Source organism: Neorhizobium huautlense, assembly GCF_030811685.1.
Classification (GTDB): Bacteria; Pseudomonadota; Alphaproteobacteria; order Rhizobiales; family Rhizobiaceae; genus Neorhizobium; species Neorhizobium huautlense_A.
Genome location: NZ_JAUSRF010000009.1, coordinates 1 through 55,943, shown reverse-complemented (window position 1 = coordinate 55,943; position 55,943 = coordinate 1). Strand labels below are relative to the sequence as shown.

The following is a 55,943-nucleotide window of genomic DNA, read 5'->3' as shown; positions in this document are numbered from 1 at the left end:
GCTTGGTGGCAGCGAGGATGCGATGCTGGCGGGCGCACATGTGGGTGCTGATGTCGTGGTGCTGGATGCGGCGGTGATGCCGCTCGGCCTGTCATCGGAGGAGCGTGGCGTGGAGATGAACTGGCTGGTGGAGGCGGCAGGTTCGGCGGGCGGACGGGCGGGGCCGTTCGTGTTTGCCGGCGGTTTGCGTGCGGAAATGCCGCTTTCACCGGTGCATCTGCGCGGCGAGCGGCGGGGAGATGGCGCGGTTGCCGTTTCATGGGTACGTCGCGGGCGCGTGGATGCCGATAGCTGGGAGGCCGCCGAAATTCCGCTGGATGAGCCGGATGAAGGGTATCTGCTGGAGGTTCTGCATGGCGAAGCCGTGCTGCGCCGTAGCGAGGTGACGGCACCCGCCTGGCTTTATGGTGCGGCCGAACAGATCGCGGATTTCGGCACCTTGCCGACACGGATCGCATTGCGTTTGCGGCAGCTTGGGCGGGCGGTGCCGCTGGGCGTGCCGACGGTGGTGGAACTGAATTTCGAAGCGTGACGAAGGAGAAAAGTCATGGATGGCATGAAGGCATGGTATCAGTCGAAAACCGTGTGGGGCGCGCTGATCGCGGTCGCTGCGTCGCTGTTGCAGATCATGGGGGCCGAGGTGGATGTGGGCACGCAAGCCGAGCTTGCGGACCTCGCCGTGACGACCGTCGGGGCGGTTGGCGGGTTGATCGCCATCTATGGGCGGATTTCGGCGAGGAGCGAGATCGGCGGGTGAGGCAGGCGGACTTGAGCCAGTTCGAGTTGAACATGGATTGCGTGGGTGCCCCCCCAGCCGATCTCCCCCCCCCTTGAGGGGGAGATGTCCGGTAGGACAGAGGGGGTAATCCTGGCGCCAAGGCCGCTTTTGAGCCATCGGCCGCACCGTTACTCACCCCCCTCTGTCACCTTTCGGTGACATCTCCCCCTCAAGGGGGGAGATATTGGGAGCAAGCGGCGAGGCCCCAATTTCATATGCGGTAGCTTCCGTCCCCGTTGGTGAACTGGGCATATACGACCCCGTCCACGCGCACCAAAAGCGTGCAAAACCGGGACTGCAGATAAGCTGCAGGCCCCATTCATTTGCCATTCAGCCGCCTTTCGATACATAGTCCCTCAACGATTGGAACTCACTCTGTCCCTCTTGCGGGTGGAAATGGTGGCTATGAAAAAATCGATGATCGGTGCTGTTGTGACCTGCTTTCTGTTCGGCCTTTCCGTGCCGATGCAGGCGACCGCGCGCGATTATTTGCGGCTGGTGGCAAGCGATTGCGGCGATGCCGCGTCGAAGGTCGTGCGCGATACCGGTGGACAGCTTTTGTCGGCGTCGCCTTCCAATGATGGCCGTACCTGCATCATCACCGTGCTGGTGCAAGGCAGCGGTGAGCGTCCGCGCAAGGTTACCGTAAGGGTACCGATGTAACTTCCCCATCCGGTGTCGCTCGGCACCGGGATATTTCGTTGAAATGCTTTTGAAGGACCGACATGCGCATTCTCGTGGTCGAGGACGACGTCAATCTCAACCGGCAGCTCGCTGATGCGCTGAAGGAAGTCGGTTATGTGGTCGATCAGGCCTTTGACGGCGAGGAGGGGCACTTTCTCGGCGACACGGAACCTTATGACGCCGTGATCCTCGATATCGGCCTGCCGGAGCTCGACGGTATCAGCGTCGTTGAAAAATGGCGCGGCAATGGCAAGGTCATGCCGGTTCTGATGCTGACGGCGCGTGATCGCTGGAGCGACAAGGTGGCGGGAATAGATGCCGGCGCCGACGATTATGTGGCAAAGCCCTTCCATGTCGAGGAAGTGCTGGCGCGTGTGCGTGCGCTTATTCGCCGTGCTGCCGGACATGCGTCCTCGGAAATCGCCTGCGGGCCTGTTCGGCTGGATACCAAGGCATCGAAGGCGACGGTCAACGGTATCGCCCTGAAGCTGACCTCGCACGAATTCCGTCTTCTTTCCTATCTGATGCACCATATGGGCGAAGTCGTTTCGCGCACCGAGCTGATCGAGCACATGTACGATCAGGATTTCGACCGCGATTCAAACACGATCGAGGTGTTTGTCGGTCGTCTTCGCAAGAAGATCGGCGTCGAACTGATCGAAACCGTGCGTGGCCTCGGCTACCGCATGCAAGCGCCGACCGATGATCATTAAATCCGTCACCGCGCGCGTCCTACTGCTGGCCACTGCGTGGTCTGCGGTAGCGCTTGTGGTGATCTCGATCGTTATTACCGCGCTTTACCGGCAGTCTTCCGAGCGGGCCTTTACCGATCTTCTGCGCGCGCAGCTTTATAACGTCATCAACTCGGTGGCGATCGGCGACGACAACAACATTACCGGCAGCCCGCAGCTCGGCGACCTTCGCTTCTCGCAGCCGGAGACCGGCTGGTACTGGATCATCGAGCCTCTCGGCACATTTGCTTCGCAGCCATTGTCCTCTTCCTCGCTCGGCGCCTCCAACATTGCCGTGCCGACGATTTTGAAAGTGCCGTTCAACAACCGTTATGAGCGGTTTTACCCGGCGACCGACGCTTATGGGAACAATGTTCTGGTGGCGGAAACCGAGGTCGTGCTTGACGGCGAGGGGCGTGCGGCGCGGTTTCGTGTGTCCGGCAACCTGAATGTGGTGGAAGACGATACCGCAGCCTTCAACCGCAGTCTTTATATCGCGCTGGTGATTTTTGGCGTTTGCAGCCTGATCGTCAATGGCGTGGCCATCCTGTTTGGCCTCAGGCCGCTCGATGAGGCGCGGCGCGCGCTGGAAAAGGTGCGGCGCGGACAGGCGGAACGGCTGGAAGGCGAGTTTCCGCGCGAAATCCGGCCGCTCGCCGTCGAAACCAATGCGCTGATCGAAAGCAACCGCCGTATCGTCGAGCGGGCGCGCATGCAGGTGGGCAATCTGGCGCATTCGCTGAAAACGCCGATTGCCGTGCTGCTGAACGAATCGCGTCTTCTGGACAAGGGCCATTCCGATCTGGTGCGCAGCCAGGCGGAAGCCATGCAGGGACAGGTGCAATCCTATCTCAACCGCGCCCGCATTGCCGCGCAGCGGGAAACCCTGCTGGCGCGCACCGAGGTGGAACCGGTGCTGGAGCGTCTGGTGCGGGTGATGCGTCGTCTCAACCCTGAAAAGTCCTTCGCCCTTTCGGTGGCGCCCGGAGGACTGGCTCTTGCCATGGAGCAGCAGGATGTCGAGGAAACGATCGGCAATCTTCTGGAAAACGCCGCGCGCCATTCGGAACTGGCGGTGACGCTGACGGCAACCACGGGAGAGGCGCCCGAGGGAACGGAACAGGCCAAGAAAAGCTGGATCGAGATCATTGTCGAGGACGATGGGCCGGGGCTTGAACCCGACGAGATCAAGGAAGCGATGAAGCGCGGCCGTCGTCTCGATGAAAGCAAGCCGGGCACGGGGCTTGGACTTTCGATCGTGCGCGAAATCACCTCGGAATATCAGGGTCAGATCGAACTGTCGCGGGCTCCGCGCGGTGGCCTGCGGGCGCGGCTGGTTTTGCCGGCGGTGGTGAAGGATGCGGCCTGACAATAACGAAGGCTGTCATAGCATGTGTTGCCTGATCCCCCCGCTTGTCGCGAAAGTGAGACGGATAAGGGTAAATCTTCTGAATTTCCACCTCGACCGCAGAGGATAAAGCGCTAAATGATACCGACGTGACAGGTGTCCCATTCTGACATCCGGGGGAATCCGGTTGATCTGCGGGAAACCGTTTGATGATTGCCTAACCGGTTGGAGACGCATGCGCTTTCATTTCGCCCGAATTGCCGTTTCATCGCTTTTTTCGGCTGGTCTTCTGGCCGGCTGCTCGACCACAGGCAGCGGGGCACGTGTTTCTTCGGCATCCTATATCGCAGCCTTGCAGGGTGGCGTTGTTTCGCGCAGCGGCGTCGAGGTGGATAACAGCGACAAGCAGCGGGCACTGGAAGCGGAATACCGTGCACTGGAAGGTTCTCCCGGTGGTCAGCCGGTGGTCTGGGCCGGTAGCGGCATCAAGGGGCAGGTCGTTGCCAATGCGCCATTCCAGGTCGGTGCGCAGAACTGCCGCCAGTATATGCATACGATCGCGCCGGACGGCCGCGCCGAGGTGAAAACGCGCGGCACCGCCTGCCGCAACGCCGACGGCACGTGGACGCCGCTGAACTGATTTTTCCACGTCCTTTTGTTCGCAAGGGACGAAGACGGCTCCTATCCATTCAAATTCTCGTGCAAAACCCGCGTTTGGCGGCAATCGCGATTGGCCGCTGTCAATTTCATTTGTCCCAGGTCAAAGGCGGGTATATTCGAACCATTCTATAAAGGCGCGGAGCCGGGACGTGAGGTCTCAAATTCGCGACACTGCGTGCCATGCTGTTTCATCGGCTGGCCGCTTGCGGTAATGGGCGCATATGTTGCTTTGGATTACTTTTGCCTGTCTGACGGCGGCTGTGGCCGCCCTTCTTATTCTGCCCTTAGCGCGTGGCGCCGAGCCGGTTGCCGATTCCGCGGAAGGGGAAGCAGCCGTTTATCGCGACCAGCTGCGCGAGCTGGAACGCGACAAGGGATTGGGCCTGATCGGCGACGAGGAGGCGGAATATGCCCGCGCCGAAATCGGCCGACGCCTGATCGCCACTGCCGACAAGGATGCGAAGGCTGAAACCGCATCGGTGAAACGCCGTGGGTCGCTCGCCGTCATGGGCGTGACGCTGGTCGTGCCGGCCGTCGGGCTCTGTCTTTACTTGGCGCTGGGCAGCCCGTGGCTGCCGGCGCAGCCGCTGGCCGCAAGGCTGGAAAACCCGGGCAACAATATCGAGCTTCTCGTCGCCAAGGCCGAGCGGCATCTGGCCCAGAATCCGCAGGACGGGGCGGGCTGGGACCTGCTCGCGCCGATCTATTTTCGCACCCAGCGCCTCGGTGATGCCGAGATGGCCTATCGCAACGCCATTCGTTTCCTCGGGGATAGCCCCGAGCGGTTGGCGGGACTGGGGGAAACGCTGGTGGCGGCCAATGACGGCATCGTCATAGAGGATGCCCGCACCGCTTTCGAGGCGGCGATCAAGCTGAGGCCCGACGACGCGCGTGTGCGCTTCTACCTGGCCTTGGCGCTGGAACAGGCGGGCAAAAACGATGAGGCGCGAGTGGCCTTCGAGGCGCTTGCCAGGGATACGCCTCCCGGCGCGCCGTGGCTTGCGCTGGTCAACGAGCATATCGTCAAGACCGGTGGTACGGTGTCTGCCAACGATGACACAGGCGCCGGTCGCCCACCGGGCAATCCGACCGACGAGGACGTTGCGGCGATCGGCTCGATGGCGGCATCCGACCGGCAGGCGGCGATCCGCGGCATGGTCGATACGCTGGCCGCAAGGCTGGAGGAAGAGCCGAACAATATCGAGGGCTGGTTGCGGCTGGTGCGCTCCTATGCGGTGCTGGGCGACCGGCAGAAGGCGGCGGAAGCGCTGAATACGGGGCTCAAAACCTTTCCCGCATCCGGTAACGAAGGCCGTCAACTGGTGGCGCTGGGGCAGGAGATGGGCCTGAGCCTCACCAATTCCGTCGGGGACAATGCCGCTGGCGAAGGAGCAAAGCCATGACCCGCAAACAGAAGCGCATGGCGGTGATTGCCGGTGGCGTCTCTTTCATCATGGCGGCGGTTCTGCTGGTGATGTTCGCCTTCAGCCAGTCGGTTGCCTATTTCTTCATGCCGGGCGATCTGAAAACGGCGCAGATCTCGCCGGGCACGCGCATCCGTCTCGGCGGGCTGGTCGAGGCCGGCTCGGTGCAGCGTGGCGCCGGTTCCACCGTGTCCTTTACCGTCACCGATGGTACCAGTACCGTGCCGGTGAGCTATACCGGCATTCTGCCCGATCTGTTTCGCGAGGGGCAGGGCGTGGTGACGGAAGGTGCTTTCGATGCCGCCAGCCATTCTTTCGTGGCAGACTCGGTTCTGGCCAAGCATGACGAGAATTACATGCCCAAGGAAGTGGCAGACCGCCTGAAGAAGGACGGGGTCTGGGAAGACGGTTCCGGCAAGGGCATGGCGCCCGCGAAGGAAAAACCGGCTAAAGTCGAGACGACGGGAGCGACAAAACCATGATCATCGAGATCGCTCATTTTGCGCTCGTGCTGGCGCTCGCGGTGGCGCTGATCCTCTCCGTCGTGCCGGTGATCGGCGCTGTCCGCAGAGACGCGGCAATGATGGCGATGGCATCGACCGGCTCGCTGGTGCTGTTTTCGCTCGTGGCGTTTTCGTTCGGCGTGCTGACCTGGGCCTATGTCGTTTCAGACTTCTCGGTGAAGAACGTCTGGGAAAACTCCCATTCGCTGATGCCGCTTCTCTACAAATATACCGGCGTCTGGGGCAATCACGAAGGTTCCATGCTGTTGTGGCTGCTGATCATCGTGCTGTTCAGCGCTCTCGTGGTGATGTTCGGCAAGAACCTGCCGGAAACGCTCAAAGCCAATGTTCTGGCCGTGCAGGCCTGGATTGCCTCGGCTTTCCTCATGTTCATCCTGCTCACCTCCAATCCGTTCACAAGGCTCGACCCGGCACCGGCTGAGGGGCAGGATCTCAACCCGATCCTGCAGGATTTTGGCCTCGCCATTCATCCACCGCTTCTCTATCTCGGTTATGTCGGTTTTTCCGTCTGTTTCTCCTTTGCCGTTGCGGCGCTGATCGAAGGCCGCATCGATGCCGCCTGGGCGCGCTGGGTGCGGCCGTGGACGCTGGCCGCCTGGACGTTTCTGACCGCCGGCATCGCCATGGGCTCCTACTGGGCCTATTACGAGCTTGGCTGGGGTGGCTGGTGGTTCTGGGATCCGGTCGAAAACGCATCCTTCATGCCGTGGCTTGCCGGGACAGCGCTTCTGCATTCCGCGATCGTCATGGAAAAACGCGAGGCGCTGAAGATCTGGACCGTGCTGCTGGCGATCATGACCTTTTCGCTGTCGCTGCTCGGTACATTCCTCGTGCGTTCGGGCGTGCTGACTTCGGTGCATGCGTTTGCCACCGATCCGTCGCGCGGCATCTTCATTCTCGGCATCCTGACGCTGTTTATCGGCGGTGCCTTCGCCCTGTTTGCGTGGCGCGCGCCACGCCTGAAGAGCGGCGGCCTGTTCCAGCCGATTTCGCGGGAAGGGGCGCTGGTTCTCAACAACCTGATCCTGACGGTCGCCTGCGCCACCGTTCTGACCGGTACGCTCTATCCGCTGGTTCTGGAAACCATTACCGGTGAGAAGATTTCGGTTGGCGCGCCCTTCTTCAACCTGAGTTTTGGCCTGCTGATGATCCCGCTGATGATCGCGGTGCCGTTCGGACCGTTGCTGGCGTGGAAGCGCGCCGATCTTCTGGGCGCCATGCAGCGGCTTTATGCGGTTGTCGGCCTCGCGTTTCTGGCGGGGCTGGTTCTCTACTACATCGAAAACGGCGGGCCGGTGATGGCGGCGCTGGGTCTCGCCATGGCCTGTTACCTGATGCTGGGTGCGCTGGCAGACCTCTGGTACCGCGCCAATTTCGGCAAGCTTGCGTTCAACGTCGCATGGCGGCGTCTGGTCGGCCTGCCGCGTTCCGCTTTCGGTACGGCACTGGCGCATTTCGGGCTTGGCGTGACCGTGCTCGGCATCATCATCGTTTCCACCTACGAGACGGAAACAGTGCTGGAGATGAAACAGGGCATGACGGCGGAAGCGGGTGGTTACAGCCTCGTGTTCGACGGCATGCGCCATGCGGTCGGTCCCAACTATACCGATGATCAGGGCCACTTTTCCATCAGCAAGAATGGTGTCGTGGTGGCCGATACATGGTCGTCGAAGCGACTTTACACGGCGCGGCGCATGCCGACGACGGAAGCCGGCATCGTTACCTTCTGGCTGAGCCAGCTCTACGTGTCGCTGGGTGACCCGATGGATGACGGCGGCATTGTCGTGCGCATCTGGTGGAAGCCCTTCATTCTGTGCATCTGGGGTGGTTGCCTGATCATGATGTTGGGTGGTTTCGTATCGCTGTCGGATCGCCGCCTGCGCGTCGGTGCGCCGAGCCGCAAGGCGAAGGTGGCCAAGCCGGTGAAATCTGTGATGGAGCCTGCGGAATGATGCGTCGTTTCCTCATCGCAATCTTCATCCTGTTCAGCGCGCTTCCCGCATTCGCCGTCAATCCGGACGAGGTGCTGAAGGATCCGGTTCTGGAGCAGCGTGCGCGTGGCCTTTCGGCGCATCTGCGCTGCATGGTCTGCCAGAACCAGTCGATCGATGACAGCAATGCCGAGCTTGCCAAGGATCTGCGCGTGCTGGTGCGCGAGCGGCTGACCGATGGCGATAGTGACGAACAGGTGCTGGATTACGTCGTGTCGCGTTACGGTGAGTTCGTGCTTTTGAAGCCGCGCCTGAGCGCCAAGACGATTGCCTTGTGGTCGGCTCCGATCGCGCTGCTTCTGATCGGCGCGCTGACGATGATTTTGTTCGTGCGCAGCCGTCCGTCGTTAAAGACGGTGACGCCGCTGTCCGATGAGGAGAGGGCGCGGATCGACGAGTTGTCGAAGGGATAAAATTCCCCGATCAGGTTTTCAAAAAAAACAGAAACGCCGCGAGCCTAGGTTCGCGGCGTTCTTTTATTGCTGATATTTCGCAGACCGGTCAGGCAACCTTCAGCATCGAGGCTGCGGCGCCGGGAACCTCGGTGTGTGGCAGGTAGAGAGACTGTCGGCCATAACCGCGCGTATCCGCTCCGCGCGTGGCGGCATCCGAACCGGGCTCGCGTACCCATTTGCGGCGGTTGAGCTTGAAGCGCCTGACGAGCTGTTCGAGTTCGCTGGCGCCGTTGGCGAGTGTTCCGGCAATCGCGCTCATGTTGGAGACCATGGCGGCGTTTTCCTGGGTCATCTTGTCGAGCGAGTTCACCGCCGAGTTGATTTCGCCAAGGCTGGTCGACTGTTCCGATGCGGCAACGGCGATCGCCTCGACATTGGTGTCGATCGACTGGACGTAACGTTCGATGTCCTTCAGCGCATCGCCGGTGGCGCCGACAAGGCGCACGCCTTCCTGCACTTCGCGCGAGGAATTCAGGATCAGGCCGGAAATTTCCTTGGCGGCGGATGCGGAGCGCTGCGCGAGTTCACGCACCTCCTGTGCGACGACGGCAAAACCCTTGCCGGCTTCGCCCGCACGGGCGGCTTCGACGCCGGCATTGAGCGCCAGAAGGTTGGTCTGGAAGGCGATCTCGTCGATCACGCCGATGATATTGGAGATTTCCTTCGAGGCTGCCTCGATGCGGTCCATGGCGTTGACTGTGGAGGTGACCACTTCGACCGACTTGGTGGCGGCCGAACGGGCGTCGATAACCAGCTTGCGGGCTTCCGCCGTGCGTTCCGACGACTGGCTGACGGTAACGGTGATTTCCTCGAGTGCGGCGGATGCCTGTTCGAGCGCTGCTGCCTGCTGTTCCGAACGATGCGCGATGCCGCTGGCGCTGTCGCTCATTTCGCCGCTCTTGGCCGACAGCATGGTCGTCTGGGCGAGGACCTGTTCCAGCGTCTGCTGGAATTTTGCCAGCGACTCGTTGAAGTCATGGCGCAGGTGATCGAATTCCGGCACGAAGGGATCATCGATGGTGAAGCGGATGTTGCACTCTGCCAGACGCTGCAGGCCGGCACCGATTTCCTGAAGCGCGCGCACGCGGCCGCTGACATCGGTGGCGAATTTGACGACCTTGAAGACCTTGCCGTCATCATCGAGGATCGGGTTGTAGGTCGCCTGAATGAAGATGGCGTTGCCCGCCTTGTCGAAACGCTTGAACTCGTCGTTGAAGAACTCGCCGGCCGCCAGACGTGGCCAGAATTCCGCATATTGCTGGGTGGCGACATAGGCCGGTTCGCAGAACATGCTGTGATGCTTGCCGACGATTTCTTCCAGCGAATAACCGAGCGCCCCGAGAAAGTTCTCGTTGGCATTGAGGATCTTGCCATCCGGCGTGAACTCGATCATCGCCTGAGCGCGCTCAAGCGCTACCAGCTTGCCGTCGCTTTCCAGGCTGTGGACCTTCTCGGCGGTGATATCGCTGGCGATCTTGACGATCTTGACCACCTTGCCGCCCCGGATGACCGGATTGTAGGAGGCTTCGATCCAGATTTCCTGACCGGTCTTGGAAAACCGCTTGTACTGGCCGCGGTCGAACTGGCCGGAGGAGAGCTTTTTCCAGAAGGCGGTGTAAGCCGGGGACTGCGCTTCGCGAGGATCGACGAAGATGCGGTGATGTTTGCCGACGATTTCCTCGCGGGAATAACCGACGGCTGCACAGAAATTGTCATTGGCATCGAGAATGGTGCCGTCGGGCTTGAACGAAATAATGGCCTGGGAGCGGTTGAAGGCGTCCAGAACATCCGACGCGTCACCGGCAATAAAGGACCTGAGGCTCACGAAAATCTCCGACAAATAAAATTTTCCAAGAATATTGATAAAAGTCATTAATTCGAAGTTACGAACAGTGCTGTGTGAAAGGTATTTTATCTTTATATTTCGGTGACTTACATCGTTAAAATATGTCTGTTTGTCAGCTATTGCGGCAATTACGTTTTATCCGATGTGGTCTGGCTGCTTCTGCCTCTCCTGCCTTCCGCTTTTGACGCCTGTCATCTTCGATTTCGAGGACTGCGTCGGCTCGCTGGTCACCCGCGACAAAAAATCCCGCCTCCCAAAAATTTTCTGAATCCCTCTTGTCAAACAAGGACATATCAATTTAGAATAATTCTAATATTATGAATGTGGGTCTCAAGTTTGAGCCCGATAACCAGGAGAAAAGCGATATGTCGAACACTGCTGCGTGCAAGGCCTGCTCTTTTTATGAAGATCACATCGTAAACGCTGGCGCCGCTGCCGAGGACGCTGGTCTCTGTCGTTTCAACCCACCGGTTTCGCAGCCGGATGCCAACGCCCGTGGCCTGTGGCCGGTCGTTTCGGCCAATGACTGGTGCGGCCAGTTCGATGACGAAAGCGCTGCTGCCTGATCAGGCGCCGCCAAAAAGTTTCCGGAAGGGGCGGGCCATTGCGGCTCGCCCTTTTTGATTCCGGCAGCAAGCGATGGCGCTTGTCGGCCCGCCGAACATTACCAACAATTCATGCAGCGGACACGTGCAGTTAAGGTCGCGGCGCCTATATCTCTCTTCATCCACCGCAGCCGTCCCCTCCGGCGCACCACTTGAAGAGAAGAAGGTACCACACATGCTCAAGAGCAAAATCGGCCGCCCCTCGCTGAAGACCGTATTGAAGACGACGACCGTTGCCGGTCTCGCGGCGGTCATGCTTTCGACCGGTATCCCTGCCCAGGTCGTCAACTCCTTTGCAGCCCCGGTGACCGTCACCGCGCCGCAGGTTCCAAGCTTTGCCGATGTCGTTTCGGCCGTTTCCCCCGCCGTTGTGTCCGTCCGCGTCCAGTCCGACACCGAAACCGCCTCCAATGATGAGCGCGGTGGCGGCAATGGCTTTTCCTTCGGCGGTCGCGGTTTTGATAATCTCCCTGAAGACCATCCGCTGAAGCGCTTCTTCCGTGAGTTCGGTGGCCAGGATGGCCCGCAGGCTGGTCCGCGTGGCCGTGACCGCGCCGAACGCGGTGGTCCGCGTCCGCATCACCTGCGTCCGACCGCGCAAGGCTCCGGCTTCTTCATCTCCGAAGACGGTTACGTCGTCACCAACAACCACGTCGTATCCGACGGTTCGGCCTATACGGTCGTGCTGAATGACGGCACGGAACTGGATGCCAAGCTGATCGGCAAGGACAGCCGCACCGATCTGGCCGTGCTGAAGGTCGATGCTTCCAGCCGCAAGTTCACCTATGTCAATTTTGCCGACGACAACAAGACGCGCGTCGGTGACTGGGTCGTCGCTGTCGGTAACCCGTTCGGTCTTGGTGGTACTGTCACCGCCGGTATCGTTTCGGCGCGTGGCCGCGACATCGGCTCCGGTCCCTATGACGACTTCATCCAGGTGGATGCCGCCGTCAACCGCGGTAACTCGGGTGGCCCGACCTTCAACCTCAATGGCGAAGTGGTCGGCATCAACACCGCGATCTTCTCGCCGTCGGGCGGCAATGTCGGTATCGCCTTTGCCATCCCGGCCTCCACCGCCAAGGATGTGGTGGCCGACCTGATGAAGGACGGCAAGGTGGAGCGCGGCTGGCTCGGTGTGCAGATCCAACCGGTGAACAAGGATATTGCCGAATCTCTCGGTCTCTCCGAGCCGAAGGGTGCGCTGGTGGTTGCCCCGCAGGAAGGTTCCCCGGGCCTGAAGGCCGGCATCCGCCAAGGTGACGTGATCACCGCCGTCAATGGCGATCCGATCAACGATGCCCGTGACCTCGCCAAAAAGGTTGCCTCCTTTGCCCCGAACACCAAGATCGACGTTTCGATCTGGCGTAATGGCAAGGCGCAGTCGATCGATGTGACGCTGGGCAATATGGCAACCGACGAAGCCACGAAGGCCGATAGCAGCGCTGGCGAAGAAGACAGCAAACCTTCGACCGAACAGGCTCTGGCCGCCCTCGGCATGAGCGTGCAGCCATCCGAAAATGGTGCCGGCCTGACGATAACCGATGTCGACCCCGACTCCGAGGCTGCTGCCCGTGGCATCAAGGAAGGCGAGACCATTACTTCCGTCAACAACAAGGAAGTCTCGTCTGCCGCCGACCTGAACAAGGTGATCGATCAGGCCAAGAAGGACGGCCGCACCCGTGCGCTGTTCCAGGTCGAAGCCAACGGATCGAGCCGGTTCGTGGCGCTGCCGATCAACGAAGGCTGATTTTTCTCAGCCGTGACGTGAAACGGGGCGTCCGAACGGAACAGGTTCGGGCGCCCTTCGTGTTTCAAGGGAGCAGGGTTCATGGATATCAATCGCGATCAGGATGTGGGGACCGATAAATCCGGTTTTACCGATGCATCGGGCGAGGCTATTGTCCCGCACATGAAGATTCTGGTGATTGAAGACGATCTTGAAGCCACCGCCTACATGACCAAGGCCTTTCGCGAGGCCGGCATCGTAGCGGACCATGCCAGCGATGGCGATAGCGGCCTGTTCATGGGAACGGAAAATTCCTATGACGTGCTGGTGATCGACCGCATGCTGCCGCGCCGCGACGGGCTTTCGGTGATTTCCGAATTGAGGAAGCGCAGTATCAACACGCCGGTGCTGATCCTGTCCGCGCTCGGACAGGTGGACGACCGCGTGACGGGCTTGCGTGCCGGTGGCGATGATTATCTGCCGAAACCCTATGCCTTTTCCGAGCTTCTGGCCCGCGTTGAAGTGCTTGGCCGCCGCAAGGGTACGCCGGAACAGGACATGGTCTACCGCGTCGGTGATCTGGAGCTTGATCGCCTGAGCCATGAGGTGAAGCGGGCGGGCAAGGAAATTCTTTTGCAGCCGCGTGAATTCCGCCTGCTCGAATATCTGATGAAAAATGCCGGTCAGGTCGTGACCCGTACCATGCTGCTCGAGAACGTCTGGGATTATCACTTTGACCCGCAGACCAACGTGATCGACGTGCATGTGTCGCGGCTGCGCTCGAAAATCGAGAAGGACTTTGACAAGCCCCTGCTGAAAACCATTCGTGGCGCCGGCTACATGATCAAGGACGAGGCGTGAAACGCTTTTTCACCCGGCTTCGGCTGATGTTCCGCTCGACGGCCGTGCGGCTGTCGGGGCTTTATATCGTGTTGTTTGCGCTCTGCGCCGCCTTTCTCGTCTTTTACGTGACGGCGATGTCGGAACGGCTGCTGGCGCAGCAGACCCGGCAAACGGTGCAGGAAGAAATCAACGACATCAACCGCGCCTATGAGCGTGGCGGCGTCAACCTGCTTTTGCGCATCATGGAACGCCGGGCGCGTCAGCCGGGTGCGAACCTTTATGTGATTGCTGGGCCCAACGGCGAGATGCTGGCGGGCAATGTTGCCTCCGTGCAGCCGGGCGTGCTGGAAACCATGGGCTGGACCGAACGTCCTTTCACCTACGAACCCTATTCCGAAAACAATAGACCGGGCCGGCATTTCGCAATCGCCAATGTGCAGCAGCTGGACAACGGGTTGCGCATGATGGTGGGGCGCGATCTCGGCGATCCGAGCCGTTTTCGCTACATCGTGCGGCAGGCGCTGATGGTGGCTTTGACCATCATGGGTGTCGGTGCCCTAATCATCTGGTTCGGCATCGGCCGCAACGCGCTCAAACGCATCGACCGCATGTCGGCGGCAAGCCAGAAGATCATGGCCGGCGATCTTTCGCAGCGCCTGCCGGTTGGGCGTTCGGGCGACGAGTTCGACAGGCTTTCGGCCAATCTCAATGCCATGCTGGAGCGGATCGAGAAACTGAACGAGGGGCTGCGGCAGGTTTCCGACAATATTGCGCATGACCTGAAGACACCGCTGACGCGCCTGCGCAACAAGGCGGCCGACGCGCTGGGCGAAAGTGACGATACGGTGCGGCGCAATGCGCTGGAAGGCATTATCGGCGAGTCGGACCAGCTGATCCGCACCTTCAATGCACTGCTGATGATTTCGCGCGTGGAGGCCGGATCGATTGCCGCCGAAATGACGTCAGTCGAACTCTCCGCCATTTCCGCCGACTGCGCCGAGCTTTACGAGCCTGTGGCCGATGAGGCGGGGCTGGTGCTGACGACGGAAATCGAACCGGGACTGACCGTCAACGGCAATCGCGAACTGATCGGTCAGGCGATTTTCAACCTGATCGACAATGCCATCAAATATGCCGCTGAGGCTGGGGGTGAGCCGAAAATCGTGGTGAAGCTGGAGAAGGCTGCGGATGGTCTGCGGTTGTCCGTCTGTGACAACGGGCCGGGCATTCCGGCAAACAAGCGTGACGAAGTGAAGAAACGGTTCGTGCGTCTGGACGAAAGCCGGTCGAAGCCGGGGACGGGTCTTGGCCTGTCGCTGGTGGAGGCGGTGATGGAACTGCATGGCGGCAGGCTGGAGCTTTCATCGACCAATGGCGATGAGGCTGCCGTGCCGGGGCTGACGGTGACGATGGTGTTTCCGCTGGTGAAGGGGTGAATAACCCGTCTGTCTGATGGTATAGGCTGAAGACAGGGAGCAAGCAGGAGGTGCCCATGTCGCAGACCGGAAACCGGCTCGATACGGTGAAGGCGGATGTCATCCGGCCGTTCAACAAGACTGAAGCCAAGGCGTCGCTGACGGCGCTGAAGGAGATGGCGGGTGTGGAGCCGGCCATTGCGGCACTGCTGGCCGATGATAGCGCGCTCAGGGATTTTGTCGTTTCCGCTTTCAGCCTGTCGCCATATCTGCGCGAGACGGCGGTGATTACGCCCGCCATTCTTGCCGCTGCTTTGACCGAGCCGCTGGAGCCGCTTCTGGAGCGACTTGTCGAGCGGGCGAAAAATTGCTGGCGGCCGCGGGAGGATGGCGCCATTCCCTCGGAAGCCGAGGTGATGGTGGCGCTGCGCCGCGCCAAGCGTGAGGCGAGTTTTGTCATCGCGATCGCCGATCTGGCGCGGCTGTTTTCCGCCTTCGACACGACGCGCTGGCTGACAGCACTGGCGGATGCCGCCGTGGCGGCGGCGATCGATCACCTTCTGCTCAACGCACATGGTTCGGGAAAACTGAAACTCGTTGATCCGCAGGAGCCGAGCCGCGATAGTGGCCTTGCGGTGATCGGCATGGGCAAACATGGCGCCGGCGAACTCAACTATTCCTCCGATATCGATCTCGTCGTGTTTTACGAAACCGACACCGGCACGCTTCCCGATCCGCTGGATGCTTCCGAAACCTATGCGCGGATGATGCGCCGGCTGGTGCGGATCCTGCAGGAGCGTACCGGCGAGGGATATGTTTTTCGCACCGATCTTCGGCTGCGGCCGGACCCCGGTTCGACGCCGCTTGCCGTCTCCATGGATGCGGCGATGATCTATTACGAGGGCAGGGGCCAGAACTGGGAACGGGCCGCCTATATCAAGGCGCGGCCGGTGGCGGGTGATATCGCGGCGGGCACGCTGTTTCTCAAACAGTTGCAGCCTTTCGTGTTCCGCAAATATCTCGATTACGCGGCGATTGCCGACATCCACGGCATCAAGCGGCAGATCCATGCGCATAAGGGATATGGTGACATCGCAGTGAAGGGCCATGACGTCAAGCTCGGGCGTGGCGGCATTCGCGAGATCGAGTTTTTCGTGCAGACGCAGCAACTCATTGCCGGCGGGCGAATGACCGATTTGCGTTCGCGCCGCACCGACGAGACGCTGGCGGCATTGGCGCAGGCGCGCTGGATCACGCCGGTGGTGGAGCGCGAACTGACCGCGGCCTACTGGTTTCTGCGCGATGTGGAACACCGCATCCAGATGGTGCGCGACGAACAAAGCCACAAACTGCCGACGACGGAAGCCGAGCTGAAGCGAATTGCGCTGATGATGGGTTTTGCCGATGTCGCCGGATTTTCAGCCCGTGTCGATACGGTGCTCAGAACCGTCGAGCGCTGTTATGCGCGGCTGTTCGAAAAGGAGGCCGAGGGCGGCGAAGCGCAGATCACGCTGAGTTTTGGTGGCGGGCAGGACGATCCGAAAACGCTGGAATGGCTGAAACATGCCGGTTTCGAACGGCCATCCGACATGTCCGGGGTGATCCGTGGCTGGTATGCGGGGCGGTATCGCGCCATGCAGTCGGCGGAAGCGCGCGAAAGGCTGACGGTGCTGATGCCGGAGCTTTTGAAGGCTTTTGCTGCCGGCAAAAGACCGGATGAGGTTCTGCTGCGTTTCGACAGTTTTCTCTCCGGCCTGCCGGCGGGGATTCAGCTGTTTTCGCTGCTGGGCAGCAATCCAGCCGTGCTGTCGTTGCTGGTGACCATTCTTTCCTCTGCGCCGCGTTTGGCCGATATCATTGCTGCGCGTCCGCATGTGTTCGACGGGCTGCTCGATCCGCGGCTGATGACGGAAATGCCGACGCGGGCGGATATGGCCGGCCGACTTTCCAATTTGCTGAGCGCTGCCGGGCATCATGAGGACGTGCTGGATCGGCTGCGGATTTTTGCCGCCGAACAGCGTTTCCTCATCGGCATCCGTCTGTTGACGGGGGCGATTTCGGCGGCGGTGGCGGCGCGGGGTTTTACCGATCTTGCCGATCTTCTGATCGAACAGGCGCTGTCGGCCGTGACCCGTCAGATGGAAGTGGCGCACGGAAAATATCCGGGCGGGCGGGTGATCGTGCTCGGCATGGGCAAGCTCGGCAGCTTTGAACTGACCGCCGGCTCCGATGTCGATATCATTCTTCTCTACGATTACGACGACAGCGCTGAGGAATCGTCCGGGCCGAAACCGCTCGATTCCATGCGCTATTTTTCGCGACTGACGCAACGACTGATCGCGGCCTTGTCCGCGCCGACGGCGGAGGGCGTGGTCTTCGAGGTGGATCTTCGGCTGCGCCCCTCCGGCAACAAGGGGCCGGTGGCGACGCGTATCAACGCTTTCGGTAAATACCAGCGAGAAGAAGCCTGGACCTGGGAACATCTGGCACTGACACGGGCGCGGGTGATCTGCGGGGATGACAGCCTGCGCGGCGAGGCGGATGCGATCATCGACGAGGTGCTGGGGCAGAAGCGCGATGTGCCCAAGGTGACATCGGAAGTTGCCGAAATGCGGGCGCTGATCACCCAGGAAAAACCGCCCAAGGACATTTGGGATTTCAAGCTGATTGCCGGCGGGCTGGTGGATATCGAGTTCATTGCGCAATATCTGCAGCTGATTGCACCGGCGCGTGGGGAGGATGTCGATACGGGCGGTATGAGTACATCAGAAGCGCTGAAGGCTCTGGGCGAGCGGATGATGGCACCGGGTGATCTCGATACGGCTTTGGAGGCGCTCAACCTGTTGACGGCGCTGTCGCAGACCGTGCGCCTGTGCATCGACGGCGATTTCAATCCCCGAGAGGCGCCGCAGGGGCTGATCGAGCAGCTGTGCCGGGCGGGCGATTGCGCCGACCTGAAAATGCTGGAGGGCGAGGTGAAACGGTTGTCCAAGGCAGGGCGGGAGATTTTTGGGCGGGTGGTGAGCCCGGGCAATTTTTGAGGGGCGTTGTTTGTGTAGCGATGAGTGGGCAGCTTGCTCCAATGATCTCCCCCTTGAGGGGGAGATGTCACCGAAAGGTGACAGAGGGGGGTATGCAAGGGCGCGGCAGATGGGGTGAAAGCGGCGTTTGCGCTGGAAACACCCCCCTCTGTCCTGCCGGACATCTCCCCCTCAAGGGGGGAGATCGGCTGGGCTCACTCTTCGCTTTCCAAATGCGATAGGCGCCTCATTGGGGCGTGGTAACGTATCACCCAGCCCGCTTCTGCATCGGCAGCGCCTGCAGTTTCCGGTGCGGAATGATCAATGACACGACCGTGCCCTTGCCCATGGAGGAGCGGATGCGCATGCGGCCGCCGTGCAGCGCCACTAGCGACCGGGAGATCGCAAGGCCCAATCCCGAGCCGCCCTTGCTCTTCGCATACTGACTCTGAACCTGTTCGAAGGGCTGGCCGATCTTGCTCATCGCCGCCTTCGGGATGCCGATGCCGGTATCGGCGATCGTCAGCGTCAGGCCCTTGTCGGTGCGATGGGCGCGCAGTTCGACGTGACCGCCCTTGTCGGTGAATTTGACGGCGTTGGACAGGAGGTTGAGCAAGATCTGTTTCATGGCGCGGCGGTCGCCGACCATGGACAGGCTGTCGGCAAGGCGGTGGTTGAAGCTGACGCCCTTTTCCTGCGCGAGAATGGCAGTGAGACGCAGACTTTCCTCGATCAGCGGCGCCAGATCCATCCGTTCCGCCTGCACCATCATGTGGCCGGCCTCGATCTTCGACATGTCGAGAATATCGTTGATGACGTTCAGGAGGTGCTTGCCGCTGTCGTGGATATCGCGGGCATATTCGCTGTATTTCGGGGAGCCGACGGGGCCGAACATGCCGTTCACCAGAACCTCGGAAAAGCCGAGAATGGCGTTGAGCGGCGTGCGCAACTCGTGGCTCATATTGGCGAGAAACTCGGACTTGGCCTTGTTGGCGGCTTCCGCGCGGTCTTTTTCAGCCTGATAATTGCTGTTGGCCATGGAAAGTTCGGCCTTCTGGCGCTCCAGCTTCTTTTGCGAGGAGGACAGGTCGCCGATCGTTGCCATCAGGCGGCGTTCGCTTTCGCGCAGGCGTTCCTGGTTGCGTTTGAGAAGCGAGATATCGGTGCCGACCGAAACCATGCCGCCATCGCGGGTGCGGCGTTCGTTGATCTGCAGCCAGCGGCCATCGGCAAGCTGCACTTCGGTGGTGCGCGAAAAACCGCTGATATCGGGATCGGCAACCCGGCGCTCCACCACCGGACGGGCGGCGGCAAGCATCAGCTTGCTGCGTTCGGTGCCGGGCACAAGGACATTGTCGGGCAGGCCGTAAGCCTGCTGGTAATGTTCGTTGCACATCACCAGACGATCATTCTTGTCCCACAGCACAAAGGCTTCCGATGTGCATTCGATGGCATCGGCCAGACGCTGGTCGGCCTCGGCGTAACGCTGGGCGAGACGGTGCTGTTCGGTGACGTCCATGGCGATGCCGATGACATGGGTCTTGCCCTGTCCTGTCTCCATGACCTGCGCACGGGCCCGCATCCAGACGTAATGGCCGGCCGCATGACGCATGCGAAAAACCTGATCGATCTGCTTGGCATTGCCACGCCCGACAGCGCGGGCCAGCGCGAACAGGTTGCCGTCTGCCGGGTGCATCATGCGGGCGGCATCGCTGAAGGACAGCATGTTGTCGCCCGGCGGCAGGCCGAGCATTTCGTACATAGACCGCGACCAGTAGAGCCGGCGGTTCGGCAGGTCGAAATCCCACAAGCCGCAGCGGCCGCGCGAAAGCGCCGTTTCGACGCGCAGGTTGGATTCGAGAAAGATATCGTCGGAATCGCGGGCGCGCTTCACCTGCATGTAATAGGCATAAAGCACGACGAGCAGGATGGCGGAAATGCCGGCAAACAGGGTGACGTTGAGAGAAACCTGCTGGCGCCAGAGGGCATTGGATTCCACCAGCGACTGCGCGGAAATGATCAGGCTGCCATCGGTGCCGACCGGGCGGATGGCGGCGTAGAGCGGCATGTCGTTGAAGACGGTTTCGATGATGCCGTCCTGATCGTCGAAACGGCGCAGGGTGGCGGTTTCCGGCAGGAGCGTATCGAGCCGGTGACCGATATAGGATGACGCGCCGGGCGAACCGCCAAAAATCGTGCCCGACGCATTGACGAACATGATGAAGGCGCCCGGCTCGAAGCGATCCTTGGGCAGGAAGGCGAAAAGCCGGGCTTCGGCAGCGGCGCGATCGCTGGCCGTAAAACTTTGGGCATTGCCGGCAAAGGCGGCGGTGGCCGTGGCCGCGACAAGCCGCGTGGTTTCGCGCGAGGCACCCTGCAGGCGATCATGTTCCGATACCAGCGCCAGGAGGCGCGAGGCAGCGATCACCATCAGGAACGCCATGATGAGGAGCGGGATGGAACGCTTCAGGAAAAGCTCGGCGCGCGGGATGCGGCTGGACAGGATCGGGCGCAGGGAAAGACCACCGCCGGACATCAGGCCGCGGAGAGCAGTGAAGACAGGAAATTTGAGACGCAGCCGTTCATCGGCTGCGGTTGCCCGCTGCACGTTCGCCATGGTGACCGTTCGTTTTGACCTCGTGGTGATTCGCAATGCCGCTTGCGAACTGTTGGCAGTGAATCATTAGTGATTCTTCATGTCCAGAGGCGCGGTAATAAAATTTTAACGAATTGATTCCGTTGCGATTCTATCAGCTTTCAGCTTGAGTGGTTCGAAGTGACTTTGTTTATCGTCCAATACCGCGAATTCAGTCCCGCCGGACATGAGCCGATACGAACACGCCGACGCAGCTGAAAACGCCGGTCCCGAGCAGGAGGCCGGCAAGGATGTTGTTGCCGTTCAACCCGGCATAGACCGCGGCTGCGACGAGAAGGATAAGTGCGGAAAAGCCCAGCAGCATGCCAAGCAGGCGGTAGAGGTGATCACTCGCCTGTGCCTTGCGGGCGACCGCGCGATTGTGCTCGAGCGTCTCTTCCGCCATACGAAGCATACGATCGGCGCTGCCGGGGACGATGCGGTCATATTCGCCGAGGTGACCGGGATGGGGGAGCGGGCCGGAAAAGGTTGCCGTCCTTGCAACGCCGATCACGCGCAAGATGATGTCTTCACGCTGTCTGTGCGGCAGATTGGCAAGGATCGGGGCGAGTTCGCGCTCGATCGAACTTTCAATCGTCTCTGCTGTCTTGTTTTCAGGCGGCTTGGCTGTTTCGGGCTTTTCCGGTGGTGGGCTTCTGTCCGAATTCTTTGCCAAGGGACGCCCTTTCCGTCAGGGTGGCTTGAAGGACGACGCCAACCTTTCCCCATGCCTGATCAAGTGAGACGGTATAGTCTCGAGTGCGCATTCGGCGAGGAGCGAAAAACGAAAGGCAAGCGGTAAACCCTTCCGCAAAACCCTTGGTGAGGGAGCGTCGCAGCATTGATGTTTCTCCCTCGTTTGTCCTGCCAGGCTGAGGCGAGTTTACCGCTCTCCACTGGAATGACAACTCCGCGTTTTTAGGGGCTTTCCATGCCTGCCGCATAATTGTCCGTTTTGAAACGAAAAACGCCGGGGCAAAACCCCGGCGTCGATTTCGTTCTGACCTGAAACCGATTAGGCCTTCAGCATGCGCTCAACGATGTCGCGGACATCGGTAGAGAGCTGCGGTGCGCGCTCGATCTCCATCAGGGCTGCGCGGGCGTGGTCGGCGCGCGCCGATTCCAGCGAACGCCAGGAGCGCATCGAGGTGAGGATGCGGGCCGCAAGCTGCGGGTTTTTCGGGTCGATCGCGAGGATCTGGGCGGCGAGGAAACGATACCCTTCACCATCGGCGCGGTTAAAGCCCGTGGCGTTGGAGAAGGCGAAAGCGCCGACCAGAGACCGCACGCGGTTCGGGTTGCTGGCGTTGAATTTTTCGTCTTCCATCAGCGTTTTTACGCGGGAAATAGAGTCTTCGCCCGGAATAGTCGCCTGGATCAGGAACCACTTGTCGATGACGAGAGGGTTGTCGGCAAATCGCTTGGCAAATGTTTCCAGCGCGTCCTTCGCTTCAGCCGAGGCCGGGAAACGATGGGTGAGCAGCGTCAGCGCCTGGGCGAGGTCCGTCATGTTGTCGGCCTTGGCGAAGGCTTCCGCTGCACGCGCGGGCGTGTTTTCCGCAAAGGCCAGATAACCGAGGGCGGCATTGCGCAGCGAACGCTTGCCGGCACTTGCTGCATCCGGCTTGAACGCACCTTCGACGCGCATCTCTTCCGAGAGCGCAAGGAACGTGTCACAACCGGCTTCAGCGATCGCGGCCAGAACGGCCTGACGACCGGCATGGATGGCGTCGGGATTGTTGTTGCAACCCAGTTCGCGGGCAATATCGGCTTCGCTCGGAAGGGTCAGCGCCTGGGCACGGAAGGCCGGCTCCAGCTTTGCATCGGCGGCGGCTTCGAGAAGCGCTGCGATGAAGGCCGGATCAACAGTCACCGGCTTGCCGTCGCGGGCATCGCTGGTCGCCTGGATGAGGTTCGGCACGGCCAGATCATTCAGCGCCTGCCAGCGCGAGAACAGGTCGGTGTCGTGACGGGCGATATGGACCAGATCTTCGGTCGGCTGATCGAAGGCAAGGTTGATCGGCGCCGAGAAGGAACGGTTGAGCGACAGAACCGGACGCGAGGAAATACCTGTGAAGACAAAGGTCTGGCTGCGTTCGGTGAGGTGCAGGATATCGCCCGAAACTTCGCCGCCGGAAACCGAAGCCGGTTCGGCGATCGAACCGTTGTCGAGGATCAGTGCGAAGGAGAGCGGAATGTGCATCGGCTCCTTGGTCGTCTGGCCGGGTGTCGCCGGGATCGTCTGTTCGAGCGTCAGCGTGAAGGTGCCGGCGTCATAGGCGGTGGACACCGACACGAGCGGCGTGCCGGCCTGATGATACCAGCGCGAGAACTGCGACAGGTCGCGGCCGTTGGCATCCTCGAAGCACTTTACGAAATCTTCGACGGTGGCGGCATCGCCGTCATGACGTTCGAAATAGAGGTCCATGCCCGCCTTGAAGCCGTCGGCGCCCAGAAGCGTCGCGATCATGCGGGTGACTTCCGAGCCCTTTTCGTAGACGGTCGTCGTGTAGAAATTGTTGATCTCGCGATAGACGGTCGGGCGCACCGGATGGGCGAGGGGGCCTGCATCTTCCGGGAACTGTTCCGATTTCAGGTGACGCACTTCGGCAATACGCTTGACGGCACGCGAGCGCATGTCTGCGGAAAACTCGTGGTCGCGATAGACGGTGAGGCCTTCCTTCAGGCACAGCTGGAACCAGTCGCGGCAGGTGATGCGGTTGCCGGTCCAGTTGTGGAAATATTCGTGGGCGATGATCGCCTCGATATTCGCGTAATCCTGATCGGTGGCGGTCGCAGGGTCGGCCAGAACATACTTGTCGTTAAAGACGTTGAGGCCCTTGTTCTCCATGGCGCCCATGTTGAAATCGGACACCGCGACGATCTGGAAAATGTCGAGATCGTATTCGCGGCCAAAACGTTCCTCGTCCCACTTCATGGAACGCTTGAGCGCATCCATGGCATAAGCGGCGCGATCTTCCTTGCCGTGTTCGACATAGATTTTCAGCGTGACTTCACGCTCCGACATGGTGACGAACTTGTCTTCGATGACGCCGAGATCACCGGCGACCAGCGCGAAGAGATAGCTCGGCTTCGGGTGCGGATCGAACCATGCGGCAAAGGCGCGGCCTTCGTCGTAACCGGCGCCGCCCAAAAAGTTGCCGTTGGAGAGCATGACGGGGTTGGCTGCCTTGTCACCGATAATGGTGATCGTATAGGGCGCCAGAACATCCGGACGGTCGGGGAAATAGGTGATGCGGCGAAAACCCTCGGCTTCGCACTGGGTGCAATAGATGCCGTTGGTGCGGTAAAGCCCCATCAGCTGCGTATTGGCTTCCGGGTTGATATAGGTGGTGACGGTGATCTCGAACGGCGCTTCGGCCGGCAGGTCACGGATCGTCAGCAGTTCCGGCGTCACGTCATACTGGCTGGCCGGCACTTCGCGCTGGTCGAACAGCAGGCCCGACAGTTTCAGCTCGTCGCCATCCAGAACCAGCGGCGCCTTGGCATCGACGCCTTCGCGACGATGAAAGATCAGGCGTGCATCGACCTTGGTATTGGTCGGATCCAGTTCGAAGGTCAGATCGACGCGTTCAAGAACAAAGTCAGTGGGGCGGTAGTCTGCCAGATTGACGATCTGACCCGTGTCTGTGCGCATGATCTTTCCTGGAAATAGCAAATATTAATGGCGGGTTTCTTGGATTTAGCCAAGAGTTGCCGGGATAATGACGGACAAAGCTGAACGATTGCTAAAGTTCTGGAACATCGCGCCAAAATGTTACATGTCGCGTGTGTTTAGTAAATATTGCTAATCAATGATGGTAATGATGGCAAACCATCTTTTTTGCCATGCCATATGTTGAGGTTAACTGGAGTAACGCCACCAGTTGATGTGTGCCGTATTGCTGCATCGTGCAGGTGTAAGCGATGGGATGCAAGGGTCGTCTCCCGAGCAGGGTGAAAATTCGACAATGAAGTTTGATTTTTATCATTAATACTTGGTTGGCGCCGATGTGGCTCGGTTGGGTCGCATGGCCAGAGCCTCTTCAGCTTGGCCAGCCCTGCACCATTTCAGGATTAATCCGCCTGGTCGCATCCTCGTAAGAAGATGTGAACTCTTTTTGGCCACATTGATTGGCATACCAACTGATATTTCAATTTCCATGCAGGCGGTTTCTCCGACCTGCCTTCACAACGAGTCCGAAATGGCGCCCGAAGCGGTCAATCCCCTCAAGGGGATCGCGTTGAAACTCTTTTCCGTCGTCGCCTTTCTTGGCATGCAGACATGCATCAAGGCGGCGGGGCCGGCGGTCGAGGCCGGGCAGGTGACCTTTTATCGCTCAGCCTTCGCGCTGGTGCCGATCATGGCCTATCTGGCCTTCCGCAGCGATCTGCGTGCCGCTTTCCACACCAACAACCTGTTCGGCCATTTCAAGCGCGGATTTCTCGGTATCGCGTCGATGGGGTTCGGTTTCTACGGCCTCGTCAATCTGCCGCTGCCGGATGCCATCGCCATCGGTTATGCCTCGCCGCTGATGGGGGTCATCTGCGCCGCCATCTTTCTGAAGGAGAAGGTGCGCATCTATCGCTGGTCGGCGGTGGCGATCGGCATTTTCGGGGTGATGATCATTTCCTGGCCGAAACTGACCATGTTCGACGATGGCGGTTTCGGCAATGCTCAGGCGGTCGGTGCGGCATCCGTGCTGATGTCGTCCTTCCTTGCCGGTTTTGCGATGATCCAGACGCGGCAGCTGGTCAGCACCGAAAAGACCTCGACCATCGTTCTCTATTTCTCGCTGTCGGGCGCCATCTTTGCGCTCGTGACCATCCCGTTCGGCTGGTCGGCGCTGACCTTCTGGCAGGCGGCGTTCCTGATCGGGTCTGGTTTCTGTGGCGGGGTAGGGCAACTGTTGCTGACCGAGGCCTATCGCAACGCCGATGTCTCCACCGTCGCGCCGTTCGACTATACGTCGATCCTGCTGGGTATCGTCATCGCCTTCATCCTGTTCGGCGATATCCCGACGGTGACAATGCTGATCGGCACGGCGATCACGGTGTCGGCCGGCATCTTCATCATCTACCGCGAACACAGGCTAGGGCTGGAGCGCAAGGCTGCCCGCAAGGCAACGCCGCCGTCGTGAGCCAGCCCATCCATGTTGAACGTCTCAAGCTTCAGAAATGAATGCCGGCGTCCGACTGCGGAGCTTTCTTGCTGCGGGTCGAGCGCGTGTATTGGCGCGAGGCATTGACGGCCGTGCCGATGTCGCGAAGGCTTTCGCGCAAGGACCGCAGGGGATGGATGCTCATTTTCATCGTCATGTCTCCCTAAGGCGCGCCGGTGCCCGACAGGGGCGCACAATGAACGCGCGGATACTTCACAAGTCTTGTGCCGTGCCGCAGGGGAGAAACTCGACCCTTGAGCCGGTATGCCAGGGTATGCTTTCCAGGAATTGTGTCGCGTTCCCGAAAACGCGCTATGCGCCAGATCAAGTGACCTGACGCCATCTTGTGCGGACCTCGATCAGGTGGTGGCCGAAACCGCCAAAAGATCAGCGTTCGCGAAAATCCGCAAAGATGGATGTCGGACGCGTCAGCGTGCCGCGACGGGCAAAGCCTGATGCCGTCAACTGTTCGTTCGTAACCGAACCGAAGTGGTGACGACCTTCCGTCGTGCGGGCGTAGAGGCCGGCAATCTGAAGGGTTTCAAAACCCGAATGGATCGGGCGGGTGTTCGTGGTCATTGCCTTGGTTCCTTAAACCAGAATTCCTCCCAAGACATGACGTCAATATCGCAGTGCAGCGTGATTTCCGCAATGCACGCAAAAGCCGTGCAGCCATGCGAGCCGCGCATGGCTTTTGTCATATTTCTTTAATCGATTGTATTTTTGGCTAGATATCAGCCAGCCGTGCCTTGAAAACGAGCAGGTCCTGCCAGGCAAGCGCCTTGTTTGCAGGGGCAGCCATGAGATCCTGCGGGTGCAGGCTGGCCAGCGCCGACACTGTCACGCCGCCAACCGTAACGTCGCGCCACGCGCCGCGCATGGAAAAGATCGAGGCATCGCCGCCGATCAGGCATTTAGCGGTAAAGTTGCCGAGCAAAAGCATCAGCTTGGGTTCGACAAGGGCGATCTGGCGCTCGATGAACGGGCGGCAGATTTCCATCTCTGCGGGCGAGGGCGTGCGGTTGCCGGGCGGGCGCCACGGCACGGCATTGGCGAGCAGCACGGTATCGCGTGACAGGCCGATGGCCGCCAGCATGCGGTCGAGCATCTGGCCCTGACGGCCGGAAAATGGCAGTCCGTCGCGGTCGTCATCGGCATTTGGCATGGGTCCGATCACCATGATGCCGGAAGACGGATTGCCGCTGGCAAACACCGTGGAGCGAGCGCCATGCTTGAGATTGCAGCTGCCGAAGGCTTCCATCGCCGTCTTGAGTTCGTCGAGCGACCGGGCGCTGTCGGCGGCAAAACGGGCGGCGGCGATCGCCTGATCGTCCGGAATGGCAACCGGCGTATTGGATGGGCGCGGCGGTGGCGGCGGCGCACGGCCGGGCGCGACCTTTGCCTGAGGCGAAGGTGCTTCGCCACCTTGCTGCGGCCGTTCCTGCTGGCTTGGCGCCGTTTGCTGCTGGCGATTGGCGCGTGCCGCCTGCTGCTGTGCAAACTCGGCGATGCGATCCACCGGCTCGTCTTCCAGCAGCCACTCGACACCGGCATCCGCATAAAAATGCAGAAGGGCGGCAAGCTCTGCGGGATCGAGTTGGCTGGCGCTGGGGTTCATGGGGTTACCCTATAGCACGATGGCTGCGGGTGGAAACCGCCTTGGCGTGGCTATACGTGGAATGTCCGGCTTTTACGCCGACCATTCCCCGACATCGCCGCTTTCGCCGATCAGGGCCAGACCGTGGGCGATCGACAGCAGTTCGCCGCCGCTTTCGATCTTGTCCGCATCGAAACGCTGCGTGAAAATCTTGCGCACAGCCGGGACGAACGAAGTGCCACCGGTCAAAAACACCTTGTCGACCTGATCGGCCGAGGTGTTGGTCTTGGTCAACACATCGTCGAGCGCGCCTTCGATCTTTGCAAGATCATCGGCGATCCAGGTTTCGAAATCGGCGCGCTTCACCGTCTTGTGGCCGGCCTTGCCGAGCGGCGAGAAGTGGAATTCCGCTTCTTCGGCCGCAGACAGCGCCATCTTGGTGGCCGAGATCGCCTGATAGAGCGGATACCCTTCGTCATGTTCGACGAGGTCGATGAACAGTTCGAGCTTGTCCGGGTCGGTTGCCGAGCGCACCAGCGATTTCAGGTCGGTGAATTCGCGGGTGGTCTTGAAGATCGACAGCTGGTTCCAGCGCGAGAAATTGGCGTAATAACCGGCCGGCACATCCAGGAGCTTGTCAAAGCTCTTGAAATGCGTGCCCTTGCCGATTTCCGGCGCCACCAACTGGTCGACCATTTTCGCATCAAAATGATCGCCGGCGATGCCGACACCGGAGTGGCCGATCGGGGTGGCCTTCAGCTTGCCGGCGATACGCTCGAAACGGATCAGCGAATAGTCGGTCGTGCCGCCGCCGAAGTCGGCGACCAGAACATTGGCGTCGCTCTTCAGCGTCTGCGCGAAGTAATAAGCCGCCGCGACGGGTTCGTAGACGTAATGGATTTCCGGAAAGCCCAGGCGGGTCAGCGCCGCATTGTAACGCTCGGTGGCCAAAGCCGGGTCCGGGTTGGCGCCGGCAAAATGCACCGGGCGGCCGGCGACGAGGCGAGAAATGTCGCTCGGCCATGCACCATCGGCATAAAACTTCAGGCGGTTCAAAAACACTTCCATCAGGTCTTCGAACGAGTGGCGGCGGGCAAAAACCAGCGTGCCCTGAAAGAGGGGGCTTGCCGCAAAGGTCTTGATCGACTGCAGAAAACGCGCGTCGCCGGGATTGTCGATGAACTGGCGGATGGCCGCCTGTCCTGCTTCGACCTTTAGAGCCTGCGCGCCAAGCTGCGCATCCTTCATGAAGGAGAGCGCCGTGCGCATGGAATCGGTCGTGCCGGCGCTGCTGGTAAACGACATGGAATTGGTGGTGTTATCGTCCTGCGCCAATGCGAGAACAGTATTGGTCGTGCCGAAATCAAGCCCGAGCGCCCGTGACATGGTCGTGCTCCTGAGTGGTCAGAAATGGATGGAACGGGGCCGCTGCCCCGAACGAGCGGGCGTGCGATAGCCGCCCGGAAATCGAGAGCGCGCCTGATGCCACAGGGGCGGGCGGATGGCAAGCTGCCGATGGCAAGTTTGACGGATGTCAGTTGGTCGCAGCCGCCTGTTGCAGCAGCCACAACCGAAACGCCTGCATGGCGGGCGTGACCATGCGTGATTTCAGCCTGGTCAACCAGTATTTGCCGCGCGACACGGTGATGTCGAAAGGCTGTTCGAGATAACCGGCGGTGATCTGGCGGGAAAACATCAGCGGCGGTGCCAGCGCCACGCCAAACCCTTGCATGGCGGCATCGACCATCAGGATCGAGCTGTCGAAAACCGGGCCGCGGATCGGCGGCGCGGTGATGCCTGCCTGCGCGAACCAGCCCGGCCATTCATCCGTGCGGTAGGAGCGCAGCAGGTGTTGCTGGATGATGTCTTCCGGGCCTTTCAGTGTTCGCGCGATGGAGGGAAGGCAGAGGGCCGAAAGCGGCGTTTCGAACAGCGGTTCGGCTTCGATATCGTGCCAGGCGCCATTGCCGAAACGGATCGAATAATCCAGTCCTTCGGCGGCGATATCGACGCGGTTGTTGTTGGTCGAGAGGCGCAGGTCGATAAACGGATGGTGCTCGGCAAAATCATCGAGCTTTGGCAGCAGCCAGCCGACGGCAAACGTGCCGACCGCACCGACGGTGAGCACCTCGCGCAGATGGCCGCCCTCGAACCGTTCCAGCACACCGGCCATGCGGTCAAAGGATTCCTGCAGGATCGGCAGCATGGCGAGCCCTTCCTCGGTGATCATCAGCCCACGCGGCAGGCGGCGGAAGAGGGTGACGCCGATGCGCTCCTCCAGCAGTTTCACCTGATGGCTGACGGCGGCCTGCGTGACGCAAAGCTCGATCGCCGCGCGGGTAAAACTGAGGTGACGGGCGGCGGCCTCGAAGGCGCGCAACGCATTGAGCGGAAGGTGCGGACGGACCATGGAGAAGGCCTAGAAAAATTGATGGCTCGCAGCAGATATCATCGTTTGATTGGGGCTCGCAACAGGCCGTAGAAATGCCTTGAACAAAACGGAGAAAGTTTTGATGACGATTTTCAGACGATCCTGTCTGGCGGCCATGTCACTCGGCATTGTCGTCGCATTGAGCCCAATTTCCAGCGCATCGGCCACTGAGAAGGTGGAATGCACTCTTATCATCGACGCCAAGACCGGTGAGACGATCCTGCGCAAGGGCACCTGCGACCAGGGTTTTTATCCGCAATCGACCTTCAAGCTGCCTTTGGCCATGATGGGATATGACGCGGGTATCCTGACCAGTTCGACCGCGCCGCTCTGGCCCTATAAGGCCGAGTATAAGCGGTCCAAGCGCGAGCAGAAGGACACCATGCCTCAAATCTGGCTGTCGGATTCGATCGTCTGGTATTCGCAGGAGATCACCCGCAAGCTCGGCAAAAAGGCATTCGGCGACTATGTGCGCGGTTTCGGTTACGGCAACATGGATGTTTCCGGCGGGCCGGGCGGCACGGATGGGCTGACTGAATCCTGGCTGTCATCGTCGTTGAAAATTTCACCGGACGAGCAGGTGGCGTTTCTGAAGCGCTTCCTCGATGGCAAGCTGCCGATTTCGGCGGAGGCGGTGGAAAAGACCAAAAACGCCGCGCCGACCTTCAAGGGCAATGCCGATTGGCACATCGTCGGCAAGACCGGTTCCGGCAGCATGCGCAACAGCGCCGGCAAATGGGATCCGAACCGGCCGATCGGCTGGTTCGTCGGCTGGGGCCATGGTCAGACGCGATCGGTCATCTTTGCCCGCCTGCTGGTGGATACGAAACGCCACACCGACAAGCCGATCAGTTTTACCGTGCGCGACAGCATGATCCGCGATCTGCCGAAGATCGTCGATAAACGCTGAAGTCGGTCTCAATTTCTGTTTGCGAGTTCGCGGTCGATTTCGGCCGCGATTTCGGCATTGCGGTCACGCGTCATCTTGGGAATGAGAAAAAGATCGACAAGCACCCAAAGGGTGACGACCCACCATGTAAGCGTCACGCTGTATATGCCGATCATCGGCAGCAGGATGGCGCCGAGTGTCAGGACCAGCATCGTCAGTGCCGTACGTTTGTAACCGAGATAGAAACGATGCAAGCCGAGGCAGCCGGCGCCACCAAGCAGAGCCAGCAGATAGGCGATCAGCATCGATTTGCTGGCGCGACGGTAGATCAGTCCTCGCGGCGCTTGTTGCGGAGGGCTGCGATCCATGTTCTCGTTGCTCATGATGCTCGTCATTCGTGTTTGTCGGTGGAGAGATATCGCCGCCGTCCGGATTTCAACCGGTCATGTCGAAAGTTTGTCTGTCAGCGCAGAAAGCGCCGCGATGCCCAGACGATCGCCACGCCGATGATGGTGACGATCACGCCGCGCAAGATCCAAGGCGACTGGTTGATCATGAAACTGGATGCCGGGTAGGGGAAGGCGCCGGTGCCCTGGCCGACCCAGACAAGGCCGATCAGCGCCATCAGTACACCGATGATGGTTAGCACAATTCTGGCAAGGCGCATGGTTTTCTCCCGAATGAACAGGGCCGCATCATAAGGTGCAGCCCTGTTTTCGTCATGTCGGAAAATGGCGTCGCCTCAACGACCGGCCTCGGCATAATATCGGGTGATCAACGAGACCTGATCTGTCCCGGTGTCGTCATCGAGCGGTGTGTGAAGGGCATGCGCATCCGAGGTCGACAGGTTGCTGATCAGGCTGGTGAGAACGCGGTTCTGCGCCAGTTCCATTGCCCGTGTGCGTGCCTCCTCGTTGTCATCGGCTTCCGGTTCCGACAGCAGCTTTTCATATGAGGCAATCAGATCGGTGATGCGGGTGACGGGATCGGCCCTGGTCGCTGACGCTGATGGCGTCGATGCAGCGGTGTCGTTTTCCGTGGCCTCCTCCGGCTGCGCAGGTGCTGCCGCGACAGGCGCAGGATATGCGCTTTCGCCATCCGCGTCGTCGGTCTCATCTCCATCTGAAGGCGCAGGCGAAGGGGACGTGGCGACGGGAGGTGCGGCCTGATCTGGCGCGTCCGTGTCTGTGCCTTCGTTGGCCGGTTCCGACGCGACCGGTTCGCTGCGCACCTCTTCCGAGGTGTTTTCGTTCGTCACCGGAGCCGGGGAATAGGTGCCGTCATCATGATCGACCACCATGTCGTCTTCCCCCGGTTCGTCCTCGACCGGCTCGGTGGTGCCCGATGTCGGTTCTGACGCAGGTGGCGGCGATGACGGCTGTGTCGTCGGCTGGGTATTGTTGCTGGGCGGAGGAGAGGACTTTCCTCCTCCGAAGAGTTCTTCGAGCATAAACGTCTCCGATCGAATAATCGGAAAGCCATTAGATTATGCGGATTTAGCTATCATCAATTGACGAAGTGCAATTAAAGTAAAACTTGAGAAGTGCTTGGTGATTGTGGCGCCGCGCATGTTTTTATGTCGGCGCCATAGTATTGCGAGGTCCGTTCAGAAGTTATTCTGACATTGGGTCGTATTTTACATTCAGACGGATTTGGCCGCGCCGCCATCCACCCGCAGCATCGAACCGGTGATATAGCTTGCCGGTTCCGAGCACAGGAAAGCGCCGGCGGCGGCAAATTCCTCGACCTTGCCGAGACGGCCGGCCGGGATCGTCTTCAGCGAGGCGGCACGGATTTCCTCCACGCTCTTGCCCTGGCGTTTGGCATTGGCGCCGTCCAGTTCATCGATACGGTCGGTATGGATACGGCCCGGCAGCAGCATATTGACGGTGATGCCGGAATTGGCGACTTCCGTTGACAGCGTCTTGTTCCAGCCGACTAGCGCCGAACGCAGTGTATTGGACAGCGCAAGGTTCGGGATCGGTTCGAACACGCCGGATGAGCCGACGGTGAGGATGCGACCCCAGCCCTGTTCCTTCATCTGCGGCAGAAGCGTATTGGTGAGCGTGATCACCTTCAGTACCATGGTCTCGAAAAAGGTGGAGAGCTTGTCGACGGTCATCTCGCTGGCGACGCCCGGCGTCGGCCCACCGGTATTGTTGACCAGAATATCGATGCCGCCGAGCTTTTCCTTGACGGCAGCGACCATGGATTCCACGAAATTTTCATCCGCCAGATCACCCCAGACCCAATCGGCCTTGCCTTTTCCTTCGGCGTTGATGGCCTTGCAGTTTTCAGCGAGCTTCTCACCCGAACGACCGACCAGAAGAACATTTGCGCCTTCGCGCGCTAAGGCCGTTGCGATGCCCAGGCCAAGGCCGCGCGAGGAGGCGAGCACGAGGGCGCGCTTGCCGGAAATTCCGAGATCCATTTGTCTTCCTTCCATATCGCCTTTTGATCACGTGATGCAGTTATAGGCAGGCTGTCGGATCAGGCAAAGGAACTTCCGTATCGTGTCTTGAGTTTTGTATTACGTAAACGTAAGCGTAATATGGTGTGATGCCGCATGCCGGAAAACGCATGGCCTGCGTCGCTTTCCTGGGTCGACAAGGCTTGCGGCTTTTGTCAAAGAAAACGACCACATACCATGTGGCGGCGATAAAAGAGGGAACGAGACATGACCGAGACGACAGAACTTCCCGAACGCGAAGCGATGGAATTCGACGTTGTGATCGTCGGTGCCGGTCCGGCGGGCTTGTCCGCTGCGATCCGTCTGAAGCAGATCAACCCGGACCTGTCTGTCGTCGTTCTGGAAAAGGGTGCGGAAGTCGGAGCGCATATTCTGTCCGGCGCCGTGGTCGATCCCGCCGGCATCGATGCGCTTCTGCCCGGCTGGCGCGAGGAGGAGGGGCATCCCTTCAAGACGGAAGTGACCGCCGACCATTTCATGCTGCTCGGCCCGGCCGGTTCGATCCGCCTGCCGAATTTCCTGATGCCGCCCTTGATGAACAATCACGGCAATTACATCGTCTCGCTCGGCAACGTCTGTCGTTGGCTCGGCGAGAAGGCGGAAGCCTTGGGCGTCGAGATCTATCCCGGCTTTGCCGCGGCCGAAGTGCTCTACGATGAAAGCGGTGCGGTGCGCGGCGTCGCCACCGGTGACATGGGCATCGAAAAGAATGGCGAACCCGGCCCGAATTTTACCCGCGGCATGGAGCTTCTCGGAAAATACACGCTGATCGGCGAGGGCGTGCGCGGCTCGCTGGCCAAACAGCTGATCCAGAAATTCGATCTGTCCAAGGATCGCGACGTCCAGAAATTCGGCATCGGCATCAAGGAACTCTGGCAGGTCAAGCCGGAGAACCATAAACAAGGTCTCGTGCAGCACTCGTTCGGCTGGCCGCTGGACATGAAGACCGGCGGCGGCTCCTTCCTCTACCATCTGGAAGACAATCAGGTGGCAGTCGGTTTTGTCGTGCACCTCAATTACAAGAACCCCTATCTCTACCCGTTCGAGGAATTCCAGCGCTTCAAGACACACCCGGCCATCGCCCCGACCTTCGAAGGCGGCAAGCGCCTTTCCTATGGCGCACGTGCGATCACCGAGGGCGGGTATCAGTCGGTGCCGAAACTGACATTCCGAGGCGGCGCGCTGATCGGCTGTTCCGCCGGTCTCGTCAACGTGCCGCGCATCAAGGGATCTCACAACGCTGTTCTCTCCGGCATGCTGGCGGCCGACAAGCTGGCGGAAGCGATTGCAAACGGCCGCTCCAATGACGAAGTGGTCGAGATCGAAAACGAATGGCGCGATGGCCCGATCGGCAAGGACCTGAAGCGGGTAAGGAACGTCAAGCCGTTGTGGTCGAAACTCGGCACGGTGCTGGGTGTGTCGCTCGGCGGCCTCGACATGTGGACCAACCAGCTGTTTGGCTTCTCGCTGTTCGGCACGCTGAAACACGGCAAGACGGATGCGCAGAGCCTAGAGCCTGCCAAGCTGCATAAAAAGATCGATTACCCGAAGCCGGATGGCGTTCTGACCTTCGATCGCCTGTCCTCGGTGTTTCTTTCCAACACAAACCATGAGGAAGACCAGCCGGTTCATTTGCATGTGAAGGACATGGACCTGCAGAAGCGCTCGGAACACGACGTTTATGCCGGGCCTTCGACGCGTTACTGTCCGGCCGGCGTTTATGAATGGGTCGAGAAGGATGGCGAGGAGGTTTACGTCATCAACGCGCAGAACTGCGTGCACTGCAAGACCTGCGACATCAAGGACCCCAACCAGAACATCAACTGGGTGCCGCCGCAGGGCGCGGAGGGGCCGGTGTACCAGAATATGTGAGGGAGCGGATGACCCGGATCGGGAGACTTTTGATCAATGATCAATCCGACGTCCAGCCGCGTCCAAAGCGATGCACAACGGCATTCAGCCGCCGGTCGCGGGTCCAAAGCAACATACCGGGGCTTTGTAATACTGATGCCATGATGTGGGCGTCTGAGTATCCGATACCCGAGCCGGATAGCCGATGAAGTCGTATCGTCGCCAGTACCTCTTTATCCGAGGCGACCACGGATTGCGGTAGGCGTTGCAGATAGCCGATAACAATATCATGCTGGCGCAGATTTCCTAACGCCAGTTCGCCAATGATATGAGGATGGATATGGACTTCATCCTCTTCAAGCAAACCCATGAGGCGCGCATCCGGTTTGCCGAAATGATCAGCCCATATTACCGTATCGACCAGTATCACGCGTCGTCTGAACGCCAGCGAGATGCCGCCCTGAAGTCCGGTTCTGTTCCTCCAAGAAGAGCCAGCCGGCGGGCGGCCTCTTGTTGGACAAGACGGGTCAAGGCCATTTTGACAACCGCGGACGTTTCCTGAATTCCGGTGAACTGTTTGGCATCAGCGATCAGATCGTCGTCGATCGTTACCGTCGTTTGCATGGCAAGCCTCCGTTCGTAACAAGATTACCATTGCCCGGAAAGCGTTACAATACGGGCACACGACAGCGCTGCACTGCCCCACACATTAACAAATCGCTGACAGGGTAGTTTTCCTTAGCGGATCATTAACCATGATTTTCTAATCCTTGGACATCTTCTCGACTCACCAAGGACACAATTCATGTCGATTTCCCGCCGCGGCCTGATGTTCGGCCTGCCGCTGTTCCTCGCCGGATGCAGTGCCACGACAGTCAATCACCAGACCAATTACGCAGCGCTCCCGAACGAGCAGTTCCCGATGAAGCAGGTGCCGATCGACAAGATCGCTCCCGAACTGCGCCGTCAGGAAGTGGCTTATGCCTCCAATTATGCGCCGGGCACTATTGTCGTCGATACGCCGGCACGTCGCGCCTATTTCATCATGGGCGGCGGCCGCGCCATGCGCTACGGCGTCGGCGTCGGCAAGGCCGGTCTGGCGCTTGCCGGCAGCGCCTATGTGGGCCGCAAGGCCGAATGGCCGTCATGGACCCCGACCGCCAACATGCAGCGCCGCGAAGAGCGTTATCGCAAGCTCGCCGGCGGCATGCCGGGTGGCCCCAACAATCCGCTCGGTGCCCGCGCCATCTATCTTTATCGCGGCGGCAACGACACGCATTTCCGCATCCACGGTACCAACCAGCCGTCCTCGATCGGCCATGCCATGTCGAGCGGTTGCATCCGCATGATGAACCACGACGTCATCGACCTCTATAACCGCGTCAAGACCGGCGCACGTGTCGTCGTCATTCAGGCCGTGGCCTGATCATATCGCCGAGATTTTGAACGAGGCCCGCCGATCAGCCCGGCGGGCCTTTTTCGTTTCAGAAGCCCGAAAGCACCAGCTTGCCGCGGGTCGTACCGCTTTCGATCAGCGCATGCGCCTTTTGCAGGTTTTTCGCGTTGATGGGGCCGAGCACGTCCGACAGGGTGGTGCGGATTTTTCCGGCATCCACCAGTTCTGACACATGGGTGAGCAGCTTGTGCTGTTCGATCATGTCCGCCGTCTGGAAGACCGGCCTCGCGAACATCATTTCCCAATGCACCGACAGGCATTTGCGCTTGAATGGGCGCAAGTCGATGGCTTCGGAGGAATCGTCGATCAGCGAGAAGCGACCCTGCGGCGCGATCAGTTCCAGCACGTCCGGCAGATGCTGGTCGGTCTGGGTAATGGAGAAAACGAAACCCGGCTGGCCGATTGCCATGTCGGCAATCTGGGGTGCAAGCGGCTTGGAGTGATCGATGACGTGATGGGCGCCGAGCTCGCGCACCCAGTTTTGCGTTTCCGGGCGTGATGCCGTGGCGATCACCGTTACGTCCGACAGTTCGCGCAACAGCTGGATGGCGATCGAGCCGACGCCGCCCGCACCGCCGATCAGCAGCACGGCGTTCCATGCCCCCGGCACCTTGTCCTGAACCTTCATACGGTGGAACAAAGCCTCGTAGGCAGTGATCGCCGTCAGCGGCAGGGCGGCGGCTTCCTCGAAGCTCAATGTCTTGGGTTTGGCCCCGACGATGCGCTCATCAACCAGATGAAACTCGGAGTTGGTACCCTGCCGGTTGATCGCACCGGCATAATAGACTTCGTCACCGGGCTGGAACATTTTGACGCCGGGGCCGACCGCCTTCACCACGCCGGCAGCATCGTAACCCAGCACCTTGTATTGGCCGGGTTCGATCACGGCATTTTTGCGCGTCTTGGTATCGACGGGATTGACGGACACGGCCCGGATCTCGACCAGAAGGTCACGACCCGTCGCTTCCGGCATCGGCAGGTCGATGTCGAGAAGGGCGGTCTCCGATGTGATGGGCTGGTTCTGGTTGAAGCCGACGGCGCGCATGTTTCTTGTCCTCGATCTGTGCTGAGGAGAACATGGCGTGCGGGCGGGAAGGGTGCAAGGCATGTGGCGGGCCTATCGGTCCCGCCATACGCGGCTTTTTATCCCAGTCTTGTCAATGTCAGGCGGCAGCAGTCGTTTTCCTTTCCAGCGCCATCGAGGCGAGGAAAACGACAAAACCGCCTGCCGAAAGGAAGGCGCCGACATAACCGGTGGCGGCAAAACCCCAGCCCATGGCGATGACCAGGCCGCCCAGCCATGCGCCGAGCGCATTGGCGATGTTGAAGGCGGAGTGGTTGGAAGCGGCGGCCAGTGTCTGCGCATCGGCTGCGACATCCATCAGACGGGTCTGAAGCGCCGGGCCTGCGGCAAAACCGCAGCCGATCAGGAAAACGCAGAGGCAGAGGATGACCGGATATTGCGCCGCCATGCCGAACACGGTCATGACGACGATGTTGAAGATCATCGTGCCGCCGATCGTGCCGGTCAGCGACACATCGGCGAGGCGTGAGCCGACGATATTGCCGACATTCATGCCGATGCCAAAAAGCGCGAGCACGACCGAGACCATGGCGACCGGCATGCCGGCGGTCTCCGTCGTCGTATGCGCGATATAGGAAAACACCGAAAACATGCCACCGAAACCGACAGCCGCAACGCCGAGCGTCAGCCAGACCTGGCCACGGGCAAAGGCGGACAGTTCGCGCTTGATGCTGGCACCTTCCGACACTTTGTCGCGCGGCTGGAAATACCAGAGGAGCGCCACGGTGAGGGCGCCGATGCCGCCCACCAGATAAAAGGCGGCGCGCCAGTTCAGCCACTGGCCGAGCAGGTTGGCGATCGGCGTGCCGACCAGCGTGGCGATGGTGAGGCCGAGCATGACGCGGCCGACGGCGCGGGCGCGTTTGTTGGGCGGCACCATCGAGGCGGCAACCAGTGCTGCAACGCCAAAATAGGCACCATGCGGCAGGCCGGTGATGAAGCGCAGCACGGTGAATGTGTAGAAATCCGGCGCCATGGCACTCAGAATGTTGCCGATGGCAAACACGCTCATCAGCGACAGCAGCAGGGCGCGCCGCGTCATTTTCGCCGCGAGCACGGCGATGATCGGTGCGCCGACAACGACACCGAGCGCATAGGCGCTGATGACATGGCCGGAAACCGGCACGCTGACCTGATAGGTCTCGGCAACCTCGGGCAGCAGGCCCATGATGACGAACTCACCGGTACCGATGCCGAACCCTCCCACGGCAAGGGCGATCTCGATGAGGATGATGGCGAGCGGCGACAAAGCCAAAACCTCGCCGCGAACGGATGCGGGCTCATGCATGCGGAAAATCGGTCATGTTTTTCAGGGTGGTTGCGAAACGCAAAAAGAACGGGCGAAACCGGAAACCGGCTTGCCCGCGCTGGAGGTGTAGATCATCAAAATGATCTTGATGCAACGCTAACATATGATTTCGCGCGGCGGTAGTGCAGAACGAATCGAGTTTTTGCGTTCACGCAAAAGTGTGGTTTCTTTGCAAGTCAGCTTTTTGTCAGCCAACATCTTGCTAAGTGCATGTCACGCAACCAATTTCCTGCTGGCTCGTTATCGCTCCGGCCAATTATCCGCCCAATATCCGAAAGACATCCATGAAGCTCGTAGCCATCTTCAACCGCGACGGCGGCACTTTTCGCACCACCGACATGGAGGCCTATGCCGAGCGTGCGGAAAATATCTTTCGCGCCGCTGGGCATGAGATCGATTGTCGCGTCGTGGCCGGCAAGGAGATTATCGACGCCATGGAAAAGGCGGCCGATGAAGCCGGTGTCGAGGGGCTGATCGCCGGCGGCGGCGACGGCACTATTTCGGCGGCAGCCGCGATCGCATGGCGGCACGGACTGGCGCTCGGCGTGGTGCCGGCCGGCACGATGAACCTGTTTGCCCGTTCGCTGAAACTGCCGCTCGATATCTGGTCGGTTCTCGATGTTCTGGCCAAGGGCGAGGTGCTGAATGTCGATATCGCCAGCGCCAATGACCACACCTTCATTCACCAGTTTTCCGCCGGCATGCATTCCCGGATGGTGCGCTACCGGGATTCCATGAATTTTGCCTCGCGGCTGGGAAAGATCCGGGCCAGCACACGCGCAGCCCTTGGCGTGGTGTTCAATCCGCCTGTTTTCGAGGTGGAGTTCAGGACGGGAGAGCAGAACGCCCGACAAAAGGTTTCCGCCATTTCCGTCTCCAACAACGAATTCGGCCGCGATGCGCTGATGTATGCGGACGATCTGACCGGCGGGAAACTGGGTTTCTATCTCGCCGCACCGCTGACGCCGCCGACCGCGATGAAGCTTTTTCTCGACATCCTGCGCGGGCGACTGAAGGAAAACCCGGCCGTGACCGCGATGACGGCAACATCGATCGAACTGCATTTCCCCAAAAGCCGACATGATGTGCGCTGCGTCATCGACGGTGAACTTCTGCCGATGGCGCGCGATGTGCATCTTCAGATCCATGCCGGCGAACTGAAGGTTCTGGTGGCGCCACAGGCGGTCTGATCGTGCCCGCGCCGGTCACTAGATGAAAACTGATAGCCGCATTTAAGACCCTCTTAAGCCACCGGGCCTAGCCTTCCGCCTATCCCTTTGGGGGCTTTGATCAGGCAGGGGCATGACCGCCCCGTTTCCTGTCCGAATGAACGGGCTTGAGTGTATGGGTATCGCGTATAATTCGATGTTTTCGACCGGCGCAGCTGTGCTGGAGGCGGATTTCGTGTTCGAAATTCCGCAGTTCTCGGCCAGTTGTGATGACGCACAGGCCGGAATTACCGCAGTTTTCGCTTCTCGCCCAGACCATTGCCGCCGGCTGGACATCAAGGCGCGCGATCTTGCGCGCCGTAATCCGCGCATGCCGAGACGACAGGTCTGGCATATCGCGCTGGTCGACCTGATCACCGAGGCGCGCGACAATTTTCCACCGCAGGAATTTGTCATCCAGACCGATCTCGGCGATGGCGCTATTGCCATCGACACCATCGTCTCCGCCGAGAAGCTGCGTGCCAAACGCCTGCTGGCGGAACTGATGGAAACACCGGCGGAAGCCGCCGAAAGGCTGGCGGTGCGCGAAGCACGGACGGATGCATTTACAGTGCGCGCCCATGGGCAGATCGTGTCGGCCCTGTTGTTCGGCGTGAAATAAGCGCCTCTGCACCAGTGCCGGGGTAAGAATACCCTGAGAATTGAACCCGGTGCGGGCTGCGCTATTTCGAGTGCCAGCCGCGAAATATTCTTGTGTCTCGGCTTTCGAGGAAACCCGGCCCGGCTGTTATGCCGGCCGGGCTTTTTCCATGGGTTGTTTATATTGAAAGCGAAACATTCATGTCTCCGGGATTTGCTCTGAAATTCATCAAGATCTCCTTCACCGTGGTTGGCGCGGCGGCTCTTGCCGTGGCGCTCTGGTTCTATGTCTCGACCAGCAGCTTCGTGGCATCGGCAGCACGCAGTGAAGGTGTGGTGATCGATCTCGAGCGGTCGCGTTCGTCCGATTCAACGAGCTACAAGCCGGTGGTGCGCTTTACCGCTGCCGATGGCGTGGAACGCACCTTTGTCACCAGCTGGAGCAGCAACCCGCCCGCCTATTCGCGTGGCGAGACGGTGCAGGTTCTTTATCCGGCCGATCAACCGGACGCAGCCCGGATCGAAGGCTTTTTCAGTCTCTGGGGCGGAGTGCTGATCGCCGGTGGCCTCGGTTCGGTCTTCTTCCTGATTGGTGGCGGCATCATTGCCTACGGCCTGTTTTTCGGAGCCCGCAAGCGCAGCCTTCAGGCGAATGGCCAGTTGATACTGGCGGATTTCAAGGGCGTCGAGCGTAATGGCTCGATCGAGATCAACGGCACCCATCCCTGGCGGATCATGTGCCAGTGGCAGGATCCGGCAACGAGCAAGGTGCATGTGTTCGCCAGCGATAATGTCTGGTTCGATCCGACGGACTATGTGACACAGAAACAGCTGAATGTGCGCATCGACCCGAAAAATCCGAAACGGCATTGGGTGGATACGGGGTTTTTGCCGGAGATGGCGTGAGGGGATTGGGCCGGGTTCGCGTCAGCGCGAGCCCAGCCAGTATGTGATGACGCCCGGTATTTCCCGCGCGATCGAATATAGGTCGCGCAGTTCGTAGATCCGGGCATGCGCAGACCCCGCCTGTCCGATGCCGGCGTCGTTGAGGGCCATGCGCGTGCGGGTGATGTGAAAATATTGCGAGACGGCGATGGCTGTGGTGAGGCCGCGCGCCTGCATCATCCGCGCGGCGTTTTCCGCCGTGGCGCGCGTGGTATTGCCAAACTCGTCCATGATGACGCGATCCCGCGGCACGCCTTGAGCCACCGTGTAATCGCGCATCACAAGGCCTTCGCTAAACCCTTCCTTGCCGGTGCCGCCGCTGACCAGCACGAAGGCCACGCGATTGTCCCGGTAAAGTTCGACGCCGCGATCGAGCCGGGCTTTCAGGCGGGGAGAGGGCGTGCCATCCGGCATGACCTTGGAGCCCAGCACGACGGCGACATCTGCCGGGCCGGTGCGATCGTTCAGCCCATCGGCGATGATGGCCGTGACAGCGGCAATCACGGCTACGGATGCGATCGAGGCGGCAATCGTCAGTCGTTTCATCAGAGTTTTCATGGCGATGTCGGATGCTTTCAGATGCGCGGCAGATAGGTGCGATAATCGAAATCGCTGACGGTGCGCAGGTAAGCGATCGCCTCCTTGCGCTTGGTATCGCCGTAAAGCTTCTGGTATCGCGCGCCAAAAACATCGCGGATGAACGGCGAGGCTGAAAAATCCTCGACGGCGGTGAGAAAATCATGGGTCAGCTTTTTCGTGCCCGCGGGCACTTGCCTGCCCGGTTCGGTCATCGGGCCGGGATCGAGCGTGTTTTCCAGCCCCAGCAGCATGCCGCCCAATATGGCCGCCAAGAGCAGATAGGGATTGGCATCGGCGCCGGCGACGCGGTGTTCGATACGCGCGCCCGGTCCATCTGTTTCCGGCAGGCGGATCGCCGTGCCGCGATGGCCGATGCCCCAGTCGATATCGACCGGCGCGAACGAGCCGGGCTGAAAACGGCGGTAGGAATTGGCAAACGGTGCGAAGATCAGTTGCGCATCGCGCATCGTGAAAAGCATGCCGGCGGTGATGGATTTCAGCAGCGTCGGATCGCCACTCTGCGCATCGAGGATGTTTTTGCCGTGTGCGTCCAGAATGCTGGCATGCACGTGCAGGCCGGAACCGGCATGTTCGCCATAGGGTTTGGCCATGCAGGTGGATTTCAGCCCGTGTTTTTTCGCGGCCTGTTCGGCCACGCGCTTGAGGTAAAGGCAATCGTCGGCAGCGGCCAGCGCATCGGCGCGATGTTTCAGGTTGATTTCGAACTGGCCGGGGCCGAATTCGGCGGTGGTGGCGTCGCCCGGCAGGTGCATGGCGTCAAGATAAGTGCGCACGGTTTCGAGATAATCATCGAGCGCATCGGTGGCACGCATGTCGTAGAGCTGAAAGCCGTTCGGTTCATCGCGATACAACAGGCGCTTCGGCGGCTGCGGCTTCCCGGTCTCGCGCCAGTCATCCTCCACAACATAAAATTCCAGCTCGGTAGCAACGACCGGCTTTAGCCCACGCGCTTCATATCTGGCGACGACCGAGGCGAGGATGGCGCGCGGGTCCATGAAGCTGGGCTCGCCGCTGAGTTCGTGCATGGTCGCAAGCACCTGTGTCGATCCTTCCGGCGCCCAGGGCATGGCCACATGGCTGCGCGGATCGGGAATGCAGGTGCCATCGGGGTCTCCCAGTGCCAGCGACAACTGGGTGATGTCGTCATTGTCATCGCCCCAGATATCCAGTGATTGCGTCGAGGTGGGCAGGCGCACGGCTCCGGCCCAGACCTTGTCGGCGGCGTCCGCGGGGATGCGTTTTCCACGCAGATCGCCGTTCATGCCGACGATCAGGATCTCGATGCGGGAATTTTGGGTGTCGGAAGCCATGCGAAAACCGTCGGTCAACTGTTGCGGAGACCCGTTGGTAGCAATTAAGAATCATCCGCACAATCATGAGACGGAGCCCGCCGTGACCGCAAACCTGTCCAATCTCGCCGCCATCGATGCCGCTCATCACATGCATCCGTTCAATAAGATGACGGAACTGAACGAGAAGGGCGCAAGGCTGATCGCCCGCGGCGAGGGTGTCTATATTTTCGATGGTGCGGGCAAAAAATATCTCGATGCCTTTGCGGGCCTGTGGTGCGTCAATGTCGGTTACGGTCGCACCGAGATCACCGAAGCCGTCTCGCGGCAGATGCAGGAACTGCCCTATTACAACACGTTTTTCGGCACCACGACCGAGTCCGCGACGCTGCTGGCCCAGAAGGTGACCGAACATGCCGGCCAAAACATCAATCGCGTGTTTTTCACCAATTCCGGTTCCGAAGCGACCGACACATGGTTTCGCCTCGCACGCGTCTACTGGAAGGCTCAAGGGAAAGCGGAAAAGGTGCAGGTGATTGCGCGCCGCAACGGTTACCACGGCTCCACCGTCGCAGGCGCTTCGCTTGGCGGCATGAAACTGATGCACGAACAGGGCAACCTTCCGATCGAGGGCATCCACCATATCGGCCAGCCCTACTGGTTTGCCGAGGGCGGCGATCTTTCCCCGGAAGAGTTCGGGCTGAAGATGGCGCGCGAACTGGAAGCCAAGATCGATGAGCTTGGCGAGGACAAGGTGGCCGCCTTCGTCGCCGAACCGGTGCAGGGGGCGGGCGGGGTCATTGTGCCGCCCTCCACTTATTGGCCGGAGATCGCCCGCATCTGCAAGGCGCGCAATATTTTGCTGATCGTCGATGAGGTGATCTGCGGTTTCGGCCGTCTCGGACAGTGGTTTGGCCACCAGCATTTTGGCGTCGAACCGGACATGGCGCCGATCGCCAAGGGCCTGTCATCAGGATATCTGCCGATCGGTGGCGTGCTGATCAGTGACCGCGTGGCCGATGTTCTGGCGCAAGAGGAAATCCATCACGGCTATACCTATTCCGGCCATCCGGTGGCGGCTTCGGCGGCGCTTGCCAATCTCGCCATTCTTGAGAACGAGGGACTGGTGGACCGCGTGCGCGACGATATCGGCCCGTATTTCGCAAAGGCCTGGAAGAGCCTCGAAGATCACGAGGTGGTTGGCGAGGCGCAGGTGGTGGGGCTGATGGGCGGGCTTCAGCTTTCTCCCGACAAGGCGACGCGCCGCCGTTATGCCAAGCCGGACGATGCCGGTGTTCTGGTGCGCAACCATTGCCTGGAAAACGGGCTTGTCATGCGTGCCACATCCGACCGCATGCTGGCCTCGCCGCCGCTGGTCATCAGCCATGCGCAAGTGGACGAGATGATCGAAAAGCTGCGCGGCGGGCTGGACCATCTGCGCGAGATGAGGATGGGCTGATGCCTGATCAGGCGAGCTGCAGGCCGAGATATTCCGCCATGAAGAGGAAGTGTTTGTCTCTCTGAAGCAGTTTATACCCGTGCTCGATGCAATAGGTGCCGATGATGAGATCGGGCGCCTTGCTGGCCGTAATCCCTGCGCTGCGCAGTTTCCGGTAATTGGCGGCGGCTTTGATCGCCAGTGCCGGCGACAGCATGGAGACGACAGGAAAGTCTCGAAAGTTCTGTTCTATCCAGCGTGCCTGGCTTTCATCGCGAGCACCCTGAAGCACTTCCATGACGATGATGTCGCCAAGCAGAACAACCCCGTCAGGGATCAATGATCTCAGTTTCGAGGCGACTTCGACATCGTCCTTGCGAAAGAGCGAGATCCAGACGGAGCTATCGGCGACAATCATTCGCCCTCCTGAAAGCCCCAGTTGCCATATCGGAGTGAATTGCTTCTGGATGCGTCGAGGTCGCCATCCCAGCCGATGCCTTCGAGGTTGTCGATCGCGCGCAACTGTTTTCTGGTGCGGACAAACTCTCTGAGGGCCTGATCGACGGCAGCCTTTTTTGTCGAAAGGCCACCAAGCTCCATCGCTTCAGCGATCAGGTCGTCATCCAAATCAATATTGGTGCGCATGACTATCTCACTGTGTATGAATTTATGAAATCATACACAGTGAGCGCCATGCCGGCAATGTCACTGGAACGCCGTCTCGTAGAAGCTTCTCAGCTTGCGCGAATGCAGCGTTTCCGTCGGCATTTCCGCCAGTTTCTGCACGGCGCGGATGCCGATCTTAAGATGCTGGCTGACCTGCGTCTTGTAGAAGGCCGTCGCCATGCCCGGCAGTTTCAATTCGCCATGCAGCGGTTTGTCGGACACGCAGAGCAGCGTGCCATAGGGTACGCGGAAGCGGAAACCGTTGGCGGCGATCGTGGCCGATTCCATGTCGAGCGCGATGGCGCGGGCCTGGCTCAGGCGTTTGACCGGGCCGGCCATGTCGCGCAGTTCCCAGTTGCGGTTGTCGATCGTGGCGACCGTGCCTGTGCGCATGATCCGCTTGAGCTCAAAACCTTCGAAACCGGTGATCTCTTCCACCGCGCCTTCCAGCGCCTGCTGTACTTCGGCAAGAGCGGGGATCGGCACCCAGACGGGCAGGTCGTCATCCAGCACATGGTCCTCGCGCATATAGGCGTGTGCGAGAACATAATCACCCAGACGCTGGCTGTTGCGCAGGCCCGCGCAATGGCCGACCATCAGCCAGGCATGCGGGCGCAGAACGGCGATATGGTCGGTGATCGTTTTGGCATTGGACGGTCCGACGCCGATATTGACCAGCGTGATGCCGCAATGATCGTCCTTCTTGAGGTGATAGGCCGGCATTTGCGGCAGGCGGCCGACGGCTTCCGGGGCGGAAGCGGCACCGGCCGGCGTGACGATATTGCCCGGCTCGACGAAGGCTGTGTAACCTTCGCCGCCATTGGCCATCAGTTCCCGCGCCCAGTTGGTGAACTCGTCGATATAGAACTGGTAGTTGGTGAACAGCACGAAATTCTGGAAATGATCGGCGCCGGTTGCCGTGTAATGGGCAAGGCGGGCAAGCGAATAATCGATGCGCTGAGCGGTGAATGGCGCAAGCGGCGCCGGTTCGCCCGGCAGCGCCTCATATTCACCATTGGCGATCAGGTCGTCGGTATTATTGAGATCCGGCGTGTCGAAGAGGTCGCGCAGCGGGTAATCGGCGAGCGAACTCGAGCCGGAGGCTTCCACATGCGCGCCTTCGCCGAAAGCGAAATGCAGCGGGATCGGCGTCGTCGATTCCGACACGATCACCGGCACATGATGGTTGCGCATCAAAAGCTCGAGCTGTTCGACCAGATATCGGCGGAACAGTTTCGGGCGGGTGACTGTGGTCGTATAGATGCCCGGCGCGGAAACGTGACCATAGGAAAGGCGCGAATCCACATGGCCGAAACTCGTCGTTTCGATGCTGACCTGCGGATAAAAGGCGCGGTAACGGCCTTCCACCGGTGCGCCCTTGGCGAGCGCCTGAAAGGCGTCGATCAGGAAGGCGGTGTTGCGTTCATAAAGAGCGATGAGGGCATCGACGGCCTGTTCGGCATCGTCGAAAACCTGCCGTTCGGCGGCAGCGGGGGAGATGCAGGTCATGGGGGGAAGCGTCTTTATCCGTTTGTTCATGCAACACTATAATACGCACAGCGTCACAAGCGGAAGACACCTGTTCGATGGATTATGACTGAGAGCCGGATCCGTTTTACGACCTGACGCCTGCGTGATGGAACATCAAGTCTGCGTCAGCCGCTGCGAAATCCGGATTTCCGGTGGAACAGCCGGCCGTATGCCTCGTTCGATTTTCAGAGCCCGCCGTTTGTGCCGGGCCTATGAGAAGGAACAGGCTGATGAAGTTCGTATCATCCGTATCCATGGCCGCGCTCGCGCCAAAAGCACCTTCCAGTGCGGAGGCACTCACTCCGCTTGGATCCGCATCCGGCGGCGATGGCGTGACCGTCGTGCATGTTGCACAGTCGTCAAACGTCGATCCGCAATTGCCGCGTTTTCCGGATCAGACACCTGAGGACATGGCGGCGGTGCAAAAGGAGATCAGCGGCGATGCCCATCTGACGGCGTCGCTGGAAAGCCGTTCGATCAACCTCCATGATGTCGTTGCCATCGATCGTGTCGAGGATGGTGGCAGTATCATCTATGTCGCCGACCGTGTTTAGAGCTGCGCCGTGCAGCCATATTGCCCGCTGCAAAGCGCCTGCGCATTGAGGCGCGAGATCGAACCCTTGCCGTGATGCGAGACCAGAGCCGAAAACGACAGGGCGAATACGGCCATGACCAAGGTCAGGATCGTCATGCGTCTTGCGATGATGGTCATCTTGTCACCCCTTGTTTGACGGATTTGGCCTTGTTTGACGGATTGGGGCCATAGTGTCGCCATCAGGCTGAATGGTCTCTGAGATGCGGGTTCATCCGGCATTCAGAAGCGTTAACGGGCACCGCCTCCACAGTGCCCGCCTGCGGTCACGAGATCAAATGCGCGTCCAGGTCTGCGTTTTGCAGAGGACTTTCATGACGCAGCCTTTCATCTTGAGCGAATTGCCGGTGACGGCGCCGGAGCCACTATAGGTCTTGTCGTTGGCGGGATCGGTGATCTGACCGCTATAGGCATCGCCCTTGCCATCCATCTTGCCGATCTGCTTGCCGGCATGTTTGCCGGTCTTCAGCGTCACGCAGAACGCGCCGCCGCATTTGGCGATCTGGGCGGTTTCGCCGCTCGCCGTCTTCCAGTTGCCTTCGATCGGTTCGGCAGCCATTGCACCGGATGCGCCGAGCATCAGCCCTGCGAAAAGCACGAAACGTTTCATCAAAATCTCCTCCTCAAGGCCGCGCGTATAAAACGACAAGCGGCATGTTCCTCCCGCCGGCGATTGATGAACCGCAAGCAAAGCCAATTTAGCTTACGCGCACGTAAAGGTAAACTGCGAGGATCGACGGGTTTTCAAAGCTGAAATTGCTTCGTGAAAGGCGGCTGATTTCGACGTCTTTCCACATGATCCCGATTTCGCAACGGAATCCTTGGTGAACGAAGAGTCAATTTTGTCACATGAAATTTTCGTAAATTTTTATGCGGATCGCCTGTCTGGCAGGGAATGCGATGTTTAACAAAAAACCAAGTTTACCAAGCGTTTGGACTTTGTTTGCATCGAATTAAGCATGCATTTTAGGCGAATTTTGAAATCCCGATGGCATATTGGGGGCATCAAACGAGCAGGGAAAACCTGCCGCCCGAGAGATCAAAAAGCCGCTCGAACGGTGATCGTCGGGGCCCCACGAGGGCAGATGAAAACAGGGACTGCAACGACAACGACGAACAAAACAGGGACTAAGTCAGATGGCACGTTTTGAAATGCATGAAACCGAACTGGCCGGCGCCGCCCAGATGGGCGGAGCCGACCGCGCCGAAACTTTTTGCGACATGGGCCTGATGTATGCGACCGGCCGTGGCTGCCCGGTGGATCTCGTTTCCGCCCACAAGTGGCTGAACATCGCCGCCATCAAGGGTTCCGATCGCGCCGCCGAGCTGCGTGCCGATCTGTCCCACCAGATGAGCAAGACCGAAATCGCGCTTGCTCTGCGCGCTGCCCGCGACTGGATGACCATGCATTGATGCATGTGTCGCTGTAGCGACCCGAAAGCCATGAACGGTTTTCGAAGAATACGACTTGCCAGCCCTAAAAATGCTGCGGCGTCCTTGCGCGCCATGACGGACGCACAAGGACGCCGCAGGCCACGGCATTTTGCATTCAAAGAATAACAAAAGTCGACGTCACCAAGCGGCCACCCAAGAGCCGTTGACGTCATTCATTCGAGACCGTGACCGGCAGGAACAAGGCCGGCACGGTTTTTCGTTTTGGGAATCAGCCCAGCGTCTTCAGAACCTGCGGCAATGCCGCTTCCAGAAGCGCCATGTCCTTTTCCGTGCCGGCGCTGATGCGGATGCAGCGGTTGAGCGGCGCAACACCCGGCATGCGAATGAACACGCCATGATCCATCAGACCGTCAACGATGGCGCGGGCGAAAGCACCGTCGCGGCCGCAATCGACGGCAACGAAATTGGTGGCGGAGGCCAGCGGCAACAAACCATTGTCGCGGGCGATCTTTGCGATGCGCTCGCGCGAGGCGGCAATCTCGCCGATTACCTTCGTCAGATAGGCCTGATCGTTCAGGGCAGCGAGCGCCGCCGCCGTGCTGATACGCGCCATGCCAAAGTGGTTGCGGATCTTGTCAAAAGCCTGCGCCGTGCCGGGTGTTGATATCGCATAACCGATACGCGCACCGGCAAGCCCGTAGGCTTTGGAAAACGTGCGGGTGCGCAAAATGTTGGGCATGTCGATGAGGGCGGCCATGGCGGGGGTGGCATCTGCCGGGCCGGTTTCGCAATAGGCCTCGTCGAGGATCATCAGGCAGGTTTCCGGAAGCGCCTTGGCGAAGGCGACGATATCGTCGGCCTTGTGCCAGCTGCCCATCGGATTGTCGGGATTGGCAAAATAGACCAGCGGCGCGTTTTCACGACGAACGAGATCGAGCAGGCCGTTCAGGTCCTCGCGGTCATCGATATAAGGTGTCGTCACCAGTCGCCCGCCAAAACCCGCGACATGGAAATTGAAGGTGGGGTAGGCGCCAAACGATGTGACGACCGGAAAACCGGGCTCGATCACCATGCGCACGATCAGGCCCAGCAGGTCGTCGATACCTTCGCCGATGGCGATGTTATCGGATCGGATGCCGAGATGCGCAGCCAGTGCTGCCTTCAGCTCGAAATTTTCCGGGTCATTGTATTTCCAGGTATCCGTCGCTGCTTCGGCAATCGCCGCGATAACGGCGGGCGAGGGGCCAAAACCGTTTTCATTGGCGCCGATCCGTGCCTTGACGATCAGCCCGCGATTGCGCTCGATCGCTTCCGGTCCGACGAAGGGCACGGTGGCGGGCAGGCTCTGGATCAGCGGCGTGAAGCGCGAAAAGGACGACGGGTCAGACATGAGCGAATTCCGGTTGGGCAAAAACCGGCACACAATAGGTGCAATTCACGACCGTGCAAGGTCATTCGCCCGCCGTGGCGATCTGTCGATTTGAAACAATCACCAGTGGTCGGCTTCAAACCCGAGGCGGATCACGTGATGCAGAAATTCCGGGTCGATCAGCATGTTGAAGCCGATCGTGACCTTTTCTTCTTCGCGACGGATCAGCGTGCAGCCGATCTCGTCGCGGATGCCGAGAATTTCCAGAAAGAAATGGCTGGGCACAGCCAAATAGGGGCTGACTTCCAGCTCGGCGCCATAGATCGACATTGTTCTGATCAGGCAGCGCAGGTTCTGCTTGGTCGAAAGGTGGTGCTCGACAAAAATGATTCTGGCCGGCCTGTCGACCTCGAACTGTTCGTAAATCCTGTCACGCGGAATATTGGTCATATCGGGCGCAATCGTCGGCATCAGACCCTCCCTTGGGTCTTCTTTATACGAGCAGTCTACGGCGTTTCCGCTGATGCATATTGAAACGCATCGGTAAAATTTGAATGAGCGGCCTCAAACCCCGTGCGGATGCACATCACTTGCGCTGAAATGCTGATGCCGGTGCTCCTCTGTTGACGGCATTGCAACACGGCTTTACCCCTGTCGCGCGCCCGCATCCGGCGGGCTCCTATTATAAAGAGGGCATGACGTGACTGCAGGCAGGCTGGTAATCGTCGGGGCAGGGCAGGCGGGGCTGGCGCTTGCCGCCAAGCTGAGGGCGCTGAAGGATGAGCGACCGATCACCATGCTCGGCGCGGAAGACGTGGCGCCTTATCAGCGTCCGCCGCTTTCGAAAAAGTATCTGTCGGGCGAAATGGAATTCGACCGCCTGCTTTTGCGCGTGCCGGAATGGTTTGCCGAAAACGCGATCGATCTGCGCCTTTCCGCCTTTGTCGAAGGGATCGACCGCGCCAAAAAAGAAGTGAAGCTGCAGGACGGCTCCATCGTCTCTTATGAAACGCTGGTTCTGGCGACCGGCGCCACACCGCGCACACTCCCGGCTGAAATCGGAGGCGATCTCGACGGCGTCTACGTGATGCGCGCCAAGCGTGATGCCGATCTTCTCGAAAAGGAGATGAAGGAAGGCCGTCGCCTGCTGGTCATCGGTGGCGGTTATATCGGGCTGGAAGCGGCCGCGGTTGCCAGGAAATTTGGCCTCGACGTGACACTGATCGAAATGGCCGACCGTATTCTGAAGCGCGTGGCTTCCGCCGAGACGGCCGCCATCATGCGCGACATACATAAGGAGCATGGTGTCACCATTCTCGAAAACACCGGCCTCAAGCGACTGATCGGCAAAGAGGGGCGTGTCGTCGCTGCCGAACTTTCCGATGGCACGGTCATCGAGGTTGACGCCGTCATCGTCGGCATCGGCGTTTCCGCCAATGACCAACTGGCAAGCGATTGCGGGCTTGATGTCGGCAACGGCATCATTGTCGATGAATTCGCCCGCACATCCGATCCGTCCACCTTCGCGGTCGGCGATTGCGCCAGCCTGCCGTGGCGCGGCGAACGCGTTCGGCTTGAATCGGTGCAGAACGCCATCGATCAGGCGGAAGCCGCAGCCGTGGTGATGACGGGCCAAGACATCGCCTATGATGCGAAGCCATGGTTCTGGTCGGATCAGTATGATGTGAAGCTGCAGATTGCCGGCTTCAATCTCGGTTTCGATGAGACGGTACTGCGCGAGGGCGCGCGGCCGGGCAGCGTTTCCGTCTGGTATTTTAAAGAAGGGCGCTTTGTGGCGGTGGATGCCATCAATGACGCAAAGGCCTATGCGACCGGCAAGCGGCTGCTTGACCAGGGCCGCGAACCGAATCGCGACGTGCTGGCCGATTCGAGCGCCGACCTGAAGCTTCTGCTTGGTTGACCCTTTTAGGGGCGTGGAAAACCGCCCCTATTATAAGGAAATGTGACCGCGGCTGCGAAAAGACCTTGCAATCGCGATTCTTCCCGAATAATCACCACCTCACCGGAGAGGTGGCCGAGTGGTCGAAGGCGCTCCCCTGCTAAGGGAGTATACCCGAGAGGGTATCGTGGGTTCGAATCCCATCCTCTCCGCCATCAAACGAATTTCCCCTGACATCGATATCCTGAACATGTTCGCCTCGGTCGAGCCATGTGTTCACTGCGGCTACTTCCTTCCAAGGGACGGCCTTGCGTGTTCACGGGCGGACTGCGCCGACCAGCTGATTTCGATTCCCCTATCGATTCTGTCGGCTGCATCAAATGGCGGGTTGTTGCCCGTCGCCTCTGAAATTGCAGGGTGCAGACTTTGTGGAATCACCTCCGAATTTACCGGGTACGGCCGCGATTCCATGCTTCTCCACAGGTCGGCCAGCTGGTGTTTGGGCGGCTAAGTGCCTGAGTTTCGGGCCAATTGTTAAGGATTTGTAAAAATTGAACGATCCTCAACAGCCGTTTTGTGGCCTTTCCGCAACAGCGTGATTGGAAGCGGGCATGATCTTCCGCAATTCCCCCAGTTCAGGATTGCTTGGCCCGCGCGGTCTTGTATTTTCACTCTCGGAAGCGCGGCGGTGGATCGCACGTTTTCGAATACCGACGGGGATGGGGCAGGGAATGCTGTCCTTCAGCTATAAGAACCCAGACCCTTATGTAACTTTGACTGGAGGTCAAACATGAACATCAAGAGCCTTCTTCTCGGCTCCGCAGCAGCTCTCGCTGCTGTATCTGGCGCACAGGCTGCCGACGCTATCGTTGCTGCTGAACCTGAGCCCATGGAATACGTCCGCGTTTGCGACGCTTTCGGCACCGGCTACTTCTACATCCCGGGCACCGAAACCTGCCTCAAGATCGGTGGTTACGTTCGTGCACAGGTTGATGGCCGTTCGGACTTCGACATCGACGGCCTGCCTTTCGCTGCTGGCTCGGCTGACCAGAACGGTGGTTATCGTACCAACACCCGCGGCAAGCTGCAGTTCTCTGCAAAGTCCGACACCGAGCTCGGCACTCTGTCTTCCGTCATCAACATCGAAGGCAACAGCAACAACGGCGGTGGCCTCGTTCTGAAGGACACCTTCATTGAGCTGGGCGGCCTGCGCGTCGGTCACTTCTATAACTATTTCGATACCGGCCTGCCGGGCGAAACTGTTCTCTCTGATGGCGGCCCGCTCGGTTCGTCTAACACCATGGCGGCTGTTCGTTTGGCTCTGGGTGCAACTGACGGCCTCGGCTACCGCGCTGACAGCATGACCCTGAACGACTCCGTTCGTTACACGTTCGACGGCGGCGCTTTCCAGGCCTACGTTCAGGCTGACGCTTTTGGCGATGGCTGGAAGACTGAAGAAAACGGTGGCGACGACGCTATCGGCGTCAACGCAATGATCGCTGGCAAGTTCGGTGGCGTATCTGTCGACCTGTTCGGTGCATACGAATTCGAAAACGAAGACGGCGTTATCGCTTCTACTCTGACGGCTGACCTCGGCCCGGGCAAGCTCAGCGTTCTCGGCATCTACTCCTTCGGTCCTTCGCTGTACTACGATTACGCAGAATGGACGATCGGTGCAGAATACGCAATCGCAGTAACCGACAAGTTCTCGATCACTCCGGGCGCTCAGTACTGGGATAACATCATCCCGACCACAAACGACTACGCTGGTGGTTCGGCTTGGCGCGTTGGCGTAACGGCTGACTACAAGATCACCGACGGCCTGACTGCAAAGGCAACCGTCAACTACACCGACGTTGACGTTGACCTCGGCGGTCTCGGCGACGGCGACCGTTGGGACGGCTTCTTCCGTCTGCAGCGTTCGTTCTAATCTGACCTTTCAGGTTTGATCGGGAAGCCCGGCCTCTGGCCGGGCTTTTCTGTGTTGATGCTTCCTGCTGTAAAGACTACTTCGCAGGGAGGTATGCAGCGCGCAGTGCCGATGCTGCCCCCGTAATGAGTTGTGACATAAAAGTGACTCGGGTACCGCAACTATATGGCGAGACGCATTAGCAATGATGGATTTGCTTGAAAGCAAACTATGCACATGTACGTTGAACCTCGTAAGAATGACTCGCCAATCGGGGAATGACCAATGAACATCAAAAGCCTTCTTCTCGGCTCCGCAGCTGCACTGGCAGCCGTTTCCGGCGCCCAGGCGGCTGACGCGATCGTCGCTGCCGAACCGGAACCCATGGAATACGTGCGCGTCTGCGACGCGTTCGGCACCGGCTATTTCTACATCCCGGGTACGGAAACCTGCCTCAAGATCAGCGGCTATGTTCGCGTTCAGGTCAATGGTCGTTCCGACTTCGACATCGATGGTCAGCCTGCTGTTTTCCGCGATATTGATCAGGATGGTGGTTATCTGACCAATACCCGCGGCAAGCTGGCTTTCGAAGCCAAGTCTGATACCGAACTCGGAACGCTGACGTCCGTTATCAATATCGAAGGTAACAGCAACAACGGTGGTGGCTTCGCTCTTGATGAAACCTACATCGAACTTGGTGGCCTCCGCGTCGGTCACTTCTACAACTACTTCGATACCGGCCTTCCGGGCGAAACCGTTCTGTCTGACGGTGGCCCGCTCGGAACGTCCGACACCATGGCGGCTGTTCGTGCGTTTTTGGGAGCCACTGACGGTCTCGGTTATCGGGCTGACAGCATGACCCTGAACGACTCGATTCGTTACACCTTCGACGGCGGTGCGTTCCAGGCTTACGTTCAGGCTGACGCCTTCTTCGACGGCTGGAAGACCGAAGAAAACGGTGGTGACGACGCTATCGGTATCAACGCCATGATCGCCGGCAAGTTCGGCGGCGTATCGATTGATCTGTTTGGCGCATACGAATTTGACAATGAAGACGGCGTTATCGCTTCCACGCTGACGGCTGAACTTGGTCCGGGCACCCTCGGTATTATCGGCATCTACTCCTTCGGCCCGTCGTACTATTACGATTACGCAGAGTGGAGCATCGGTGCAGAATACGCCATCAAGGTATCCGACAAGCTCTCGATCACTCCGGGTGCTCAGTACTGGGATAACATCATCCCGACTGTCAGCGACTACGCCGGTGGTTCGGCTTGGCGCGTTGGTGTCACGGCTGACTACGAAATCACCACGAACCTGAACCTGAAGGCAACCGTCAACTACACCGACGTCGACGTTGACCTCGGCGGTCTCGGCGACGGTGATCGTTGGGACGGCTTCCTGCGTCTGCAGCGTTCGTTCTAATCTGATCTCGCAAGAGACAAACAAGCCCGCGGATCATCTCCGCGGGCGTCAGACTGCTGACAAACCCCTGGCTGGTCCAGGGGTTTTGTGATTCACTGGGTCATGTTGAAGAAACCTGCTCCCGAACAGACGGCTCTCGAGAT

At 59.8% G+C, this 55,943-nt stretch carries 54 protein-coding genes and 1 tRNA gene (1 of these 55 running past the window's edge); 29 read left to right on the top strand and 26 right to left on the bottom strand.

The window, feature by feature from the left end; all coding sequences use genetic code 11:
* From J2T09_RS14530 to J2T09_RS14485, 10 genes are all read left to right on the top strand, one after another.
* A protein-coding gene (locus J2T09_RS14530; protein WP_306835793.1) for a baseplate multidomain protein megatron crosses the window boundary here: on the top strand, positions 1–532 show its final stretch. It extends 3,287 nt beyond the left edge of the window; the window shows 532 of its 3,819 coding nt (coding positions 3,288–3,819); the start codon falls outside the window, past its left edge; the stop codon is at positions 530–532.
* Positions 533–547: 15 nt separating this feature from the next.
* On the top strand, positions 548–757 hold the full coding sequence (locus J2T09_RS14525; protein WP_306835791.1) for a hypothetical protein: 210 nt from the start codon (positions 548–550) through the stop codon (positions 755–757).
* A gap of 486 nt (positions 758–1,243) precedes the next feature.
* The gene (locus J2T09_RS14520; protein ID WP_306836204.1) at positions 1,244–1,441 is read left to right on the top strand and encodes a hypothetical protein; all 198 of its coding nucleotides are present in this window, start codon (positions 1,244–1,246) and stop codon (positions 1,439–1,441) included.
* Positions 1,442–1,503: 62 nt separating this feature from the next.
* Positions 1,504–2,175, top strand: coding sequence for a response regulator transcription factor (locus J2T09_RS14515; RefSeq protein ID WP_306835789.1), 672 nt, complete (start codon positions 1,504–1,506; stop codon positions 2,173–2,175).
* A complete protein-coding gene (locus J2T09_RS14510) occupies positions 2,165–3,562 on the top strand; it encodes a sensor histidine kinase (protein WP_306835786.1) in 1,398 nt (465 codons plus the stop codon). Before J2T09_RS14515 ends, J2T09_RS14510 begins: the two co-directional genes overlap by 11 nt.
* 214 nt (positions 3,563–3,776) lie before the next feature.
* A complete protein-coding gene (locus tag J2T09_RS14505) occupies positions 3,777–4,181 on the top strand; it encodes a hypothetical protein (RefSeq protein WP_306835780.1) in 405 nt (134 codons plus the stop codon).
* A 241-nt stretch (positions 4,182–4,422) separates the two neighbouring features.
* Positions 4,423–5,604 carry a c-type cytochrome biogenesis protein CcmI gene (gene ccmI / locus J2T09_RS14500; protein WP_306835778.1) on the top strand — a complete coding sequence of 394 codons (1,182 nt, stop codon included), beginning with the start codon at positions 4,423–4,425 and terminating at the stop codon, positions 5,602–5,604.
* On the top strand, positions 5,601–6,107 hold the full coding sequence (gene ccmE / locus J2T09_RS14495) for a cytochrome c maturation protein CcmE (RefSeq protein ID WP_306835775.1): 507 nt from the start codon (positions 5,601–5,603) through the stop codon (positions 6,105–6,107). Before ccmI ends, ccmE begins: the two co-directional genes overlap by 4 nt.
* A complete protein-coding gene (locus J2T09_RS14490; RefSeq protein WP_306835773.1) occupies positions 6,104–8,101 on the top strand; it encodes a heme lyase CcmF/NrfE family subunit in 1,998 nt (665 codons plus the stop codon). Before ccmE ends, J2T09_RS14490 begins: the two co-directional genes overlap by 4 nt.
* Complete coding sequence (locus J2T09_RS14485) at positions 8,098–8,553, top strand: cytochrome c-type biogenesis protein (protein ID WP_306835771.1); 456 nt, start codon at positions 8,098–8,100, stop codon at positions 8,551–8,553. The genes J2T09_RS14490 and J2T09_RS14485 overlap by 4 nt, the downstream gene beginning before the upstream one ends.
* 88 nt (positions 8,554–8,641) lie before the next feature.
* Here the strand turns inward: J2T09_RS14485 and J2T09_RS14480 are convergent, their stop codons facing one another.
* Positions 8,642–10,420, bottom strand: coding sequence for a methyl-accepting chemotaxis protein (locus J2T09_RS14480; protein ID WP_306835770.1), 1,779 nt, complete (start codon positions 10,418–10,420; stop codon positions 8,642–8,644).
* Positions 10,421–10,806: 386 nt separating this feature from the next.
* Between J2T09_RS14480 and J2T09_RS14475 the strand changes: the two genes are divergently transcribed.
* The 5 genes from J2T09_RS14475 to J2T09_RS14455 all read left to right on the top strand — a co-directional run bounded on the left by J2T09_RS14475 (position 10,807) and on the right by J2T09_RS14455 (position 18,071).
* Positions 10,807–11,007, top strand: coding sequence for a hypothetical protein (locus J2T09_RS14475; protein ID WP_306835764.1), 201 nt, complete (start codon positions 10,807–10,809; stop codon positions 11,005–11,007).
* Positions 11,008–11,221: 214 nt separating this feature from the next.
* A complete protein-coding gene (locus J2T09_RS14470; protein ID WP_306835760.1) occupies positions 11,222–12,793 on the top strand; it encodes a Do family serine endopeptidase in 1,572 nt (523 codons plus the stop codon).
* A gap of 81 nt (positions 12,794–12,874) precedes the next feature.
* Positions 12,875–13,633 (top strand): response regulator transcription factor, encoded by a 759-nt coding sequence (locus J2T09_RS14465; RefSeq protein ID WP_373458464.1) that lies wholly within the window; start codon positions 12,875–12,877, stop codon positions 13,631–13,633.
* 26 nt (positions 13,634–13,659) lie between these two features.
* A complete protein-coding gene (locus J2T09_RS14460; RefSeq protein ID WP_306836199.1) occupies positions 13,660–15,051 on the top strand; it encodes a sensor histidine kinase in 1,392 nt (463 codons plus the stop codon).
* 56 nt (positions 15,052–15,107) lie between these two features.
* Complete coding sequence (locus J2T09_RS14455; protein ID WP_306835759.1) at positions 15,108–18,071, top strand: bifunctional [glutamine synthetase] adenylyltransferase/[glutamine synthetase]-adenylyl-L-tyrosine phosphorylase; 2,964 nt, start codon at positions 15,108–15,110, stop codon at positions 18,069–18,071.
* 247 nt (positions 18,072–18,318) lie between these two features.
* Here the strand turns inward: J2T09_RS14455 and J2T09_RS14450 are convergent, their stop codons facing one another.
* The 3 genes from J2T09_RS14450 to pepN form a co-directional block, all read right to left on the bottom strand.
* Positions 18,319–20,667 carry a PAS domain-containing sensor histidine kinase gene (locus J2T09_RS14450; protein WP_306835757.1) on the bottom strand — a complete coding sequence of 783 codons (2,349 nt, stop codon included), beginning with the start codon at positions 20,665–20,667 and terminating at the stop codon, positions 18,319–18,321.
* A 190-nt stretch (positions 20,668–20,857) separates the two neighbouring features.
* Entirely contained in the window at positions 20,858–21,361 is a 504-nt protein-coding gene (locus J2T09_RS14445; RefSeq protein WP_306835755.1) for a DUF2335 domain-containing protein, read from the bottom strand.
* A 339-nt stretch (positions 21,362–21,700) separates the two neighbouring features.
* A complete protein-coding gene (gene pepN / locus J2T09_RS14440) occupies positions 21,701–24,343 on the bottom strand; it encodes an aminopeptidase N (protein WP_306835753.1) in 2,643 nt (880 codons plus the stop codon).
* Between the two features lie 547 nt (positions 24,344–24,890).
* Here pepN and J2T09_RS14435 point away from each other — a divergent pair.
* Entirely contained in the window at positions 24,891–25,826 is a 936-nt protein-coding gene (locus J2T09_RS14435; RefSeq protein ID WP_306835751.1) for a DMT family transporter, read from the top strand.
* A 31-nt stretch (positions 25,827–25,857) separates the two neighbouring features.
* On the opposite strand, the gene J2T09_RS14430 is transcribed toward J2T09_RS14435, so the two are convergent.
* From J2T09_RS14430 to J2T09_RS14410, 5 genes are all read right to left on the bottom strand, one after another.
* Positions 25,858–25,998, bottom strand: a complete 141-nt coding sequence (locus tag J2T09_RS14430; RefSeq protein WP_306835750.1) for a hypothetical protein — start codon at positions 25,996–25,998, stop codon at positions 25,858–25,860.
* A gap of 236 nt (positions 25,999–26,234) precedes the next feature.
* Positions 26,235–26,426 (bottom strand): hypothetical protein, encoded by a 192-nt coding sequence (locus tag J2T09_RS14425; RefSeq protein WP_306835748.1) that lies wholly within the window; start codon positions 26,424–26,426, stop codon positions 26,235–26,237.
* Positions 26,427–26,574: 148 nt separating this feature from the next.
* Positions 26,575–27,465: a uracil-DNA glycosylase gene (locus J2T09_RS14420; protein WP_306835745.1), complete on the bottom strand. Its 891-nt coding sequence runs from the start codon at positions 27,463–27,465 to the stop codon at positions 26,575–26,577.
* 72 nt (positions 27,466–27,537) lie between these two features.
* Positions 27,538–28,830: an Hsp70 family protein gene (locus tag J2T09_RS14415; RefSeq protein WP_306835743.1), complete on the bottom strand. Its 1,293-nt coding sequence runs from the start codon at positions 28,828–28,830 to the stop codon at positions 27,538–27,540.
* A gap of 148 nt (positions 28,831–28,978) precedes the next feature.
* Positions 28,979–29,854 carry a LysR family transcriptional regulator gene (locus tag J2T09_RS14410; protein WP_306835741.1) on the bottom strand — a complete coding sequence of 292 codons (876 nt, stop codon included), beginning with the start codon at positions 29,852–29,854 and terminating at the stop codon, positions 28,979–28,981.
* Between the two features lie 103 nt (positions 29,855–29,957).
* On the opposite strand from J2T09_RS14410, the gene blaOXA reads away from it, so the two are divergent.
* Positions 29,958–30,785, top strand: a complete 828-nt coding sequence (gene blaOXA / locus J2T09_RS14405; protein WP_306835740.1) for a class D beta-lactamase — start codon at positions 29,958–29,960, stop codon at positions 30,783–30,785.
* Positions 30,786–30,793: 8 nt separating this feature from the next.
* Here the strand turns inward: blaOXA and J2T09_RS14400 are convergent, their stop codons facing one another.
* The 4 genes from J2T09_RS14400 to J2T09_RS14385 all read right to left on the bottom strand — a co-directional run bounded on the left by J2T09_RS14400 (position 30,794) and on the right by J2T09_RS14385 (position 33,195).
* Positions 30,794–31,147, bottom strand: a complete 354-nt coding sequence (locus J2T09_RS14400) for an NINE protein (RefSeq protein ID WP_306835734.1) — start codon at positions 31,145–31,147, stop codon at positions 30,794–30,796.
* An 80-nt stretch (positions 31,148–31,227) separates the two neighbouring features.
* Positions 31,228–31,431, bottom strand: a complete 204-nt coding sequence (locus J2T09_RS14395; RefSeq protein ID WP_306835731.1) for a hypothetical protein — start codon at positions 31,429–31,431, stop codon at positions 31,228–31,230.
* 75 nt (positions 31,432–31,506) lie between these two features.
* A complete protein-coding gene (locus J2T09_RS14390; RefSeq protein ID WP_306835730.1) occupies positions 31,507–32,214 on the bottom strand; it encodes a hypothetical protein in 708 nt (235 codons plus the stop codon).
* A gap of 192 nt (positions 32,215–32,406) precedes the next feature.
* Positions 32,407–33,195 carry an SDR family oxidoreductase gene (locus J2T09_RS14385; RefSeq protein WP_306835728.1) on the bottom strand — a complete coding sequence of 263 codons (789 nt, stop codon included), beginning with the start codon at positions 33,193–33,195 and terminating at the stop codon, positions 32,407–32,409.
* 246 nt (positions 33,196–33,441) lie between these two features.
* Here J2T09_RS14385 and J2T09_RS14380 point away from each other — a divergent pair, with 246 nt between their 5' ends.
* On the top strand, positions 33,442–35,106 hold the full coding sequence (locus J2T09_RS14380; protein WP_306835722.1) for an electron transfer flavoprotein-ubiquinone oxidoreductase: 1,665 nt from the start codon (positions 33,442–33,444) through the stop codon (positions 35,104–35,106).
* A gap of 40 nt (positions 35,107–35,146) precedes the next feature.
* Here J2T09_RS14380 and J2T09_RS14375 read toward each other — a convergent pair whose 3' ends face one another.
* The gene (locus tag J2T09_RS14375; protein ID WP_306835720.1) at positions 35,147–35,515 is read right to left on the bottom strand and encodes a PIN domain-containing protein; all 369 of its coding nucleotides are present in this window, start codon (positions 35,513–35,515) and stop codon (positions 35,147–35,149) included.
* Positions 35,512–35,709, bottom strand: a complete 198-nt coding sequence (locus J2T09_RS14370; protein ID WP_306835718.1) for a type II toxin-antitoxin system VapB family antitoxin — start codon at positions 35,707–35,709, stop codon at positions 35,512–35,514. The genes J2T09_RS14375 and J2T09_RS14370 overlap by 4 nt, the downstream gene beginning before the upstream one ends.
* A 181-nt stretch (positions 35,710–35,890) precedes the next feature.
* Between J2T09_RS14370 and J2T09_RS14365 the strand changes: the two genes are divergently transcribed.
* Entirely contained in the window at positions 35,891–36,511 is a 621-nt protein-coding gene (locus J2T09_RS14365; RefSeq protein WP_306835712.1) for a L,D-transpeptidase, read from the top strand.
* 58 nt (positions 36,512–36,569) lie between these two features.
* Here the strand turns inward: J2T09_RS14365 and J2T09_RS14360 are convergent, their stop codons facing one another.
* Complete coding sequence (locus J2T09_RS14360) at positions 36,570–37,586, bottom strand: zinc-binding alcohol dehydrogenase family protein (protein ID WP_306835710.1); 1,017 nt, start codon at positions 37,584–37,586, stop codon at positions 36,570–36,572.
* A gap of 118 nt (positions 37,587–37,704) precedes the next feature.
* On the bottom strand, positions 37,705–38,913 hold the full coding sequence (locus tag J2T09_RS14355; RefSeq protein WP_306835709.1) for an MFS transporter: 1,209 nt from the start codon (positions 38,911–38,913) through the stop codon (positions 37,705–37,707).
* A gap of 305 nt (positions 38,914–39,218) precedes the next feature.
* On the opposite strand from J2T09_RS14355, the gene J2T09_RS14350 reads away from it, so the two are divergent.
* From J2T09_RS14350 to J2T09_RS14340, 3 genes are all read left to right on the top strand, one after another.
* Entirely contained in the window at positions 39,219–40,124 is a 906-nt protein-coding gene (locus tag J2T09_RS14350) for a diacylglycerol/lipid kinase family protein (RefSeq protein WP_306835701.1), read from the top strand.
* A gap of 154 nt (positions 40,125–40,278) precedes the next feature.
* Positions 40,279–40,764, top strand: coding sequence for a hypothetical protein (locus J2T09_RS14345; protein WP_306835698.1), 486 nt, complete (start codon positions 40,279–40,281; stop codon positions 40,762–40,764).
* Positions 40,765–40,943: 179 nt separating this feature from the next.
* Positions 40,944–41,648, top strand: coding sequence for a DUF3592 domain-containing protein (locus tag J2T09_RS14340; RefSeq protein ID WP_306835693.1), 705 nt, complete (start codon positions 40,944–40,946; stop codon positions 41,646–41,648).
* Positions 41,649–41,669: 21 nt separating this feature from the next.
* Here J2T09_RS14340 and J2T09_RS14335 read toward each other — a convergent pair whose 3' ends face one another.
* Complete coding sequence (locus J2T09_RS14335; RefSeq protein WP_306835692.1) at positions 41,670–42,233, bottom strand: YdcF family protein; 564 nt, start codon at positions 42,231–42,233, stop codon at positions 41,670–41,672.
* A gap of 29 nt (positions 42,234–42,262) precedes the next feature.
* Positions 42,263–43,597: a glutamine synthetase family protein gene (locus J2T09_RS14330; protein ID WP_306835690.1), complete on the bottom strand. Its 1,335-nt coding sequence runs from the start codon at positions 43,595–43,597 to the stop codon at positions 42,263–42,265.
* 82 nt (positions 43,598–43,679) lie between these two features.
* On the opposite strand from J2T09_RS14330, the gene J2T09_RS14325 reads away from it, so the two are divergent.
* Positions 43,680–45,035 carry an aspartate aminotransferase family protein gene (locus tag J2T09_RS14325; protein ID WP_306835688.1) on the top strand — a complete coding sequence of 452 codons (1,356 nt, stop codon included), beginning with the start codon at positions 43,680–43,682 and terminating at the stop codon, positions 45,033–45,035.
* Positions 45,036–45,042: 7 nt separating this feature from the next.
* On the opposite strand, the gene vapC is transcribed toward J2T09_RS14325, so the two are convergent.
* From vapC to amn, 3 genes are read right to left on the bottom strand one after another with little or no spacing between them, the layout of a single operon-like run.
* Positions 45,043–45,432 (bottom strand): type II toxin-antitoxin system VapC family toxin, encoded by a 390-nt coding sequence (gene vapC, locus J2T09_RS14320; protein WP_306835686.1) that lies wholly within the window; start codon positions 45,430–45,432, stop codon positions 45,043–45,045.
* On the bottom strand, positions 45,429–45,659 hold the full coding sequence (locus J2T09_RS14315; RefSeq protein ID WP_306835680.1) for a type II toxin-antitoxin system VapB family antitoxin: 231 nt from the start codon (positions 45,657–45,659) through the stop codon (positions 45,429–45,431). Before J2T09_RS14315 ends, vapC begins: the two co-directional genes overlap by 4 nt.
* A 60-nt stretch (positions 45,660–45,719) precedes the next feature.
* Positions 45,720–47,219, bottom strand: a complete 1,500-nt coding sequence (gene amn / locus J2T09_RS14310; protein ID WP_306835678.1) for an AMP nucleosidase — start codon at positions 47,217–47,219, stop codon at positions 45,720–45,722.
* Between the two features lie 221 nt (positions 47,220–47,440).
* On the opposite strand from amn, the gene J2T09_RS14305 reads away from it, so the two are divergent.
* Positions 47,441–47,764 carry a hypothetical protein gene (locus J2T09_RS14305; RefSeq protein ID WP_306835676.1) on the top strand — a complete coding sequence of 108 codons (324 nt, stop codon included), beginning with the start codon at positions 47,441–47,443 and terminating at the stop codon, positions 47,762–47,764.
* Here J2T09_RS14305 and J2T09_RS14300 read toward each other — a convergent pair.
* Together J2T09_RS14300 and J2T09_RS14295 are read right to left on the bottom strand one after the other, a co-directional pair.
* Complete coding sequence (locus J2T09_RS14300) at positions 47,761–47,922, bottom strand: hypothetical protein (RefSeq protein ID WP_306835674.1); 162 nt, start codon at positions 47,920–47,922, stop codon at positions 47,761–47,763. The genes J2T09_RS14305 and J2T09_RS14300 overlap by 4 nt on opposite strands.
* A gap of 154 nt (positions 47,923–48,076) precedes the next feature.
* Positions 48,077–48,412 carry a DUF2147 domain-containing protein gene (locus J2T09_RS14295; protein WP_306835672.1) on the bottom strand — a complete coding sequence of 112 codons (336 nt, stop codon included), beginning with the start codon at positions 48,410–48,412 and terminating at the stop codon, positions 48,077–48,079.
* 527 nt (positions 48,413–48,939) lie between these two features.
* Between J2T09_RS14295 and J2T09_RS14290 the strand changes: the two genes are divergently transcribed.
* Positions 48,940–49,215: an SEL1-like repeat protein gene (locus tag J2T09_RS14290; protein WP_306835670.1), complete on the top strand. Its 276-nt coding sequence runs from the start codon at positions 48,940–48,942 to the stop codon at positions 49,213–49,215.
* Between the two features lie 250 nt (positions 49,216–49,465).
* Here the strand turns inward: J2T09_RS14290 and J2T09_RS14285 are convergent, their stop codons facing one another.
* Together J2T09_RS14285 and J2T09_RS14280 are read right to left on the bottom strand one after the other, a co-directional pair.
* Positions 49,466–50,587, bottom strand: a complete 1,122-nt coding sequence (locus J2T09_RS14285) for a pyridoxal phosphate-dependent aminotransferase (protein ID WP_306835668.1) — start codon at positions 50,585–50,587, stop codon at positions 49,466–49,468.
* 99 nt (positions 50,588–50,686) lie between these two features.
* Entirely contained in the window at positions 50,687–51,037 is a 351-nt protein-coding gene (locus J2T09_RS14280; RefSeq protein ID WP_306835666.1) for a hypothetical protein, read from the bottom strand.
* Positions 51,038–51,266: 229 nt separating this feature from the next.
* Here J2T09_RS14280 and J2T09_RS14275 point away from each other — a divergent pair, with 229 nt between their 5' ends.
* The 4 genes from J2T09_RS14275 to J2T09_RS14260 all read left to right on the top strand — a co-directional run bounded on the left by J2T09_RS14275 (position 51,267) and on the right by J2T09_RS14260 (position 55,800).
* Positions 51,267–52,487, top strand: a complete 1,221-nt coding sequence (locus J2T09_RS14275; protein WP_306835663.1) for an NAD(P)/FAD-dependent oxidoreductase — start codon at positions 51,267–51,269, stop codon at positions 52,485–52,487.
* A gap of 104 nt (positions 52,488–52,591) precedes the next feature.
* A tRNA-Ser gene (locus tag J2T09_RS14270) sits at positions 52,592–52,681 on the top strand.
* A 575-nt stretch (positions 52,682–53,256) separates the two neighbouring features.
* On the top strand, positions 53,257–54,396 hold the full coding sequence (locus J2T09_RS14265; protein ID WP_306835661.1) for a porin: 1,140 nt from the start codon (positions 53,257–53,259) through the stop codon (positions 54,394–54,396).
* Positions 54,397–54,660: 264 nt separating this feature from the next.
* The gene (locus J2T09_RS14260) at positions 54,661–55,800 is read left to right on the top strand and encodes a porin (RefSeq protein ID WP_306835659.1); all 1,140 of its coding nucleotides are present in this window, start codon (positions 54,661–54,663) and stop codon (positions 55,798–55,800) included.
* The last annotated feature ends 143 nt before the right edge of the window (positions 55,801–55,943 follow it).

What these genes read in the sequence shown, in the direction of transcription:
- J2T09_RS14330 (WP_306835690.1), bottom strand. Translation starts at nt 43,597, where the DNA reads ATGGCTTCCGACACCCAAAATTCCCGCATCGAGATCCTGATCGTCGGC.
- J2T09_RS14415 (WP_306835743.1), bottom strand. Translation starts at nt 28,830, where the DNA reads ATGTCACGGGCGCTCGGGCTTGATTTCGGCACGACCAATACTGTTCTC.
- blaOXA (WP_306835740.1), top strand. Translation starts at nt 29,958, where the DNA reads ATGACGATTTTCAGACGATCCTGTCTGGCGGCCATGTCACTCGGCATT.
- J2T09_RS14300 (WP_306835674.1), bottom strand. Translation starts at nt 47,922, where the DNA reads ATGACCATCATCGCAAGACGCATGACGATCCTGACCTTGGTCATGGCC.
- J2T09_RS14305 (WP_306835676.1), top strand. Translation starts at nt 47,441, where the DNA reads ATGAAGTTCGTATCATCCGTATCCATGGCCGCGCTCGCGCCAAAAGCA.
- J2T09_RS14285 (WP_306835668.1), bottom strand. Translation starts at nt 50,587, where the DNA reads ATGTCTGACCCGTCGTCCTTTTCGCGCTTCACGCCGCTGATCCAGAGC.
- J2T09_RS14380 (WP_306835722.1), top strand. Translation starts at nt 33,442, where the DNA reads ATGACCGAGACGACAGAACTTCCCGAACGCGAAGCGATGGAATTCGAC.
- J2T09_RS14370 (WP_306835718.1), bottom strand. Translation starts at nt 35,709, where the DNA reads ATGCAAACGACGGTAACGATCGACGACGATCTGATCGCTGATGCCAAA.
- ccmI (WP_306835778.1), top strand. Translation starts at nt 4,423, where the DNA reads ATGTTGCTTTGGATTACTTTTGCCTGTCTGACGGCGGCTGTGGCCGCC.
- J2T09_RS14490 (WP_306835773.1), top strand. Translation starts at nt 6,104, where the DNA reads ATGATCATCGAGATCGCTCATTTTGCGCTCGTGCTGGCGCTCGCGGTG.
- J2T09_RS14485 (WP_306835771.1), top strand. Translation starts at nt 8,098, where the DNA reads ATGATGCGTCGTTTCCTCATCGCAATCTTCATCCTGTTCAGCGCGCTT.
- vapC (WP_306835686.1), bottom strand. Translation starts at nt 45,432, where the DNA reads ATGATTGTCGCCGATAGCTCCGTCTGGATCTCGCTCTTTCGCAAGGAC.
- J2T09_RS14430 (WP_306835750.1), bottom strand. Translation starts at nt 25,998, where the DNA reads ATGAAAATGAGCATCCATCCCCTGCGGTCCTTGCGCGAAAGCCTTCGC.
- pepN (WP_306835753.1), bottom strand. Translation starts at nt 24,343, where the DNA reads ATGCGCACAGACACGGGTCAGATCGTCAATCTGGCAGACTACCGCCCC.
- J2T09_RS14345 (WP_306835698.1), top strand. Translation starts at nt 40,279, where the DNA reads ATGGGTATCGCGTATAATTCGATGTTTTCGACCGGCGCAGCTGTGCTG.
- ccmE (WP_306835775.1), top strand. Translation starts at nt 5,601, where the DNA reads ATGACCCGCAAACAGAAGCGCATGGCGGTGATTGCCGGTGGCGTCTCT.
- amn (WP_306835678.1), bottom strand. Translation starts at nt 47,219, where the DNA reads ATGAACAAACGGATAAAGACGCTTCCCCCCATGACCTGCATCTCCCCC.
- J2T09_RS14460 (WP_306836199.1), top strand. Translation starts at nt 13,660, where the DNA reads ATGTTCCGCTCGACGGCCGTGCGGCTGTCGGGGCTTTATATCGTGTTG.
- J2T09_RS14335 (WP_306835692.1), bottom strand. Translation starts at nt 42,233, where the DNA reads ATGAAACGACTGACGATTGCCGCCTCGATCGCATCCGTAGCCGTGATT.
- J2T09_RS14520 (WP_306836204.1), top strand. Translation starts at nt 1,244, where the DNA reads ATGCAGGCGACCGCGCGCGATTATTTGCGGCTGGTGGCAAGCGATTGC.
- J2T09_RS14360 (WP_306835710.1), bottom strand. Translation starts at nt 37,586, where the DNA reads ATGCGCGCCGTCGGCTTCAACCAGAACCAGCCCATCACATCGGAGACC.
- J2T09_RS14400 (WP_306835734.1), bottom strand. Translation starts at nt 31,147, where the DNA reads ATGAGCAACGAGAACATGGATCGCAGCCCTCCGCAACAAGCGCCGCGA.
- J2T09_RS14435 (WP_306835751.1), top strand. Translation starts at nt 24,891, where the DNA reads ATGGCGCCCGAAGCGGTCAATCCCCTCAAGGGGATCGCGTTGAAACTC.
- J2T09_RS14450 (WP_306835757.1), bottom strand. Translation starts at nt 20,667, where the DNA reads ATGGCGAACGTGCAGCGGGCAACCGCAGCCGATGAACGGCTGCGTCTC.
- J2T09_RS14515 (WP_306835789.1), top strand. Translation starts at nt 1,504, where the DNA reads ATGCGCATTCTCGTGGTCGAGGACGACGTCAATCTCAACCGGCAGCTC.
- J2T09_RS14455 (WP_306835759.1), top strand. Translation starts at nt 15,108, where the DNA reads ATGTCGCAGACCGGAAACCGGCTCGATACGGTGAAGGCGGATGTCATC.
- J2T09_RS14465 (WP_373458464.1), top strand. Translation starts at nt 12,875, where the DNA reads ATGGATATCAATCGCGATCAGGATGTGGGGACCGATAAATCCGGTTTT.
- J2T09_RS14355 (WP_306835709.1), bottom strand. Translation starts at nt 38,913, where the DNA reads ATGCATGAGCCCGCATCCGTTCGCGGCGAGGTTTTGGCTTTGTCGCCG.
- J2T09_RS14260 (WP_306835659.1), top strand. Translation starts at nt 54,661, where the DNA reads ATGAACATCAAAAGCCTTCTTCTCGGCTCCGCAGCTGCACTGGCAGCC.
- J2T09_RS14290 (WP_306835670.1), top strand. Translation starts at nt 48,940, where the DNA reads ATGGCACGTTTTGAAATGCATGAAACCGAACTGGCCGGCGCCGCCCAG.
- J2T09_RS14315 (WP_306835680.1), bottom strand. Translation starts at nt 45,659, where the DNA reads ATGCGCACCAATATTGATTTGGATGACGACCTGATCGCTGAAGCGATG.
- J2T09_RS14525 (WP_306835791.1), top strand. Translation starts at nt 548, where the DNA reads ATGGATGGCATGAAGGCATGGTATCAGTCGAAAACCGTGTGGGGCGCG.
- J2T09_RS14470 (WP_306835760.1), top strand. Translation starts at nt 11,222, where the DNA reads ATGCTCAAGAGCAAAATCGGCCGCCCCTCGCTGAAGACCGTATTGAAG.
- J2T09_RS14505 (WP_306835780.1), top strand. Translation starts at nt 3,777, where the DNA reads ATGCGCTTTCATTTCGCCCGAATTGCCGTTTCATCGCTTTTTTCGGCT.
- J2T09_RS14350 (WP_306835701.1), top strand. Translation starts at nt 39,219, where the DNA reads ATGAAGCTCGTAGCCATCTTCAACCGCGACGGCGGCACTTTTCGCACC.
- J2T09_RS14385 (WP_306835728.1), bottom strand. Translation starts at nt 33,195, where the DNA reads ATGGATCTCGGAATTTCCGGCAAGCGCGCCCTCGTGCTCGCCTCCTCG.
- J2T09_RS14365 (WP_306835712.1), top strand. Translation starts at nt 35,891, where the DNA reads ATGTCGATTTCCCGCCGCGGCCTGATGTTCGGCCTGCCGCTGTTCCTC.
- J2T09_RS14295 (WP_306835672.1), bottom strand. Translation starts at nt 48,412, where the DNA reads ATGAAACGTTTCGTGCTTTTCGCAGGGCTGATGCTCGGCGCATCCGGT.
- J2T09_RS14340 (WP_306835693.1), top strand. Translation starts at nt 40,944, where the DNA reads ATGTCTCCGGGATTTGCTCTGAAATTCATCAAGATCTCCTTCACCGTG.
- J2T09_RS14265 (WP_306835661.1), top strand. Translation starts at nt 53,257, where the DNA reads ATGAACATCAAGAGCCTTCTTCTCGGCTCCGCAGCAGCTCTCGCTGCT.
- J2T09_RS14410 (WP_306835741.1), bottom strand. Translation starts at nt 29,854, where the DNA reads ATGGTCCGTCCGCACCTTCCGCTCAATGCGTTGCGCGCCTTCGAGGCC.
- J2T09_RS14420 (WP_306835745.1), bottom strand. Translation starts at nt 27,465, where the DNA reads ATGAACCCCAGCGCCAGCCAACTCGATCCCGCAGAGCTTGCCGCCCTT.
- J2T09_RS14425 (WP_306835748.1), bottom strand. Translation starts at nt 26,426, where the DNA reads ATGACCACGAACACCCGCCCGATCCATTCGGGTTTTGAAACCCTTCAG.
- J2T09_RS14395 (WP_306835731.1), bottom strand. Translation starts at nt 31,431, where the DNA reads ATGCGCCTTGCCAGAATTGTGCTAACCATCATCGGTGTACTGATGGCG.
- J2T09_RS14390 (WP_306835730.1), bottom strand. Translation starts at nt 32,214, where the DNA reads ATGCTCGAAGAACTCTTCGGAGGAGGAAAGTCCTCTCCTCCGCCCAGC.
- J2T09_RS14475 (WP_306835764.1), top strand. Translation starts at nt 10,807, where the DNA reads ATGTCGAACACTGCTGCGTGCAAGGCCTGCTCTTTTTATGAAGATCAC.
- J2T09_RS14510 (WP_306835786.1), top strand. Translation starts at nt 2,165, where the DNA reads ATGATCATTAAATCCGTCACCGCGCGCGTCCTACTGCTGGCCACTGCG.
- J2T09_RS14280 (WP_306835666.1), bottom strand. Translation starts at nt 51,037, where the DNA reads ATGCCGACGATTGCGCCCGATATGACCAATATTCCGCGTGACAGGATT.